Genomic DNA, 57,671 nt, shown 5'->3' with positions numbered 1-57,671 from the left:
GAGTCACTAATGTCGTTATAAGGACGACAACAATCAGAACAGCAAATAAATCAGCCGTTAATAAATTAGATTCCAAACCGATACCAGCAATAATCAGTGCTACTTCGCCACGCGAAACCATTCCGGCTCCAACCGCCAATGAGCTTCTCCATTCAAATCCAGCTAATTTCGCTCCAAATGCAGCACCAACTAATTTTGTCAAAATAGCTAGTACGCTTAAGCCGATAATCAACCAAAGATGCTGGCCAACATTGGAAAACTCTACAGCAACACCAATCGAAGTAAAAAAGACTGGCACGAAAATCGAGTAGCTAATGGTTTCTACCTTATGAAAAATTTCTTCTTTATAATCGGTAAAACTGATCCCTAGTCCAGCTATATAAGCCCCGATAATCGCAGCAACTCCTGTCGCTTCTGCCAAATATGCGAACGAAAAGCAAATGATTAATCCCGCGGAAATAAGAGCTTCATCAACACGAAGCGGTGCAAAAAATCGCAATACAACCGGAACAACTTTCCATGCCAGTAAAATGGCAACCGCAAAGAAGACCACTTTCTTAACGATCACAGCACCAAGCTGGACGTCTCCCCCAGCTAGACTCATCAAAAACGCTAATGCGATAATGACAAGAATATCATCAATGACAGCCGCTCCTAAAATGGCCGTCCCCTCTTTTGATTTTAATTGGTTCATCTCTTTTAACGCCTGCACGGAAATACTGACGCTTGTGGCTGACAACAATAGCCCTAGAAAGACCGCTTGTATTGTTGAGAGCTCAAGAGCAATTCCTGCCATATATCCCAGCAATAGCGGTACCACGATTCCAAGTACCCCAACATAGGTAGCCGCTTTTCCCGTTCGTTTAAGCTGGTCTACATCGGTCTCAAGCCCCGCAATAAACATTAACAATATAACACCAATTTGGCTGACTTCTTTTAAAATTTCTGTGTCATTGATTAATCCTAATACCGTTGGTCCAAGAATTATACCGATCAGCAATTTTCCCAGCACTGCTGGTTGGCCAAGTCGTGCGCTAATATCCCCCGCTATCTTTGATGCAAACAAAATAGCTGCCAACTGTAAAATAAACATTTTTCACTCCCCTTATTAAAACGTTCAAACAGGACTATATACGATTAGTGTGCGTCAAAGGTTTCAGTTTCACTAAACAACATGTCCATTCCTTTTGATTTTTCCCGGCTCACCCTATCATAAAAACATTTAGCAAACGAGGAAAACACAACTAAGCGAAGACAAAAATTAAATCAAGTCGGTTATGAGCGGACAGGTGAAGCCAATAACGGAAAAACGCAGTGCTTATCAACCGTCTGAACGCATATCGAAATGATTGATGCACTTTTCCGTTTTTCATCACATCGCTACTTATACTCTCTCACAGTCCAATCATGGACAGCTCTGTGTACACGATAACCCAATACGACAAGAATGATGTCACCTCATCTATAACAAGGACCTTTTTATTAAGCCTGGATTAAAAAAACATGAAGTTTAATCAGGGAGAAAACTAGAAATGATTTGTGGAGAGGAAAATGAAATGAATAACGGTTAAGTCGGTTAGAAAAAGAAACAGCATATTTTTTATTATTTAGAAGAAAATAACAAACATGTGTAACCGCGGTCCAAACGATGCCGCTTCCAGCCCATAAACAGGGCTGGGAAGCGATTCGTTATCGGCTGCTTGATCATCGTCGAAAACGACAAGAACGGCCATTAAGCGATCCACTATCGATCAGATGGCTTGTCATTAGTAACGACAGAAACTCCTTCATGACAACGGATACAGGCTAAAATATTAGAAAAAAACCGGCATCATAAGCATCATACGCGCCATGGCTTCATTAATTCTTGTACCTTCCCCAGTGTATCCAACAGTTGTTCGAATGGAACCGGAGCACTGAAATAATATCCCTGTATTTCCTCACAGCCTTTTTCAAGCAGAAAACGAACTTGCTCTGCTGTTTCGACCCCTTCCGCCGTGACAAATAAATTTAATTTGTGTGCAAGCAAAATAATGGCCTCTACAATTTCCTCGCTTTTTCGCCCTTCGCTAATGCTCCGGATAAAGGAACGATCGATTTTTACAGCATCAATCGGAAACCGGTTCAAATAATTTAATGAAGAGTAGCTCACTCCAAAATCATCAATCGCAATCGTGATACCAAGCTGTTTAAATTTCTGCAAAATCGCGATTACTTCCGAAGGCTCTTTCATAATAGCAGTTTCCGTAATTTCAAATATAAATGAAGTCGGATTCATGTTCTCCTCTGCCAAAATCCTGCATACTACTTCTTCCAAGTCTTTATTTTGGAACTGTCGGGCTGATAAATTGACGGCCATTTTTAAATGGGGAAATCCCGCTTTCTCCAACCGCTTTAAATCGCGGCACGCCTGGCGCAGCACCCATTTCCCAATTTCATCGATTCTGTTTGTTTCCTCCGCAATCGGAATAAACTCCGCCGGACTGACCATTCCGAGTTGCGGGTGCTTCCAACGAATCAACGATTCGACACTAAGAGTGCCGCTTACAACATTCACTTTCGGTTGATAATACAAAGAAAATTCCCCATTTTCGATCGCCTGCTGCAAATCATTCTCAAGGCGCACCTTTTTGGCAAAAATATCGCGCATATGAGGATCATATTCAACAATGCGATTCGTCCCATTCATTTTCGCATAATAAACAGCTTTATGAGCATTGCTAAGGAGCGTTTCAACCGATCGCTCGGCATCAGCTGCGTAGCTTACACCGATATTCGTCGTAATATTCAGCTTTTCCCCGGCAATAAAATATGGCTCCTGTAAGCAGGCGTCAAGCTTGTCAAGCAGCTGTCTCAATTCATCCTTTTGATCATAAACAAAGGCAACCACGAACTCGTCTTCACTAATTCTTGCTAAAAACGTCCGTTCAGATTCAAATTCCTTCAAGCGATTGGCAACCTTCCGCAACAATTCATCCCCGTTTAAATATCCAAGAAAATCGTTAATGAATTTAAAGCGGTGAATATCAATCAATAAAACCGCCACATTTTTATAAGCGAGCATAAACTCCTTTAGCTTTTCACTTAAATAATTCCGATTGGCTAATCCTGTAAGTGAATCATATTGCACCATAAACGCAATTTCTTTTTCTTTGCTTTTTTGCTCTGATAAGTCGTGGATCACAAGAAATCGCGCCTTCTTCCGATAATATGGAATCGTCATTTCGTTCACTTTCACGACTTTTTCTTCTCCATTCAAGGAGGTCATGATCCATTCGTCTCTATCGCTATCTGCCTTTTTAAGAAAATCGTTTATTTTTTTCCCTTTTACCTCGCTGACCTGTTTGGCGTTTACCATTTTTAATCCAGCGGGATTCATATAAGTGATAATCCCGTTGACTTGAATCATGACCGTATCAGGCAGGAATTCTACCACTTTACGATATAGCTCCTCGCTTCTCCTTAGCTGCTCCTGAACTTCGACTAAGTCCGTCACGTTCTTAATAATGGATAAACCAGCTATCACGTCGCCGTTTTTGCCAAAAAGCGGCGTAACATTTACTGATACATATACTTTCTTTCCGTTTTTATTCGCAAGCGATAATGGAAGAGAAGTTAAACTTTTCCCTGCTTGAAGCTGTCGTAAGCTTTTTTCTAGTTCCAATCGGTATTCTGGTAAAAACTGTGCAATATCTTTTTCCAGAAGCTCAGCCTGCTTCCAGCCTACTAATTGCTCCAATTCACGATTGACGCGTAAAATGCGCCCGCTTAAATCGAACATAATAAATGCATCGTGAGAATGTGTAAACAATGAATGAAAAAGCTGATAAATTTCGTCATATTGCTCCTCTTTACGCATCAGCTCTGTGACATCCCGCGTCAATGAAAGTATATAGGACACCGCACCCGTTTCATCAACAATTGGAATCAGTGTTGATTCGGCCGTGCGTTTCTCATTCGTGACATTCATCCGATCGCGGTAAGTCACAACACCCTTTGTTTCAACTACTTTACGATATCGAGAATTTAGATGATCAGCGACCGACTTTGGATAAATATCGTCGATGCATTTTCCCATATCTTCTTCGGCCAAACTGGCTAAATGAAGCGCTTTAGGACTTACATGAACATAGCGAAATCGAGGACCTTCTTCTACTTTCATCAGAAAGACAATATCAAACAGCTGATCCATTACAGTAAACCATAACTGTTCATCCGCTAATAGCTTTTCAACAAATTGATTATGTTTCATCTTCTCCATTCCTTTATGTTAATCTCACGCTGCAATCCCCTCTCATTATTATATTTCGGCAAAAAATCGCCTGTTTTAATATGAGCCAAAACAAAAACCTGATCCCCCTATGCGAGGATCAGGTTTTTGTTTTACATTATTCAGCACGCCAGTCAGCAGCTAGCTGTTCAGATAAACGTTGAATGGATTCAATAACACCATCCAATTTAGCCTCGATTCGATGAAGCAGATAAAGAGTGACAATGACAGGAAAGCCAACGTCGGAAATAAGGGACATATACGCATCCACATGAATCTCTCCATTTGATATGGAATCATGTTTAAATAATAGGCCGGTCGCTTTATAAGCCGGCCGGCCATTTCGCATGTTTTTCTCCTCAAATGATCTTGAGAATATTGGGTAGAGAGGCAAGCGATACGGTATGAAAGTGTTGATCAACATTGGGCGGACTTGCCTATCCGATTATGGTAACGCTATCTCCTCTTCATTGCGCTGCAGCAATCTCGCACCCTTTTTCCCCACAAGGTCCCCTCCACTTGAAGTGAAAATATTGGCCGCGATAATCGTATCCATAACAGAAGATATGTGCTGCGCATTGACCGGCTCAATAGGACGGTCAATCACAATCCGGAACACATTCCCTTGCTGGTTAATAAATTGTAGCTCCAACGACTTTTCCATCTCTCATCCCTCCTTCATTTGTAATCAAATGCAGATCGCTGCGCTCGACCTGAACAAGCGGATCGCTTTGCAAAGAAGCAAGTGCTTGAGAAACAGCAAGAAGCTGCTCTGGAGATGCTGTTACTTTTATATTGTTTAATTGTCTCCGTCTATAAATAGGTTTGCCTGCTTCATCAACACCCGCTTCAAATACTAAACGCAGCTGCGACTGCTGAATGATGGATTGTGCCATCCCCCGTTCACCTCCTTTCATCTCTACTATCGCATCAACGAGAAAAAAGGATAGGTGGAACATGCAGTTTTTGTTTTCGGCCATCTAAAAAAAGAGGCGCTTCTTTCCGAGCAGCTATAAATTCAAACCTCTACATGAATTCCACTAAATTCTTACCACAGACGTGTTTATTATCCAATAAAAACCAATGGACATTGTTTGATTCCTAGCACAATCATTCCATATTTTTAGTAAAATAATGGATCATCAATACTTGTGTTCTTACTACGTAAAAATCCATTAGATAGATTGACATTCCGCTTATTAGTATGGGGACGCTTTGGATCATGTTGAAAAATCAAGCTGGATTTATGTAAAAAGCGAAAATTATATGCATTTTATTGGGGGCATATATTCGAATAAGCCTCTCCCACTTCCACTCCGTTAAGAAAGGGAAGACTCATCAATGGATGATATTAAAATATTTGACAAATACAAATAGTAATTTTATGATAGGATTGTTTATATTACTTACCAAAAGTTAGTTAATTTCTTTTTTTAACAATCAGATGTAGGAGGGTATACCAATGGCAACGCAAACATCAACAACGAAAGATTTTTTGACCGTAATAAATGAGCGTCAGTCCGTCCGCAAATATGATCCAAGCTTCCCTATCAGCAAAGAGGAACTAAAAGAAATTCTTGAACTAACAGGTAAAGCACCATCCGCGTGGAATTTACAACAATGGCATTTTTTAGTCTTTCATGGTGAAGAGGCTCAGAAACGCCTTCTGCCTATCGCTTATAATCAGCAGCAAATTGTCGATGCTTCTGCCGTTATTGCTGTACTTGGGGATCTTGAAGCCAATCGCAATACTGACAGCGTATACGATCCATTAGTCGAAGCTGGACATATGACGAAGGAAATCAAAGAAACGCTAGCAAAACAGATTGCTGGTGCTTATGAAAATAAACAATATGCACGGGATGCTGCTTTCACAAATGCTTCGCTTGCGGCTATGCAGCTTATGCTTGTTGCGACTGCAAAAGGATGGAGCACTTGTCCAATTGGCGGCTTTGATGCTGAAAAATTCATGAAGGAATTTCAAGTTCCCGAGCGCTATATTCCAGTAATGCTGGTTACGATTGGAAAAAGCACAGCCCCAGCTCACCGCTCCACTCGTCTTCCAGTTGATGTAACAACAACTTGGATTGAAAAATAAAACAGCAGCTGGGTTAGAACCTTTCATTTGATAAACATTGTTTAAAGATCAAAAAATGGCCGTCCGTAACGAAGAATGGGAGCATCTACCCACAATCTAAGAGGCTGATCGTTAACGATCAGCCTCTTTTTTCTCCTTGGTATAAGGGCAACAGCAAATGGACCGTCGTTCCTTTTCCAAGTTCGCTCTCGATTCGCAGCGTTCCTTTGTGCTCCTGAACGATTTTCATGCTTATTGTCAAGCCAAGTCCCATTCCTTTTTCCTTTAATGTAAAAAATGGTTCGCCGATTTTTTTCAGACGATCTTTCGCAATGCCCACACCCGTATCAGCAATGGTGACGTGTACATTCTCGCCTTCTTCCTGTATGTGCAAACGCAGCCTTCCTCCTTGAGACATTGCTTCAATTGCATTTTTCACAATATTAATTAAAACTTGAATCATTTGGTTTTTATCACCGTGAATTTGTGCATGCGGTGCTGTATTTTCGATGGAAATATCCACATTGTTTAACACCGCTTCATGGCTAATTAAATGAATAACGTAACCGGTCGCGTCGCTCAGCAAAAAGGGCTTATAGCAGTGGCTTTGCGGCTTTGCAAGCACAAGTAACTCGCTTACAATTTGATCGATTCTCTCAAGTTCATTAAGTACAATTTCTATATACCATTCATTCGTTTTCTTCGCCTCTTTCATCATCTGCATAAATCCTTTGATAGAAGTGAGCGGATTGCGAATTTCATGGGCGATTCCCGCCGCCAATTCGCCAACAACCGATAGCTTTTCTTTTTTCAGCAATAACGTTTCTGCTAATTTTTGCTGTGTAATATCACGCCCGATCGTCAGTAACCCTTTCCGTTCTCCATTTTCGTGAAAGAGCGGCACTTTAATGACATCAAAAGTCTTAAATTCCCCATTTGTGGTCATGAACGACTCTTCCGTCCTCGTCATCATTCCTTTTTTCCATGTTTCTTCATCCGTCTGCGCACAATATCGAAACGTTTCTTTAAAAAATGGCACCATTTCGCCAAGATCAAGATCTGTTTTTCCTAGATAATCTACATTTTCTAAATTATATAATTTTCTTCCAAAATCATTCACACGCAGCCAGCGGCCCTTACTGTCTTTAAAGCAAACAAAGTCAGGCATCGAATTAATCAATGTCGACAATTGCTGCTCTTCTTCTACTGTTTTCTTCAATTGTTCGGCCTTTTTAATCATTTGATGAAGAAATACGGCAGATAAAACGACGAAAAGCCCGCCTTTTCCAATATTCACGATCATTTGCATGGAGTGATCGAAACGAAGAAGCTGCATGAACAAGTCCGTTACAATAATCCAAACGATACTAAATATTAAATAAATAACCACGGCTTTTTGCTTTGTAAACACTTTTGCATCGAACCCCTAACCTATAATCATAACGTAAAAGCGGCGAAGCTATGAAGCTCCACCGCCCTGTCTGGTTCTGCGGTACAACTGTATTATTTACATTTCACGGACCCAATATAAAAGCTTGTCCACTAATGGTTCTGCTTGTGCTCCCTCCACTTTCTTCGAAAGCGATGAAAGCAGTTTACTTCGCAACAATTCTGTTTCCTCTTCATAGCGAATCAAAAACGACCATTCCATATGAGGAATCGCAACAACAATGTGCTCTGCTTTTTTATTTTCATAAATGTAAACATTGGTCGTTTCCCGTTCATTTAGTATATTGGCCTTTCTTATTTTCACACTGCCACCTCTTCAACAGCTGTTGATGATATTTTTATTTTATCAAAATGTTTCCAAACGTTCAAATATAAAATTGCCGAACACGAAATATATAGAATTTTCAGAAATGGTTGACTAATACTATTAAAAATGTGAAAATAGAAAAAAGCAATAAGGAAGTGATCTGAATGGCAATTAGTAAAATTATCAAAAATGCACTTATGTCTTATATTACGGTGCTATTTATTCTCGCCTTGCTTCCTGCTTATTTAGTAACAAACGATATTAGCTTAATCAGTGGAATCATCGAATCCATGAACACACGATAAATAGTTAAAAGACCGCCACAATTGTGCAGCGGTCTTTTTTTGCTTTATCGATATGGATAGTATGGTGCTCCGCAGCAGCCTGAACTTGAAGGAAAGCCACCCATTGGTCCGGTCGTTCCCCCCATCGGATACGGCATTCCCATCATCGGCGCACTTTGCATGCCTGGCATTGGCTGCATATTAGGTATTGGCGCCGCATTCGGAGATACGACTGATCCCACTTCGACATGTCCAGGATTAACAAATGGATAAGATCCTCCCATCCATTGATCTGTTCCGCACCATGTCGGCATTGGTTGACAACCGCATGAAGGAATGTATGCATGTTCGACTGGCATCGGCATTTGGGATACAGGCATTACTTGTGTTGGAGGCATCGTTGGCAAAGCCGGCGCGTTATTGGTTGGCATCATCGGAAAAGCCGGCGCGTTATTGGTTGGCATCATCGGAAAAGCTGGCGCGTTATTATCATGACGAAATGCATCCTCGACATCATAATCATTATCATAAAAACCAGAATAATTCGCATATGGGTTCCAATTACTCATTTCTCTCTTCCTTCCTTTTATTCATTTAGTATGGGTACGTTCTATGATACATACCCATCATATTGTATGAATGAACAAGTAAAGGGTGTTTGCCTGAAAGGAAAATGGGTATTTACCCTACCAAAACCTCTCCAGCTGCGTTACAATATCCTTCGGAGGTGGAGGTATGGACGAAAAGCTTGCAGCAAAATTGCTGGATGATTTGCGAGATCGAAACATTTCCGAGCTGCTTGTCAAAAAAGAGGACTTTTTACTATTTCGCAAAATCCTTGTCAATCGCAGCGATTTTAAGCATTTCCGCGGCATTGCCCAGCATGGTGGAGACGTTATCTACCATTACCTAGAACATCCGCGTAGTTAATCGCCCTCCGGCTATGGATTACCGGAGGGCGACTGACTATTCCCATCGCTGCTTGCGCAATTTTTTAAGCGCCTCAACCCGCCACTGCTTAACCGTTCCAACTGTCACTCCTTCCTCTTCAGCAATTGCTTTTAATGATTTCCCTTCGATAATGTAACCAATCAGCCATTTTTTTTGCCGTTCTGTCAATGATTTGAGCGCCTGCTCCACTATTCCCTCCTTATAAATTGTTCGATCGTCAAACAGTATATGGATCAATCCATCCGTCAAGGCACATTCCCATTTTTTTCGATGGCACTGTCGACGCAAATGGGAAACCATGGCCCAATATACTTTTTTGTACACAAAGGATGAAAAGCTGCCCTTCTCCTTCTCAAATTGGCACGAAGCTTCCCATAACGCAATTAAGCCAATTTGATAATATTCATCCCATTCTTTTGTGACATGCAGTTTTTTTATCATACTAATAATCATTGGACGATATGTTTTTTCTAATTTTGCAAAGGACGACATCCTCTTCTACAAAACCCTTTCCCAAAAGCGCGCTTTCGTAAATTCCGCGGTACTATAACAATAAAAAGCTTCGTCCCTTTCGTCGAACCGATAAATTCGGAAAAAAGGAAACAAACCATATAGAAAATACCCGCATCAATGTAAGAAATCGAACATTTAGCTTGGCGTTGATCAGAAAATAAGGCATTTCTCCAAATTCATATGATGGCAGATGATGAACAGACGGTATTTGTCAAAACTCACAGACGGAAGGCAAGTCGGTAACTTGCCTCAGGCTAAAGCGTGACTGAGAACCGCACAACCGCCCCTTTTAGACAAACGAATTGATCGGTCGTCCGATCGTCATACCCGCCCACTAAAAAAGGAAAATGTTGATACATTCCATCCTCTTTATATCGCTACACGAGATTACACCACTAAATTGAAAAGGCGGAATGACGCACTCATTTCTATGCAGAGAGAACAGATCAACTGAACTTGACCGTGAAAATATTTCCAAAGTTGCTATTTCAGCTGTTATATCAACAAAAAACGGATGTTTCCAACATTTAGATAATGACCAGAATAAAAATCCTTGTTAGTCTAGTAGCGAGCGAACAACAAGGAGGTAATTTTATGAAAAAGCTTAAACATTTCACTTTAGCAGCTGCATGCTTTTCTGCATTGTTGTTTGCGAAAGATGCTCAGGCTCAAACCGTTTATACCGTTCAAACCGGGGATACTCTTTGGAAAATCTCAAAGCAACATAGTGTTTCACTTGTCCAGTTGAAAAATATAAATAAAAAACAAAACGACTGGCTGTTCCCAGGAGAAAGGCTGCTCATTCCTCCAACCATTTCAGCCAGCGACAAAGATTTATTAGCGCGCCTTGTCCATGCTGAAGCAAAAGGCGAACCATTCGCAGGAAAAGTAGCGGTAGCCACAGTCGTATTAAATCGAGTGGACCATCCTGATTTCCCGAATACCATTAAGGATGTCATTTATGAGCGCTCAGGCGGCTATTATGCATTTACTCCTGTACAAAACGGAACGATTCGTGAACCAGCAGATCGCGAATCCTACCTTGCCGTTGAAGAAGCCCTGGCTTTTCGCGGTTTAGGATCTGGATCCTTATTTTTCTATAATCCAAAAACGGCGAAAAGCAGTTGGCTACGCTCGAAACAAGTAACCGTTGTCATTGGCAATCACGTATTTGCCAAGTAAGATGGCCTAAGGCCATCTTTTTTCAAAATTAGGAACAAAGGGTCTTTACTTATAAAAGAAAATGAGGCAAACTATAACAAATACATGAAAAAGGAGAATGTATATGGTGCAAAAAGCAGAGATAGGCAATATTATCGAGTTTAAAAACGGCTTGCGCGGTATTGTCGAAAAGGTGAATGAAAACTCTGTCATCGTTGATTTAACATACATGGAAAACTATAAAGAATTAGACTTACAAGAACGGACGGTTGTAAACCATAAAAACTATAAAATCATCGAATAAAAAAGCCGGCCGCAGATGGCCGGTTTTTTACGAAATATGGGCGACTTGATCCGATTCATAAATATGCGTTCCTTTCGGGCAAGATCTTGCTGCCTGGAACATTGCCAAAGCCATTTTCTTGGCCTCAACGGGCTTGTATTTGCGCCATTTTCCAATAAACAGAAATGGCATGTGGCTTAAAAGCCACTCCGCTGCCTTTTCTGACAACCGAAATTCCTGACGATCGCCAAGCAGCAAAGACGGGCGAAAGATGTGCAATGATTGAATCGCGAGCCGTTGCAAAGCTTCTTCCGTTTCCCCTTTAACACGATTATAAAAAAACGGAGATTGCGGATCAGCGCCGACAGATGAAATAGTCAGAAAGCTCTTGACGTGGCATTTTTCCGCTAACGCCGCAGCCCGCAGCGTATATTCATAATCCACTTGAATAAAATTCTGCTTCGTTTTGGCTTTTTTCATCGTTGTTCCGAGACAACTAAACACATCATCCACACAAAAATAGCGTTCGTACTTCTCCAAGCTTTTAAAATCAATGACCACTTGTTCCAGCTTGTGATGCTCAATCGGTAATTCTCGACGCACTAGAATCGTCACATGCTGATAATCATCGGATTGGAGAAGCAGCATTAAAAGCTCGCTTCCGATTAACCCGCTCGCTCCGATTAATAGAGCCGTCCTGTCTCCCAAGACTAAACCCCCCAAATAAAAAAATCAATTGTCATTATATATAAGTTTCCGAAAAAAAACTACTACTTTTTTTAAAACCAACCTATAATTTGGTCTATAGCGATTGGAATGGAACAATCGACATAATGAAAAGCAAAAACGGTTTAAGTTGGGCAATGAATATTCGGGCGCCACGATCGCCAGCTATCCAAACGAGGATCAGGCCCATATTTGACATGTTGATTATCCAATGAAAACGAATGAACAGGACTGGGGCTCTCTCGTTTCTAGCATAGTTGACAAGCAAATAGTATGGCAAATGGATGCTGGCAGTACGCTCTTAGGCATTTCGCTGCGCAAAATAAAGCCTCCTCGTTTGGAGGCGAGGAGGCTTTAGCTTAGCGATTGTCTATTTTCTCTGGATACAAATCATGATTCATTAAGCGATACTCGGCCATTTTTTCATATTTTGTTCCGGGACGTCCCCAATTGCAGTACGGATCAATCGAAATGCCGCCGCGCGGCGTAAACTTTCCCCATACTTCAATATAACGTGGATCCATAGCTTCGATTAAATCATTCATAATAATGTTCACACAATCCTCATGGAAATCCCCATGGTTGCGAAAACTAAATAAATAAAGCTTCAACGACTTACTTTCCACACATTTTTTATCAGGGATATAACTAATGTAGATAGTGGCGAAGTCTGGTTGCCCAGTTTTCGGCAACTACTTAAAAAAGTAGGTGGACTATATCTTATTCTTATCCGACTGCGATATCCGATAAGAACCCTTGCGCTTCCACCGTGATCGTCAAACTCACGATGTACTCTACTCTCTTCCTTCATCACTACTCTTCAGTCGCTTCATGATGAAGTGATTTCGATAGTCTCTGCACCTTCCCTAAAAAGAATATGGTTTAACCCGTGGTGCTTGTTGAGCATAGCGCACAACTAACTATCTGGCTGCTTCAGCATTGTCACCGTTGTGGATAGGTGATGCGTCAGTCACGCTTTGGCGTGACTGGGGCAAGTCACTAGCTTGCTTTCCTGCATGTCCATTTGCTTATCATTGATACAGCACAGGGACAACCAATCAATCGATGGGATCTGAAACCACGAGTAAGCATGGTTTGCTTTTTAGGGCTTGGCTCAGGATTGGAGAAACAGGGAGAAACTTCACATACAAGTGACGTTTTTTCATCAACTATAAAAGTCTTTTATCGGCTGATGATATTGCCTGCAAAATCGTTTTCCCCTATTCTCTTCCCCTGAATTCACAAGGTTTAATCGACAGTGTCACCACTGAAGTGTGCCCTCATTGACACAAGCTTGTAAATTCTGGGCAATTAAACTTCACAAAATAGTCGCGGTCTGGATGTTTGTTATCAAATACTTCTAATATTTCTGGACTATATTCAAATAAATATTTGGTTCCTTGATTGCCAAGGAGAGTGACACCTTGTAATTCTTCTTCTTTTCTTCCTGACATCATTCATGCTCCTTTCGTTTGTTCATTAAACTCCTCGCTTATTGCCCCAAAGAAGCGTATGCAGCTGCGGCAGCACGCGGACATCGTTCATTTCTGGATCATAAGCAACTCTTTCTACTAGCCATCGCAGCTGATTGAGCAATTTTGTGCGCAGCATCGCCTCGTCCATTCCTGCTACATCGTCGTTGCCCACTTGCAAATAAAAAGGAATGTAGCGATAACGCTGGTGCACATGTTTCGCATAAGCAAAATCCCGTTCATCAAAAACGACGACTTTTAAACTCATATGAACGGTACGCCCGTTGGCCGTTAGCTTATCCATTATTTCATCCAATATCGCAAAATTGGTTTCCATTCCTGAGCTTGGCGGTTTTGGCGATATCGTTAAATCATCGATTTCATAAAACCAATCTTGCCAACGGCTTCCTTGTGTTTCCAATGCTACACGGATCCCTTTTGCTTTTAATAGCCGAACGAGCCCGCCAAGCGATTTAAGTAAAGCGGGATTCCCTCCAGAAATCGTCACATGGCTAAAACAGTCACGCCCTATTTCTGCAAGCCTCTGCCAAATTTCTTCAGCTGTCATTTGTTGAATTTCTTCCTTTGCTGTTCCGTCCCATGTAAAAGCGGAATCACACCAGCGGCATGAATAATCGCAGCCAGCGGTTCGGACAAACATTGTCTTTTGGCCAATGACCATTCCTTCTCCTTGAATCGTTGGCCCAAAAATTTCAAGTACGGGAATCGTCTTTCCCACTATCGGTCACCCGCTTTCGGGCGGTACACAACATAGCTTGTCGGAGTCTCACGCACAAATACTTGCAAACATTTTGGCTTGTGAGGCAATGCATCCAAATAATCTTGTACCACTTCGTATATTTTTCGTGCGACAATTTCTGTCGTTGGGAAATGTTCACTATTTTTAGAATCGAACCAATCTTGATGATCATTTAAAAGCGTATGATCGAGCTTACCGTGAACAAGCTGTTTCAATTTTTGAAAATTCACTAAAAAGCCCGTCTCATCAAGTGCATCCCCAGCTACCGTAATGTTCACGACGTACGTGTGACCATGAATATGGGCACATTTTCCCGCCAGCTGATGCGGAATAAAATGAGCAGCAGCGATATGCATATCCTTATTAAGTTCATAACAATAATCATGAAATACTTGTGGATAAAGCTGATGCATCATCGCTGCTCCACCCCGGCTTTTGCTTGCAAATATTGCTCCAATCCTCGCCTGCGCAGCACACAAGCTGGACATTCTCCGCATCCATCAGCCATGATCCCGTTATAGCATGTGAGTGTTTTGGTTTGTACGAATTCCAACGCTCCTAATTCATCAGCAAGCTGCCATGTTTCTGCTTTATTAAGCCACATAAGCGGCGTATGAATAACAAATTGGTAATCCATCGCCAAATTTAATGTCACGTTAAGTGATTTGATAAAAACATCTCGGCAATCTGGATATCCGCTAAAATCCGTTTCACACACACCCGTTACTAAGTGACGCGCGCCTTTTTGTTTGGCGAGCACGGCCGCGAACGACAAAAATAATAAATTCCGGCCATCAACAAAAGTAGAGGGAAGCTCTCCTTCTTGATGTTCAATCGCCATATCGCTTCGCGTCAGCGCGTTCGGCGCCAATTGGTTCAACAAAGACATATTAAGCACCGTATGCTGGATACCAAGATCCCGTGCAATGTCAGAAGCGACTTCAATTTCCAGGCGATGCCGCTGATGATAATCAAAGGTAACCGCCTCTACTTCAGCAAACTGCCGTAAGGCCCAAAACAGGCAAGTTGTACTGTCTTGCCCCCCGCTAAATACAACGACAGCTTTTTCCTTCTTCATTTCGTTTCGCTCTCCTTTCTTTATTTCAAGAAGAAAGAGCATTCTAAAACAAAAAAGCCATACCCCCTAAGGATATAGCCTTCCCTAGTTTTTTATAGAGGGTTGTTCTAGAACCTCTCCCGCACCGATACGACATTCGGGCGGATTTCTTCTATCCATCATTTTTTCCTTTCATACTATACCACATTTCTTTATTTTTCACTAGCTTTAGATTTAAACAACTTGGCTATTGACACATAGATCCATAAAAATGGAATATAGGCCATCAACACATAAAAACCAACGGTTGAGACTAAATTGCTAAATTGATCGATCTGAGCCCGCTTAGTGAAAAAAAACGAGGAAATAAATAGCAAAAGTAAAATAATCGGCAATGAGATGCGTTGCTTTAACGAAATAATTTGTTTTAATCCGCGTGTGACCGACCAAACAGCTAAGCAAATAATCGGAAAAATAACCATGACATAAGTTGAAATGACAATATACTCCATCCGTTCAATAAATGGAATTTCCGGGATTTTTGCTAGTGTCAATGTTGGCCATATAATATGCCGAATTTGCTCTTCATTATAAAAAACGATAGCAATACAAACCACTATTAAATAAAGAAAGGTGGTGAATGCGTTGCCCCATTGCGCCCATTTATGTGATTGAGGAGCATTTTTTACAAACGAATAATACATCAGGATCATTTCAAAGCCGAGATAATCAAGCGTCGACGCTTTGGCCCCCTTGATCACCTCAAGCACAGAATGGTCAAAGATCGGCAAAAAATTGCGATAATGAGCATATTCAAGCGGAAATACTAGCATAGGAACAATGATAAGAAGAGGGATCATAACTCCCCAAAAGCATAAGCCGACTACAACTCTGAATCCACCGGAAACCGTATAATACGTTAGCACTAAAATGATGAGACAGAACTGCCATGCTCCCATCAACGGAAATACCCACACCTGAATAATTTCCGTATAGATCCGCATCACAATTAAAGCGAACGAAAAAAAGTAAACGAGCAGGACTACATTTACCATATTTCCGATCCATTTGCCAAAGTATTGTACATTCACTTGAATGACATCTTTATTCTCCCCGGCCGATTTAAAAATTTTATAAATCATCCATATCAAAATATGAATGATCGTTCCAGCGATGATGACGCTCATCCATCCGTCATGTCCCGTCTCTTCATTGAGAAGATTGGGAAGGCTCAAAATTCCTACTCCTATTTGCGAGCAATGAATCGTAAAAAATACAAAAAACGGAGAAATATGAAAGCGTTCATGCTCTGTCTGCTGCATGACACTCCCCCTTTCCAATGCAATCACTCACCAATGCCTGTTTGAACAATGTCAACTTTTACATGCGGGCGAATTTGCAAGTGTCGATATTGCTTATAAAAGGCTTCTTCATCCCAATGTCTCGTCTTGCTCCGCACAAAATCACCAATTCCGAGCGGATCGACACCTTTCTTTTGGAAAAATGAAAGCAAATTCGTAATATCTTGGTTAAGCTTCTTTTCCATCTGCTCGCTCACCTTCTGGAAGGAACGCTGTCCAGAAAGGTCAAGCCACATTGGATAATCGCGAATAGAGGCACGAATGCGAAGATGAATATCGATCACTGGAGAGCTGCCTTTTTTCAGTGAATAATGACTATGGGCAAACAAATTTTCTAATAAAACTCGCCCCTTTTTTTCATTTTGTGAAATTGGCAGCTGATAAACACCGTTTTTGGTTTCATCCAATAACAGCTTAACAAGAAACGATTTCCGTAAATCAATTCTCCCAACATAATGGCCATATTTGAATAAAGCCAGCCCCTCCAGCTTTACGGTATCTCCCTTTTTTTCTAAATAGGGCAAAAATGGATCGCGTCCTTTGCCGAAGTAATTGTATAAAAAAATGTGCAAATTCGTCTTCGGCAAATTCATTTCACGAATATTTTGTTCAATGAGATTGGATAAATAGAGCGTATCGCTCAATGTCGTTTCAGCGGTGATGCGCAGCAGTTCTTCCGCATCGCCTTTGGAGACCGCCAGCTGCAAATGACTCCCCACCTTGTTGTTCCTTGCTAAGCTATGAACGATTTCGGCAATGCCTTGCTTAGCAAACTGTTGTCCAAAAAGCACAAGCCGTATTTGCCCTTCTTCAATCGGCAAGGCTGATTTCGACGAAAGCCGCGGAATTAAATCATACGTCGTCGATGATTCCGTCGTTAAAATGTCCGGCTTCGTCATCGGTCCTTGCTTAAATGTCGGATAGATGGCTGTCCCTGTGTATTTGCCATTTTTCACATCATACCCCATCGCATGAATAATTTGAATTTGGTCAACGATGCGGGAGCTTTTACATCCAGAAAGCACTAAGAGAGCGACCAACATGAAATAGAGAGCTCGTTTCATCAGCATCTCCTCTTCTACTCATCAATATCTTTTTTCTTCTTCGCTTTTTTTGGATCATATCTCCATAATGTCAAAGGCCGTAAATAACTTGGACGTTTTACGGTCAAATGATAAGGAGAACGAATAAAGCTGTCTGCAAAATCTTTAACCCGAAACGGATATAGAGGAACGAGATAAGGACTTCCGAACGACTGTAGCTTGCCTAAATGAATCAGAAGCAAACAGGCGGCGAAAACAATGCCGATTCCTCCCCAGCAGGCAGCAAATAAAATAATCGGAAACCGAATAAACCGAATCGTATTCGACATTTTATAAATTGGCGTCGTGAACGAAGCAAGGGCGCCTAATGCGACGATAATCAGCAAAATATTACTTGTAAGCGCCGCTTCCACGGACGCCTGCCCAATGACAATACCGCCGACAATCCCCAGGGTCTGGGCTACTTTTGTAGGCAGGCGCGCCCCAGCTTCACGCAAAAGCTCAATCGTAATTTCCAGAAACAACACTTCTAATATCGGCGGAAAAGGAACGTTGGAACGAGAAAAAATAATCGGACCCAGTAGATCCTTCGGAAGCATTTCATAATGATAGGTTAAAACCGCCACATAAATGGGGGATGCCAAAATAGAAAACATGACTCCGATCATTCGAATCAAGCGAAAAAATGAACCAAGAAGCCACGGCAAATAATAATCTTCCGGAGAGGTAAAAAAATCAAATAACGTCGAAGGCCCTGTGATGACATATGGAGAGCCATCGGAAAAAATCGCAACCCTTCCTTCAATTAACGCATATACGATTTTGTCCACCCGTTCACTTGATACAAATGAAGGAAAAGGAGATGAAGAATTGTCTGATAATACTTGTTCAAATAGCGATGTGTCAAACATAATATCAAACTCGATTTCACTTACTCTCTGCACGACAGTCTGTAATGTTTGTTCATTAACAATTCCATCAATATAAGCAATAACGACTTTCGTTTGTGACATCGAACCGATCGTTAATTCCCGAAAGACAAGATGAGGAGTCACAATTTGGCGGCGCAATAAATGTAAATTAGTTCCAATATTCTCGACAAATCCTACTTTTGGACCGACCACGCTAAACTCATTTTCCGAATCATTATTTGGCCGTAATCCTAGATTTTCGCTGGCCAAATTAACAAGGGCGCAGTGGTCCGCGACTCCTTTCAGCTGAATCATCGCAAATCCCTTTAGCAGCTTTGCTTCAATCATCTCAACATCTGCCGTCACCTCGATTCGCTGTACAGGGATAATTTGCTGCAAGTCTTCGAGAGCAAGAGAAGCATAAGACGATAAATCCCGCTGCAACCGGCAAATCACCTGCTGTTGCAAGAGCTTTGGATCAATCAATGAATCAAAATAAGAAATGCAAAAATGATATCCGTTTGTCTGGAATTCAACCGTAGCAAAGTCGCTCGATTGCTTAAAAATTTGCAATAATTGCGGCAGCGTTTTTACTTGTTGCTGCTTACCGTTTTTAAACATAAATGAAAAAATAGACATGGTCATCCCCTCAAGCCTTCATTAATCAAACAAGCATTTATTTGCTAGTCTCCCTTGATTTTGTTGTTTTATGCATAGACATCCTTTTTCCTAGGTTGATAAATCTAAATTTTCAGTATATATTGAAAGAAATAAGAACGGAGGGGGACATAATGAATCGACTATTCAAAAAGAAAGAGGCACAAGATGCACTGAAAAAAGTTGTTCAAGTGTCTGAACAAATTCGGCAAAAAATAGACAAAACCAAGCCTCTTGAACAGCAAATGGATCGCATTCGCTCATTTCTTGATGAACAGCTGCAGCATGATGAATATTTTGTTATCGTTGATGAAAGAGGCTATGCCATTGTCCACACGAATCGGCTGCGCGAAGGCCGAACGTTTTCTGATGAAGTTGGTCAAAAAGCTGCTCAAACAACCGAACCGCTTCTGCAAGCGTACAAGCGTGATACCGGTGAGCTGCTCATCGATGCAAGTTGCCCTCTATACATAGACAGCACAGGCAAGCGATTAAATTTGCGAATGGGCAGATTATCTTATCAGCCTACTTTGCAAATTCAATTAGCATGTCTATCGGCCATTCCGGCCACCATCAGCTTTTTTATCGCTCAACTGCTCTCTTTATCGCCATTATTCATTTGTAGCTTAACGATCGTAATCAGCCTTATTCTCCATACCTTCCTTTATCGAGCGATCATCAAAGAATGCCGCCACTGGTACTATGTCACTCGCACCGTTTCGTCAGGAAATCTTGACGCGCAAGTACAGACAGTTCAAAAACGAACGATATTTCATCAAATTGGGTATGAGCTTAACAAAATGATTCTAGGTATGCGCACGATTTTAGCAGAATTAGCCAAAGCTACCCAAACCGTAAGCAAAGTAGGCGAGCAGCAAACAAATGAAACGAGACGCCTTTCAGAGTCGTTTGACGAAATTGCCGCTGCGATGGAAACATTCCGCGAAGGGGCAAAGCAGCAAACCGCATCAGTAGAACATGCCAATCAATTTGTCACTAAAATGCTTGAAGAAGTATGGGATATGCAAAAAGAGTTTGAAAGCGTTGTTAACCATGCGAGAGAAGTAACGGAATCGATGCTCCAAGGAAGCCGCTTGCTTGAATTGACAAAAGAGCAAATGGATGGGATGCAGCATGATATGCAAGAGACGGCTTCGCTCATCTACTCCGCTTCTCAAGAAGCCAATCAAGCCGTGGGAATTGTTTCGGCCATTACAGCGATTGCCAAGCAAACAAATTTGCTTGCGCTAAATGCTTCGATTGAAGCATCAAGAGCTGGAGAAGCTGGAAAAGGATTTGCCATTGTCGCTCAAGAAGTCAGAAAGCTGGCGGAAAACACTAACACCTTTTCCGCACAAATTTTATCTTCGTTGCAAGAAATGAGGCATTTGCTGGATCGTGCAGTGGAAGCGGTTCAGCAAAACGGGCAAACCGCTGCCACCACTATGCATTCCTTTTTAAAAACAAATGAAGCGATGAAATCATTTTTGCAAGTTTTTTCACAAATGAATGACCTGCTGCTGCGTAGCCGAAATCATGTGGAGCAGATTACGAACCATGGTGATGAATTAAAACAAACGATCGAAGAAGTGCATAGCATTGCTAAAGATTTTACCAATATGGTTCATGAAACAACTTCAGGATTGGAACAGCAAACCATTGCCATTCATGAACTGGCCAAGGATGCCGCTGTTTTATCCACCTCTGTTCAACAGCTGCAACAAATCGTCACCCGCTTCCAGCATTCCTAGTTTATACTAACCGTTTGTCGAACGCTTCACGGCTAAAAACGCCCATTATCTGAGCTGAGCGAATCGCACAAATGCCCTATCTTTTTTAAAACCAAAAGGCTTGGCTGCACCGCCAAGCCTTTCATTTTTTTGAAAAGCAGATTTTTGCCGCATCCTATTTTGACGTCTGAGGAATTTTGCGAAACAAAAGCAAAACAAGAAACAAAAGACTGATATATCCAAACAAAGGATATAAGAATGAGAGCAAAGATCCGTAGCGAAATGAACTGATCGTATACAAAATCAAAAACAAAATCGCCAAAAACAACGTCGAGGAGAATGCCTGAAACTGTCGCTGCAGCCCAAATACTCCACCAATGATGGACGTAAAAATCTCGCCATAAATAATGAATAAATACAACCAATAAAAATACGTAAAAAACGTGCGAACAATTTCAGCCATAGGAATTTCATAACGCAATACATGCGGAAAAGACAGCAAAACAAAGTGGCTGCTCAATAAAATGCTCGTTAGCAATATCCCGCCAAGCAACGCTCCCCACTTGACCACTCGATCGTCCTCTGCTTCAGAGGCGAGCGGAACAAGAACCGGCTGCGCCATCGCTAAATTAAAGGCCGCATAGGAAAGAGGCGAGAAAAAAGCACTCCAAGAGGAAGGAGAGGAGCTAGAAGGACCGCACCATTCTCCCCCAAGCAGTAATTTCCCTAAAAGCACAAAGCTAAATAGGATCATCATCGGAACAACGAACACATTCACGGCAAATAAGCCTTTTGCATCATAAAGCATCACGGCAAACACAAGAACGATCGTCGCCAGCATCCCTAGAGGCTTCGGCAATCCGAGCTGCTCCTCAAATAACGCTCCTGCTCCTGATAGCATCACAGAAGTCACGCCAACAATCATGATCGTCATAATGAACGTAACGAATGTGCTGGCCGTTTTGCCAAACAAATAATCATTCAATTGCTTGTACGAGGAAGCCCGGAGCGCTCTCGCCATCATCATCATCCGCATTCCTAGCCATGCAAACAGCCAACCGCTAATCAAAACTCCCATCGTTCCAATTTTTCCGTATTGTGTAAAAAAAGCAATAATCTCTTTTCCTGTCGCAAATCCCGCTCCAACGACAGTTCCTACGTATACAGCAGCAATCTGCCAAGCTGCCAGCCATCTTTTAATCATTTTCTTCCCCCTGTCTCTCTTTTCCCTAAAGCTTATCGTGGCAATCCATTATTTATTGAAAATACAAGCTCACGAGGCTGAGCACCGAGCTTTTCTCCCCTCTCCTCAATCAAAGCTTCGAGCCCAGCAATCCAGCCGTTAGCCATCGCCCTAAACGCTATCTCCATTTCGATTGCAGGCTGCTTATAAGCAATGGCAGAACAGTGTGGAATGAGCCGTGGATTTGGTTTGATCAGTTCGCTAATATGTTTGGTTATATATATGAAAAAAAGGACAAAGAAAGACGAAAAGAAAATAGAAAAAAGGAAGCCTTTGGGGCTTCCTTTCTATTGAACCATCACTTGCTTTACTTGATGTTCATGCAATTCGTTCGTTTCGACATGCACTTTAACTGAAAACGTTCCCTTTTCTTTAAATACCGTTTTTGCCTGGTACTTTCCACTGCCTTGTTCATTCGCATCGATAAACTCATGCTTCATCTGGTCCTTCCAGATTTCAAAACGAACTTTTGCCGCCGTAAGTGGCTGGCCATTATACGCAATATCGGCTACAATTGGTTCCTCCTTGTTGACTGTAAACATCTGTGGATGCAACGTTACAGCCACACCAGCAGCATCGTCATGGTGCGAATGGTCAGAACCGCTTTCTTCATGCTTCGATGCGGAACCAGCATTGTCACCTACAATCACATCTGTTTTGGGCATATTATGCATATTGCGAGCTGTAACATGGGCTACAACGGAATATGTCCCTGCCTCGGTAAATGTTTTTTCAATAGCGTATTTTCCATTTCCTTTGCTCTTGGCTGAAATCATTTCATGCTGGTCGTTTCCCTGCTTCCAAATTTCGAACTTCACCTCATCCGCGTCGTTCACTTTTTCCTTTCCATATGTAACAATACAAGCGATTTCTGTTTTTTTCTGAAGCTCAATTGGCGACTTCACATCTATTTTTACATCTAAAATGGCAGGTTCATCAGCCGATTGATCTTTCGTTTGGCCACATGCCGAGATCAATAACACCACCATCATGGCAAGCATCAAGCGAATATAAACTTTCATCTTCACGTTCCCCCTCTTTCTTCTCTCATTGTCCACTATATCACACCTCTTTCTAGCTACAAATCATTGTTCACATTTTTTTCAAAAACATTTCACCAATCGCACAAAAAATTTATAAAAACCTCTTGAAAGTCAAAAAAGGTCAAATTATAATAAAGTTAAAGTCAAATATAGTCAAAGTCAAAAAAGGAGGTTATGCCTCATGCTTTGCCAATTATGTCAGCAACATAAAGCAACCGTATTCGTTCAGATGCAAATTAATCATGAAAAAAAGCAGTTGCAGCTTTGTCATGAGTGCTATACAAAACAAAAACAAGAATTGACCATTCCAATGAATTTTGAATTCGGAACATTTCCGTCCATTCCGCTAGATTCGTTCTTTTCAGGAAATCTGGCGGCCGATTCAGCATTCTCTTCTTCGGCAAATCCAATACCAATGACGCCATCGCACAGAGGCGGCGGCTTTTTAGATCAATTTGGTCGCAATTTAACCCAGTTAGCAAAGGCCGGATTGATCGATCCAGTCATTGGCCGCGACCAAGAAATTGAACGAGTCATTGAAATTTTGAACCGGCGCAATAAAAACAATCCTGTGCTGATTGGAGAGCCGGGTGTCGGAAAAACAGCGATCGTCGAAGGATTAGCCTTAAAAATTGCGGAAGGACGCGTTCCAGAAAAACTGTTAAACAAAGAAGTATATTTGCTTGATGTCGCTTCTCTCGTAGCCAATACTGGCATTCGCGGGCAATTTGAGGAGCGAATGAAGCAGCTCATTGCCGAGTTGCAACGGCGAAAAAATATTATTCTTTTTATCGATGAGATTCATTTGCTAGTCGGAGCCGGCTCTGCTGAAGGCTCCATGGATGCAGGCAATATTCTGAAGCCGGCTCTTGCCCGCGGCGAACTTCAAGTTGTTGGAGCAACGACATTAAAAGAATATCGACAAATTGAAAAAGATGCTGCTCTTGAACGTCGCTTCCAGCCTGTTATTGTTCATGAGCCAACAGTGGACGAAGCCATCCATATTTTAAAAGGAATCCAAGAAAAATATGAACAATTCCATCGCGTAAAATATACGGATGAAGCGATTCAAGCGTGTGCAGCTTTATCGCACCGCTACATTCAAGACCGCTTTTTGCCGGATAAAGCCATTGATTTATTAGATGAGGCTGGCTCAAAAGCCAATTTACGCATTGCTGCAACAGATGAAAAAAATATTCAACAACGATTGGCCTTTTTAGCGAAGGAAAAAGAAAAAGCAGCGGCGGAAGAAAATTATGAACGCGCCGCTCAATTGCGGGCTGAAGAGCTCCGATTAGAAAAACAGCTGCAAAACCAGCAAGCTGATGAAACACCGATTGTTGATGTTGCTGATATTCAGCAATTAATCGAAGAAAAAACGGGCATCCCTGTCGGCAAGCTCCAAGCTGATGAAAAAACAAAAATGAAGCAGTTGGAAGAAAACTTAGCGAAAAAGATCATTGGACAAGAAGAAGCGGTGAAAAAAGTGGCTAAAGCGATCCGCCGCAGCCGGGCTGGACTAAAAGCGAAAAACCGGCCAATTGGCTCCTTCCTCTTCGTCGGCCCAACAGGAGTCGGTAAAACAGAGCTGACAAAGACGCTGGCAGAGGAGCTATTTGGTTCAAAAGACGCCATGATTCGTTTAGATATGAGCGAATATATGGAAAAGCATTCTGTATCGAAATTAATCGGTTCACCTCCTGGCTACGTTGGACACGAAGAAGCGGGACAGCTAACAGAAAAGGTGCGCCGCAATCCTTATAGCATGATCTTGCTTGATGAAATTGAAAAAGCCCATCCTGATGTGCAACACATCTTTTTGCAAATCTTAGAGGACGGGCGTTTAACAGATAGCCAAGGCCGCACAGTTAGCTTCAAGGATACCGTTATTATTATGACAAGCAACGCCGGTGTTACCGATAAAAAAATTACAGTCGGCTTTGAAAAAGAAAATCGCGTTGGCCAAACAAGCATTCTCGACTCTCTAAGCGCGTACTTCAAACCGGAGTTTTTAAATCGCTTGGATGCCATTATTGAATTTAAAGCGCTGCAAAAAGAGCACATGCTACAAATTGTTGAGTTAATGCTTGCTGAGCTGCAAACAACCTTAAAAGATGAGGGCATTCAGCTTGAAGTATCGCAGGAAGCGAAGGAAAAGCTTGCTGAAATCGGCTACCATCCTTCATTCGGAGCTCGTCCGTTACGCCGGGCCATTCAAGAGCATATCGAAGATCAAGTGGCTGACTTACTTCTTGATCAGGATGAAGTGAAAAAAATTCAAATTACAGTTGAAAACGAGCGCATCGTCGCCCGATCAATAAATTAAAGAAGAGGCTGGCTCAAAAGATCACAAATATGATCTTTTACGAGACAGCCTCTTTCATATACCAACCTTTTATTCCTTTCCAGTGCGTTTAATTATGAACAAGCTTAAAAATTGAACGCTTTGGTTTTTTATCATCATTAATTGTTCATATCCATCCAGCATTCCATTGGTCCAGCATAAATATCCATTATTCCCTAAAATACTCTAATGGATTTCATCTTTTTTCGTCGCCTTCCCCATTCTCTTATATCCACAAGTGTTGATGGTGCAGTATTTTTCACAAAAAATATAGGAATCCTCGTGGCGTTTGATCCGCTCTATTCACTTCATGGTCCTGTGCTGTACCCCGATGGCAAACGGGAACCTTTCCTTTGAGACAAGCAGGTAACCAAATGACAGATAAAAGGTGATGCCAACACCATCAGCCTTCCTTCTTTAATCCATGCATAAGCATTTGGATGGTGCGCTCCATTTCCTGCTCATCATCCCATTGGAGGTTCGGTAGCAGGATGAAGCGAGTGAGCAAAAAGCCGGCGATCGTTGTAATCGTCATCCGAATAATCGTATTCGCCGGCAAATCAGCAAGCTCTCCCTTCTGCTGAAAATGATCAATAACTCGCTTAAATTTCCCATAGATATTTTCCATAAATACCGTTTGAATTTGCTCTTTAATATCTGAATGAAATGCAGTTTCCTGCCAAAAAATCCGAATCATCGGCAAATATTTTTTCACAAATTCATAACGGTTGTTCATCAGCGCTCTAATAAAGTCTTCATAGCTTGAATATTGGCTTTCAAATACTTCTTTAACAAATTCTTTCGCTAAAAACGGGGCCGCAATTTTCATAATGGTTGGCGTCACAATCGCCATCAGCAGTTCTTTTTTCGTTTTATAATGGCGGAAAATCGTTCCTTCCGCAACGCCCGCTCGCTTGGCGATTTCGCTTGTTGACGTTGCAGCATACCCTTTTTCTGCAAACATTTCAATCGCCGCTTCTAAAATTTTTGCTTGCTTATCACTTAGCTTTACTTCCTCATCATTTATTTTCAAGAGCTCCTGCAGCCATTGCTCATCATTCATGTTCATTTGCTCCTTACAATTTTCGATATTTCTTTAACGCTATTACATTTAATATCATAAATAACAAAGAAAATCCAAGCAAAACATATACGTCTATGGCAATCTCGTTCCAACCATTGCCGCGAATCATAATCTCCCTTAATGCGTCCGCTCCGTATGTCAATGGCATGATCACACTGAATGAGCGGAGCCACTGTGCCATTGTTTCCAAATTAAACAATCCAGAGAAGAAAATTTGCGGCACAACAATAAGCGGAATAAATTGAATCATTTGAAGCTCATTGTTCGCAAACGCTGATAATAATGTCCCAAGCGTTAGCGCCGTCATCGATAGCAAAAAAGTAATCAGCAGCACATACAAAAACGACCCTTCCATCATCATATCAAGCACATGAATCGCAAACCACGAAATCAAGCTGGCTTGAAATGTGGTGAAAATGCCAAAACCGATCACATAACCAACCACAATCTCCCATCGTTTTAACGGCGTTGCCAACAGACGCTCTAATGTTCCTCTCGTCCGTTCTCGTAAAAAAGAAACGCCAGCGATTAAAAAGACAAAAAAGAAAATAAAAAAGCCAATCAGCACAGGGCCAAAGTTATCAAATAACGCCATCTCTTCCGATCCGTGCAAATAGATGGTGTCAAGCTTCATCGTTTTTGTCTGCGGAGTTAGCTGTTGAAGCGTTTTTTGCACAGACATCAGAACGGCTTTGTTAGCCGTCGGATCGCTTCCCTCCAATGTCATTTGCGGCATTCCTTCTTTCATTTCAATAAAAGCGTCAATTTGTTGCTTGTTTAACTGAGCTTTCGCTGTCTGTTTGCCCATCCACTTGATATGGGCATCATTTTTTTGCAGCTTTTCAGCAAGCGCCACAGGGACGGCTTGATCCACTGCAATCGTTGGTTTATATTCTTCACCATTAAAGACTAAATTCATTAAAAATAGGACAAACATCGGCGCTAAAATCATGAGTCCAAGCGTCCGCTTATCACGAAAAAATTGACGGATAATCCGAATCACAATCGCGCGTACTCTCATTGATGCGCACCTCCAAAATATAAAAATGCCTGTTCAATCGTCTCGGAATGAGTCTTTTCTTTTAATTCATTCGGACTTCCTACAGCAATCAAGCGTCCGTCACGAATCATCGCCAGCCTTTGACATTTCTCCGCTTCATCCATGACGTGAGTCGTTACCACAATCGTTGTTCCTTGCTGGCGAATGCGCTCAAGTTCTGCCCAAATCGATTGGCGAAGCACAGGATCGATTCCTACTGTCGGCTCATCTAAAATTAACACTTCTGGTTCGTGCAACAAAGAAGCAGCCAAAGACAACCGTCGTTTCATTCCTCCTGAATAATGGTGCACCGTTTTTTTCAAATGCTCTGTTAAATGGACAAGCTCCGCCACTTCTTCAATGCGCTCCTTTTGCCTTTTTCCCCTCAATCCATAAATAGCAGAAAAAAATTGCAGGTTTTCAAGCGCTGTCAATTCTTCGTATAATGCATCTGATTGCGCCATAAATCCGATGCGCTTCATCGCTTGTAAATGAGGCATTTTGACATCAAACACATGAATCGTGCCTTCCGTTGCTTGATCAATTCCCGCGATTAATTTCACTAAAGTCGTTTTCCCCGCTCCTGATGGACCTAGCATTCCAAAAATTTCTCCCCTCTCCACAGCAAGGGCAATGTCATCAAGAACTTTCTTTTTTCCAAATACTCTCGACACATGCTCAACACAAATGCACGGTTTCGCTGCCATCTTTATTCCTCCATCTCACCAAAAAATGAGTGATTACTCACTTCATTATAACTTGCTCTCGAATAAAAATAAAGTGAGTACTCACTCATCAAATAAAGAATTTTTAGAGACTTTATTCTCGACCGTTCAACCTCATGGCCGAAAACAGCCCCTTTCTCCGCTACAATAACGATTCCAGTCCCTCCATCCGCAACAGATTTCTTTAAGAACTTTGCCACCAATGTTGATCGTCTCTTCTCCGACCATCGTTCCGCCTAAACGTTCGTGGCTTTGCGAATGTTCCTCATCTTTCTCTCCTTTTCTTCATATCCTATTCCCTTTGTATTTCTACATAAACTCGACAAAAAAAGGAAGAAAACCTACAACAGTTGCTTCCTATCCTCTATAGAAAAAAGCTGACCAAAAAAGTATGGTCAGCCTTCAAACGAAAACAACCGATCATTTGGGCATATATAAACCGCTTCCTTTTAGGACATCCTCCCATTTTTCACAGCTGTTTGTCGTCCACGCTGTTCAACCACTGCTCAATTTCTTCCATAACCGACTGAACGCAGCCATCTTCAAATGGCGATATTAAATGAGCGACTTGTACAAGTTTGGTAAATGACTTGCTTCCTCCCTCACGGCAAAGCGTTAAATAATCGCGCCACGCTTCCTGATAATTTTCTCTTGAACGCTTCCAAAACTGAAACGCACACATTTGCGCAAGGGTATAGTCAATATAATAAAAAGCCGTTGTATAAATATGGCTTTGCCGTTGCCAAAAACCGCCGCGCTCCAAATAATCATGGCCATCGTAATCCCTTGTTGGCATGTATTTTCGTTCGATTTCCCGCCATTTTCTCTTCCGTTCCGCTGGTGTTGCCTCCGGATTTTCATAAACGAAGTGCTGGAATTCATCAACCGCCACCCCGTATGGCAGAAACAGCACAGCCGAGCTTAAATGATGAAATTGATATTTTTTCGTATCTTCTTTAAAGAACAGCTCCATCCATGGCCATGTGAAAAACTCCATGCTCATGGAATGGATTTCACACGCCTCTAACGTCGGCCAATTATACTCTGGAATTTCGTAATGGCGGCTTTCATACACTTGAAAAGCGTGGCCCGCTTCATGGGTGAGAACATCAATATCGCCGGACGTACCAGTAAAATTCGAAAAAATAAATGGCGCTTTATATTCTTCTATATATGTGCAGTAACCACCGCTTGCTTTCCCTTTTTTGGCCAAAAGATCCATCAATTCATTTTTAATCATAAACCGGAAAAACTCGCCTGTTTCTGGTGACAGCTCTTCATACATTTTTCGGCCGTTTTCGATAATCCACTTTGCATCCCCTTTTGGAGTCGGATTGCCCGTCGGGAATGAAAATGCTTCATCGTAATATTTCAACTTCTCGACGCCAATTCTTTTCCTCTGGCGTTCATACAGCTTTTCTGCTAACGGCACAATATAAGCTTTCACCTGCTCACGGAATCGCGCAACCATTTCAGCATTATAATCGGTCCGTCCCAACCTTGCATATCCAAGTTCAACAAAGTTGTTAAACCCTAGTTTTTTTGCAATGCTTGTACGCACTTTGACAAGCTGATCGTAAATATGGTCAAATTGTTCCTCATGCGTTTCAAAAAAGGCAAATCGCGCTTCATTTGCCCGCTTCCGCATTTGCCGATCAGGCGACTCCACAAACGGCTGCAGCTGTGCCAACGTGTATTCTTGTCCTTCAAATAAAATTTTTGCGGAGGCTACCAATTTCGTATACTCGCTTGCTAGCTTATTTTCTAACTGTAAATCCGCGACAATCTCAGGAGAAAACGTTTTAAGCTCTGTTTCCGCAAGTGCAAATAACTGTTTTCCCCAGCGTTTTTCGAGCTCTGAACGAAATCGGGAGGCGACGAGCGCCTCATAATATTCGTTGACAAAGCCTTTGACAATCGGATCCACCTCATCGAAAAAATCTTGCTCCTGCTTATAAAAGTCATCATTTGTATCAACCGTATGGCGAATATAGCAAATTTGCGCCATCGTGCTAAATTCGTTGCGCAGTTTATTGATTTGCTTCATCGCTTCATCCTGCTCTTCCGCATGCAGGGCCTGCTGAAACGCCTGCAATGCCGCTTGAAATTCTGTCTTTAGTTTTTCCATGTCAGGGCGTTTATATAGAAACTCGGAAAACTTCAAATCCATCCCTTCCTTTTCCTCAAAAATTTCTAACCTTAGTTATATTCCACTTGTTTGCTAAAAATTCCTGTTCATGCTTCAGATAAAAGCATATTGACGAATATTGTCGAATCGTGTATGATTATCAAGGTAATTGAATATTTTTTCTTCTCGTCAACTTAGATGAGATAGAGGTTGCAATGGATAAAAGTAGTTTGAATGAGGGACAGAGGAACCGATGACTTCAAATGAAAGGATTCATTGCCGAAGTTTGCAGCGTACTCTGGCGCCGCAAGCTGGGCCTGCATTCGAATAGAGTCAGGACTGCCATCGCTTAATGGAAGCGATGGAGCGCTATCTACATTAAGTTAGATGCGGATGTCACATGCACCCGTTGAAAACTTAAGGGTGTATTTTTTTTTGATAAATGCGCAAATCAGAAAGGAGTAGGGGTTATATTGCAGCAAAATAAACTAGGTCTCTGGGTATTAACGGCGCTTGTCGTTGGGAATATGGTTGGATCAGGAATTTTTATGCTTCCTCGTTCACTTTCAGAAGCCGCGAGCCCTTTAGGGGTCATTTTAGCTTGGCTATTAACAGGTGGCGGAGTGCTAATGACCGCTCTTGTCTTTGGCAATTTAGCGATTCGCAAGCCTGAATTAAATGGCGGGCCGCAAATTTACGCGAAGGAATTGTTTCCAAAGAGATCAAACGCCTCGGTTTTATCGGGATTTATGTCTTCCTGGGGCTATTGGATTGGAAATTTTGCTGGAAACGTGGCCATTATTACGACATTTACGAGTTATTTATCCACATTCTTTCCGATTTTAACAAGCAAACAAACCGTATTTATGGTAGGCGCTACACCGATCAAACTCGGCAACCTCCTTACATTTATGGTTTGTACCGCTCTGTTATGGGGAATGCACTTTATTATTTTGCGCGGCATCGAGGGAGCCGGAAAACTAAATTTCATAGCCACTTCGGCAAAGGTACTCGGCTTCTTTTTATTTATTGCCATAAGCTTATTTGCATTTGATAAAAGCAACATCGGCTCTATCGTCGCTCCGCGTTACGATGAAGCAGGCCATTCCGTTAGCCTGTTCGGGCAAGTGACCGGCGCGGCCGTTGCGACATTATGGGCATTTGTCGGAGTGGAATCTGCGATTGTGTTCGCTTCACGTGCACGCAAGCAAACAGATGTCAAACGGGCAACCATTCTTGGTTTGCTGATTGCTCTCATCATTTACATTGGCATAAGTGTGCTTGTAATGGGCTTGCTTCCGCAAAAACAGTTGATTCATTCAGAGAAGCCTTTAGTGGATGCGATTCAAACCATTTTAGGACCAAGCGGCGCATACATCTTAGCTGGACTTGGCCTCATCAGCCTTCTTGGCTCGACGCTCGGCTGGGTGCTATTAAGCGCGGAAGTTCCATATCAAGCCGCGAAGCAAGGATTATTTATCCCTGCCTTCTTAAAAGAAAACAAAAAAGGAATGCCGAAACTCGCTTTAGTTTTGTCAAATGGATTAGCGCAAATTTTCATTTTCTCAACGATCTCTCATTCGATGTCAGCTGCATTTGATTTTGTCATTTATATTGCGACACTCGCTTATCTTGTTCCTTACTTTATCGCTTCTGTCTTTCAGCTCAAGCTCACATGGACAGGAGAGACATATGAAACCAATACAAAGCAGCGAATCACGGATGGAGTCATTGCAGCACTGGCCACTATTTATTCCATTTGGGTCATTATCGCGGGAACATCTGACATCAAAACCTTTATGCTTGGCGTTGCGTTGCTCGCAAGCGGCATCATTTTTTATCCGCTTGTAAAAAAAGCAGTAGACAAAGAAAAAAACGCGAAAAAAAGACTGTCAGCTTAATCCAAAAAAGAGGGGTTTCTCCCTCTCTTTATCTTTTATCTATAGTCCCTCCTCTCTCTTTATCAAAAAAGAACGCGCGCCTGCCACCCATTATAAAAAAGCGCCAGCGAATCTTTGATCCGCTGGCGCTTTCACCATCCGTACTTATTGCTGTTTCGCACCGTATCCCATTTTTTTCAATAATTCAATAACCTGTTCTTTCTCTTCAGTCGTTAATCCGGAAAGTGTTTCATGGATCGTTTGTTCATGCTCCGGAAATACCTTTTCAATAAAAGCTTTTCCTTTATCCGTAATCGAAGCATAAGTTACACGGCGATCCTTTTCACATGCTTTGCGCATAATCAGCCCTTTTTGCTCTAATTTATCGACAACATATGTGATGCTGCCGCTTGCCAGTAAAATTTTCCCGCCAATTTGCTGCAATGGCTGATCCCCCTTATGATATAGCAATTCCAACACAGCAAACTCCGTAGGGTTCACGCCGAACGACTGAATGGATTTATTTACTTGATCATTAACAGCACGGTACGCTCTTGACAGCACAATAAATAGCTTTAATGATTGCAAAATTTCCTCTCTATCCGCCACTTGTCATCAAATCCTTTATCGGTCGAATTCGAAGCCATTGTAGCGAAAAATCCTCTCTTTGTCAATGAAACGCCCCGATCTACGCCGTCCATTCCGTACGTTCTTCTGCCATTCGTTTCAGTGCTAGAAAACCTCTCGGCGAATCGAATCGATTCCATCCATCAAAAAGCGCAAGAATCGCTTAAGATTCCTGCGCTTTTTGGTTATTGAACAGCTTCTTCTTTTTCCTCATAAGGATGGGCAACCCAGCCAGATGGATCAATAAACAAACGAACAGCTACCACTTGGCGGTCTTCCATTAATGTGAAGAAATGCGGATTTCCTTCTGGAACGGAAATAACATCGCCAGCTTCCAGCTGCACTTCAAAATATCCTGTTTGTTCGTCGCCTTTAATAATGAAAATGCCGTGTCCCGCGACGATGGCGCGTACTTCATCCTCCGTATGGATATGCACTTGTTCAAATTTCTTCAATAATTCCTCTAAATTCGGAGTAGCATCTGATAAAGCGACAACATCCCACGCTTTATAGCCTCTTCTTGCTGCTAAATCCTCAATATCATCTTTAAAAATCGCTAAAATTTCCTCTTTTTCCTCGTCACTCAAAACAAACGTTTCTTTTAAGTGACTTGGCAGCTTGCTAACATCCCAATGTTCATACAGAACGCCTTGCTTTTCTAAAAAGCTCCCTACATTCTCATGACCTTTGATCCATTCACCCGTGTTTCTAATTTTAATAACTGCCATTTTTCATCCCTCCATTATCATTTTAAAATCTATGAAGTGAATACTTTGTGACCTTTTAGCATAAGCAGCTTAACATGATAGCTAAACAAAAACTCGCACGCTTCTAAAAACTTTTTCGCTTCAAAGGAGCTTCTTCCCCATACGGTAATACCGTGGTTGCGAATCAGCACCGCTCCGCTATCTGCCGAGAGGTGCTTCGAAAACTCAGCGGCAAGCGTCGGAATATGCGCATGATTCCGAATAATCGGAATGCGGAAAACCGCATCTTCCTCCCAAAGACCAAACGCTTTAATCATTTCTTGACCGGTAAAAATGACTTCCCCATCATCCCCATACAGTTCAGAGACGACGTTATTATCAATCGTATGAACATGAAGCACACAGCCAGCGTTCGTTTTATTGTAAATTTCCACATGCAGCAAGGTTTCAGCCGATGGCTTTAAATGGGTCGGCTCAGCCGGATTGCCCAAAGCGTCGACAAGAAGAAAATCATCATTTGTTTGCTTTCGTTTATCTTTTCCGCTGGCTGTAACGAAAAAGGTCAGCGGCTGATCAGCCACCTTGATCGATAGATTCCCGCTTGTTCCCAAAAACCAATCGCGGGAAGCCAGTTCTGCTTTGACATCAGCAAGCTCTGCCCATTTCTTCAATAAATCGCTCATGCGCTCACCTCCATCCTTTTCAAAGATTCCATGACATCATAGAACGTCGTAAACGGCGTATGAGCAAGGTCCAGCTCCGCACATTTTTGCAACAGAAAATCACGGGCGATCACGTGATCGGCAAGCTGGGCGACCGCTAAATCCGTAACGGAATCACCGATGACGATCTTCGTTGCCTCTGATGTTGCTAGCTTTCTCAGCAACGACGGCTTGCAGCAGCCGCAGCCGTTACGGCAATGGTCATCACACGCATACGGCCATGTAATGCGAATCGTTTCCCCGCTAAAATCCGAACCATTGCAAAAAATCGCGTCTTTTCCAATAAGTCCTTCTAAAAGCGGATAAACGAAAAAATCGATTCCGCCGCTAACGACATAGAGCGGAATGCCTCGCTCCTTTGTAAAGGAGACAAATTCACGAAAACCATCGCGAATTTGGGCAGTCCCTAAAATAAAATTCGTAATCTCTTCTTTTAGCCGGGAAGGAAGAAGCGAAAACATCGCTCCGACGCCATCTTGAACAGAGCAGCGTTGCGCGAGCACATCCTCTTTGATGCTTTCCCATTGCGGCGGAGCAAATTGCTTCATAATCGCTATAATGTTGTCATTATTCGTAATCGTGCCATCGAAATCACAAAAAATAATCGGTTTCGTCATACTTTCACCTCTTGAGTGCCCCATAAAGCCATTGCTTTTTGCAATGAATGGTTTTCCTTTGCCGCCTCACTTAAAGGCTTTCCGGCTAATACTGCCGCGATTGCGGCGCTAAATGCCCTTCCTCCTCCTGCCGCTCCCTCTGGGTGTCCATGCACTCCGCCTCCTGCATTAATGACGATGTCGATGCCAAAATCGCGGATAAGAAGCGGAACCAGCCCTGGATGAATGCCGGCAGACGGAACAGGAAACGTCTGTAAAAATACATCTTCCTTCGTTAATTCATAGGCAATGCCATTTGCTTCTTCCTTGGCCAAAGCGACGTTTCCATATGGAGACGGGAACAAGGAAAAATCGGCCCCTGCCATGCGAACGAGCTTGCCAAGCAACAAAGGATGGCTTACACCGTAAAATTCCGACGGGGTCAACGCCCCGCTAAACGCCGGATGCGCCATAATCGGAATGGAAATCTCCTCATCCTCCCGCAATTCTTGCAATACATCCAGCCCGTACGCGAACACGTTGAACAGCAGCAAATCGGCGCCAAGCTCCGCCGCTCGCTTCGCTTTCTCTTTTAACTCAAACGTTTTTCCCGAAAGATTCACCGCATAAAGCGTTCTATGCCCTGTCTCTTCATATACGTGCTGCAAGACTTTTTTTCCTTCCGCAATTCGCTTTTCGAATGGTGCCTGTTCATTTTCAAATAAAATTTCATCATCCTTGACAAGATCTACTCCTCCAAGCGCCTGCTGTCTCAGCTGCTTGGATAAATAGGACAAATCGCGCCCGATCACACCTTTAAAAATGCTCATTAACAGCGGGCGGCCATAAACATCCAGCTTTGCGCGAATTCCCTTAATGCCGAAGCGAGGACCGGGAAATGCTTTCTTTAGATCATCAGAAAACTCTAAATCGATCAGCTTAATCGCGCCATCTAATGACAATTTCCCAAACACCGTCGTCAAAACAGCGGGCAAATCGGCGCTGAAGTTGGCACTTGGGTAAGCGATCTTGACCATTCCCCGCTTCAAACGTTTTCCGAAATATTGATTGGCACGTTCGCTTTCTTCAAACGGTTGCACATGCACAACCGTTCCTTTATGTTTACGCAGTTGTTCTTTTTCCAAAAACGGCAGTTCAGTCCATGAACCGATCGTTAAGCCAAGCGCGATTTTCTCTGCCTTCTTCTCCAAATCAGCCTCATCATAAAGCAGATACGTGGCGATGACTTGGCTCATTCTCATCCCTCCCATTCCAATAAAAAAACCTCTTCCATAAGAAGAGGCTTTGGTTTCAACTCTTCTTATCTCTCAGCATAATGCTGCAAGAATTAGCACCGTGCTTAACGTTGGTTAAGTCGGTTGCCGGGCTTCATTGGGCTCGTCCCTCCACCTGCTCTTGATAAGAATGACAGCTTCTATTCATTTTTTTGAAATTTTCGTTTTGCAAATTTAATTCGAATTATGACAGGGATCATGCAGATTGTCAATTATTTTTTTACCGCTTGCTGAAAAAGATCGAGCTTAGCGATGCGCCGTGCCGCTTCTGTCAAACGTTCTTCGCTTGTCAACAGCCCGACGCGCACATATCCTTCCCCGTGCTCGCCAAATCCAATCCCAGGCGCCACCACAACGTGCGCCTGCTCAAGCAATAAATCAGCAAAGCGTTCCGAAGTCCAGCCCTTTGGTACCGGCAGCCAAGCAAAAAAGGAGCCGGCTGGAGCACTTACGTTCCAACCAATTTCCTGTAAAGCTCCAATGAACGCATTGCGCCGTGATTCATACAACGCTACCAACTCCGTCACGCATTGCTGTGACTCAAGCAGCGCAACCGCTGCCGCTTCCTGAATCGCACCAAACAAGCTGACATATAAGTGGTCTTGCAAAAGATTGATCGCAGCAATCACACTTTCATTGCCAATCGCAAAACCTATGCGCCAGCCAGCCATATTATACGTTTTGGAAAATGTATAAATTTCAATACCGACATCCTTGGCTCCTTCCGTCTGCAAAAAGCTGATCGGTTTTTGCCCGTCAAATCCAATCGCACCATAAGCAAAGTCATGGACAACGCAAATTCCATGCTTTTGTGCAAATGAAACGGTCTCTGCAAAAAACGAGTCTGTCGCTACAGCCCCCGTCGGGTTATTAGGATAATTTAAAAACATCAGCTTGGCTTTCTCAACCACCTTTTCATCCAATTGACGATAATCAGGCAAAAAGCCGTTTTCGCTATAAAGCGGCATCATTTCCATTTTTGCACGCGCTAATGCCACTCCCGACCAATAATCAGGGTATCCGGGATCCGGCACAAGCACAACATCGCCCGGATTTAATAAGCACTGCGGAATTTCCACAAGCCCTGCCTTTCCACCGAATAAGACAGCTACCTCTCTCTCAGGATCAACCGTAACGCCATATTCGCGCTGATAGAAAGCAGCCACCGCCTCTTTTAAAAACGAATAGCCACGAAACGGAGAATACTTATGGTATTTTGGATTAGCCGCCGCTTTTTGCAGCGCTTCTACGATATGCGGAGGCGTCTGTTGATCAGGATTTCCTTGACCAAGATTAATCACATCATGTCCTTGAGCCACCACTTTTCCCACTTTGTCGACAAGCGAAGCAAAAAACTGCTTCGGAAGACTTTGCAACAACTCGGATTGGACAAATGATTTCAATTGCTTCACCTACTCAAAAAATTCTTGAAATTCTAGTCAAACATCATATATCGTAAAAATTAAATTGTAAAGACATTTTTTTGGGGTGAACAATTATGACATTAAAAATTGCTTGTCTTCAGCTCGATATTGCTTTCGGAAATCCTGCGGAAAATAAACGCCACGTTCAACAAGAGATCGAAAAAGTTTGTCAAAGCTCTGTTGACGTCATCGTCCTTCCTGAACTATGGACAACCGGATACGATCTCGCACGCCTTGACGACATTGCTGATGAGAATGGCGCTGATACCAAATCGTTTATTAGCAAGCTCGCACGCCTGCACAACGTCTGTATTGTTGCTGGCTCCATTGCCAAAAAAACCGCTGCCGGCATCACCAATACCATGTACATCGTCAATCGAGACGGCGACATTGTAGGAGAATATAGCAAGCTCCATCTCTTTCAGCTCATGGATGAGCATTTGTATTTACAATCCGGTGAATCGAGCGGCTTATTTACCTTGGAGCAAACGTTGTGCGCGGGAGTCATTTGCTATGACATTCGCTTTCCTGAATGGATTCGCGCCCATACAACCCAAGGCGCAGAGTTATTGTTTGTGGTCGCCGAATGGCCACAGCCCCGCCTTGAACATTGGCGAACCCTTTTGCAAGCGCGCGCGATTGAAAATCAATGCTATGTAATCGCCTGCAATCGTGCTGGAAAAGATCCGAACAATCAATTTGCCGGCCATTCACTTGTCATTGATCCATGGGGAGTCATCCTCGCCGAAGCCGATGAACATCCATGCTCTCTTATGGCCGAAATCCAGCTGTCAAAAGTGAAAGAAGTTCGAAAGCAAATTCCTATTTTCCAAGACCGCCGACCTGAGCACTATATTTCGGCCGAAAAAAATTTTCAAAAAAACAGTTGACAAAACTGGCAAATCGAATGTATGATTCGAATCAAGCGAATTGAAAAAAGTTTTGCATTGTTAAAAACATTCGAATAAAACCGAACAAACTCTTATCAAGAGCAGGTGGAGGGACGAGCCCGATGAAGCCCGGCAACCGACTTAACCAACGTTAAGCACGGTGCTAATTCTTGCAGCAACACGCTGAGAGATAAGAGGGGAGAAGCCGACTTCAAACCTCTTTCGAAAAGCGAAGGAGGTTTTTTCATTGTTTCATTGATTGAGTGAATGATAAGGAGGGTACAAATGATGACACATTCTAAACAATCCGTCTACGAGCCTTTAACGGAATCGGGAGCGGTTGCACTTGCTGCTCGATTAGGCTTATTTCCGGAAGGAACACCATTCATTTGTCAAGAAATTGGCGATGGTAACTTAAATCTTGTGTTCCATGTATTCGATCCCCAAACAAAGAAAGGAGTCATTATTAAACAAGCGCTACCATATGCAAAAGTGGTCGGTGAAAGCTGGCCGCTTACGCTTAAGCGGGCTGTCATTGAAAGCAATGCGTTGCGCACGTTTGCCGACTACGTTCCGCAATACGTGCCAAAGGTATACTACTCAGATGAGTCATTAGCGATTACCGTGATGGAGGATTTATCGCATCTGCAAATTGCTCGAAAAGGATTCATTGCTGGAAAAACATATCCGCTTCTTTCCCAGCACATTGGAGAGTTTATCGCTAAAACGTTATTTTACACATCGGACTTTGGCATGAACCAGCAGCAGAAAAAACAGCTGCAGCAAAATTTCATCAATCCAGAGTTATGTAAAATTACCGAAGATCTCGTCTTTACTGATCCGTTTTTCGACCATGAAACGAATAATTTTGAAGAGGAGTTGCGCCGTGACGTAGAGGCTCTTTGGAATGACGATGCGCTTCATCTTGAAGTAGCAAAACTCAAGCGGAAATTTTTAACGGAAGCCGATGCGCTCATTCATGGGGATTTACATACTGGAAGCATTTTTGCAAGCGACACAGAAACAAAAGTCATTGATCCTGAGTTTGCGTTTTACGGCCCATTCGGGTTTGATATCGGCCAATTTTTTGCCAATTTACTCCTAAATGCGTTGTCCCGTTCAGAACATGAGCCGCTATTGGCTCACATCGAAAAAACATGGAATGTATTTACGCACACGTTTGCTGCCCTTTGGGAACAGCATAATGTAGAACCGTATGCAAAAACTGAAGGATTGTTGCAAGACGTGCGGCAGCAAACGCTCATCGATGCGGTCGGTTTTGCTGGTTGTGAAATCATCCGGCGCACGATCGGCTTAGCCCATGTCGCCGATCTTGACGGAATCGAAGATCAACCTACGCGCATCCATGCCAAACAGCTTGCCCTTCAGCTCGGGCGACAACTGATTTTACATCGCCAGACGATCCATGAAGTGCAACAAATACGCTCTTTGTTCTTTCAAACATTTGCTGCCACTCATTAAACGAAAGGAAGAAGAATATGGATTCATTGCTCTCCATTCCGCGTTCTGTTGAATGGAATCACACACATTTGACCATTTTAAATCAGCAAAAGCTTCCAAATGAGACTGAATATTTAGAATTAAAAGATATTCAATCTGTGTGGGATGCAATTGCCACATTGAAGGTTCGCGGTGCTCCAGCGATTGGCATCACAGCTGCATACGGTCTTGCTTTAGCGGCACACAGCTATCAAACGAATTCTCTCGAAGATTTTCGCAACCTTCTGAAAAAGGATCGTGATTATTTGGCAAGTGCCAGACCGACAGCCGTCAATTTATTTTGGGCGCTCGACCGCTTGATGGCCAGCATTGCGAACGTTTCGTCTGTCGCCGATGCCAAAAAAGCATTGGTTCATGAGGCAATCCGTATTCAAAGCGATGATGAGAACACATGCCGCTCCATCGGTGAACATGCCCTTTCTCTTTTTCAAGAGGGAGATCGCATTTTAACCATCTGCAACGCTGGATCAATCGCTACGGCTCGGTATGGTACCGCGCTTGCTCCCCTTTATTTGGCAAAAGAACGCGGAATTCGTCTGCATGTCTATGCTTGCGAAACAAGACCCATTTTGCAAGGAGCGCGGCTGACGACATGGGAGCTCATGCAAGCAGGCGTTGATGTAACGCTGATCACTGATAATATGGCAGCACAAACTATAAAGACAAAAGACATCACAGCTGTCATCGTCGGTGCTGACCGCATTGCCGCAAACGGAGATACCGCCAATAAAATCGGTACATTTGGCTTGGCATTGCTCGCTAAAGCATTCAACATTCCTTTTTATGTAGCGGCTCCCCTGTCCACTATTGATTTATCGACTAAGACAGGGGCAGATATTCCGATTGAAGAGCGTCCGTCTGAAGAAATAACCGAGCTGGCAGGAACACGAATCGCTCCTCCTGGAGTAAAAGTATACAATCCTGCTTTTGATGTGACGCCTCACGAGCTGATTACAGCCATTATTACTGAAAAAGGAATCATAAGCGGCCATTATGAAAGCGTGCTGACAGCTTTGTTTAAGGAGGAAATCAAGCGATGAAAAAACGACAAACATTTTTGTTGGCAATCCTATTGTTATTCGGCATCATGCTCGGAGGCTGCACCAATGAACAAGATGCTGTAAGCTCTAAACCAGCGGCTAAACAAGAAAACACGGAACAGAAGGCGACGAACAATACAGCCAATGAATCCGCTTCCGCTGAGCAGGCCGCTATTCCAAATCAATTAAAAAAACCCATTAAAATTGCGGCCATTATGCAATTTTCGATCGGTACCTTCTCCTCTCAATATATTGCTGGCGTAAAAGATCAAGTGCAGAAATTTGGCGGAGAAGTACAAGTTTACAATGCTGATAACGACTTAACGAAAATGGCTTCATATGTAGAAACCGCGATCACGCAAAATGTCGATGCCATCCTTTTGGACCACGGACGAGCCGACGCATTAAAAGGGCCGGTTGAAAAAGCGGTGGCCAAAGGCATTCCTGTCGTCGCTTTTGACAACGACTTAAATATTCCCGGCGTAACCGTCATTGACCAAGATGACTATAGCCTTGCTTGGAAAACATTAAAAACATTAGCAGAAGATTTAAATGGCGAAGGAAAAATTGTTACCATCTGGGTCGGTGGTTTTACACCAATGGAACGGCGTTATGTCATTTATGACGCATTTAAAAAACGGTATCCAAGCATTAAAGAAATTGCTAAATTCGGCAATGCCAGCTCTAATACAGCATTAGACACACAAACGCAAATGGAAGCGATTTTGAAAAAATATCCGAACAAAGGCGATATCGATGCTGTATTCGCTACATGGGACGAATTTGCGAAAGGAGCCACACGAGCCATTCAACAGGCGGGCCGTACCGAAATCAAAGTATACGGCATTGATTTAAGCGATGAAGATTTGCAAATGATTCAGCAGCCAGACAGCCCATGGGTAGCAACAACCGCGACTGACCCTGCCGAAGTCGGCCGAGTCCAAGTACGGTTTGCTTATCAAAAAATTGCAGGTGAGAAAACGCCAAGTATTTATTCTCTCGAGCCACATCTGGTGAAAAAGACAGACTTGCCTAATCAGCAAGTAACAATGGGAGATCTGCATCAATACATTACTGGCTGGGGTCAATCCAACGTCGCCCTCTCTCCATGGATGAAAACATTAGAAGAACAGGGGAAAACAAAATGAGCGGGCTTTTCATGAACAATATTTATAAATCGTTCGATCGCGTGACCGTATTAAATGGCGTGAATTTCCATGTAAAGAAAGGGGAAGTTCACGCCCTTTTAGGAATGAATGGAGCCGGAAAAAGTACATTAATGAAAATTTTAGCTGGAGATCTTCAACCCAATGAGGGAACTATCACGATCGACGGCACAGACGTCAACTTTCCAAATCCGGCGGCCGCCAAGAAGGCCGGCATTGGCTTAGTGGTTCAAGAAGTCGACACAGCGCTATTCCCCTTTTTAACAGTCTATGAAAATATTGTGGCTGATGATTTGGTCCATGCCGCCCGCCATCCATTCCTTTCATGGAAAAAGCAAAAGCAGCGGGCAGCCCAAGTACTGCAGCAAATCGGGCTATCGCTTCCGCTTGATAAACGGATTCACGAGTGTACGCTGCATGAAAAACAGCTTATTGTACTAGCGAAAGTGCTTTTCTCTTCTGCCCGTTACATTATTCTGGATGAACCGACAGCCGCCTTAAGCGAGGTAGAAACAAAACGCCTTTTTTCGATTATGAAACAATTAAAAAATCAAGGCGTTTCCTTTATCTATATTTCTCATAAGCTCAAAGAGGTGAAGGAAATTTGCGATCAGGTAACCATCCTGCGCGATGGTTCCGTCGTCCATCAAGGTGATGCTGCCCAGCTGTCAATCGAAGAGATGATTTATCATATGGTTGGACGGACTCAGCAACGAAAAGAAAGAGAGCGACGCACATACGGCGAGGACATCCTTTTTGAAGTCAAGCAATTGCAAATTCCGAAAACAAACACGATGATTGATCTGCAAATTCGCAAAGGGGAAATTGTCGGAATTGCCGGATTGGTGGGGGCAGGAAAAACAGAGCTAGCCGAAAGCCTATTTGCCCATACGAAAACAACCGGGGAATGGTTGATTCATGGAAAGCGTCATACGTTTTCTTCACCAAAAGAAGCGATTGCTGCCGGCATGTGCTTTATTCCTGAAGAACGGCGAAAGCAAGGACTCTTTATGAGCGAAACGACTCGCACCAATTTAACTGTCCGTTTACTATCATCACTAGCAAAATGGCAATGGATTTCTAGAAAACAGGAGAAAGAAAGGGCTCAGCAGCTCATCGATACACTCCATATCCAGCCTTCCTCCCAGCAAGCCATCGTCAAGCAACTAAGCGGCGGCAATCAGCAAAAAATTGTCATTGGCAAATGGCTACAAACAGGCGGCGAGGTTTTTATTTTTGATGAACCAACAAAAGGCATTGATGTGAGCGCAAAAGCAGAGGTATTTGCGATTATTCGCTCCCTGGCCGAGCAAGGGAAAGCCGTTCTATATTTAACCAATGAATTTCAAGAGCTGCTCGATATCGCTGATACAATCTATGTCATGGTTGATGGACAGCTTGTACAGCGTTTTACAGCAGAGGAAGCAACATATGAACAACTGATCTATTACAGCAGCGGAGGTGGCGAAGAAAATGGCACAAGTACAAACAACAACGCTTTCAACCGTAAAGCGATCTCCTCTTAATTTTCTATATAAACACGGAACATTGCTTGCCATTCTAGTTGTCATTGCTTATTTCAGCATTACGCTTGATCGTTTTTTGACGTATGAAAATTTTAGTGATATTTTGCGGTCCATTTCGATTGTAACACTCGTAGCCATTGGCATTACATTTTCTCTTATTGTCGACGGCTTTGATTTATCCGTCGGTTCAACGGTCAGTCTCGCCACAATCGCGAGTGCAGCTTCTCTCGTTTTATATCGACAAGAAATTTTGGTCACTCTTCTCGTTCCGCTTTTATTAGGAATAGCAGTGGGCCTATTAAATTCGTTGCTCATTGTCAAACTAAAGCTCCCTGATCTTCTGGCAACACTGGCAACCATGTATGCCATCAATGGGGTGCATCTCACTTATACAAAAGGGTTTTCCATCTACAATGACATGCCCCTTCCAGACGGAGGAACGGCGCCGGGAAAGTTTATTCCGTCCTTTTTATTTATCGGCCAAGGAGAAGTAGGCGGCATTCCATTCTCTGTATTACTCATGTTATTCATTGTTGCCGCTTCCCATTTCTTTCTGACCTATACAAAGCCTGGCCGTTTATTCTACATGACAGGAGAAAATCGGGAAGCTGCCCGACTTTCGGGAATTCCAGTCAATCGCTATCGAACATATGCATATGTCATTAGCGGATTTTTCGCAGCACTTGGCGGTATCGTCCTTGCCTCGCGAATCGGAACCGGACAAGTTTCTGCCGGAGCCTCCTTTTTAATGGACGGAGTGGCCGCTGCCTATATCGGCTTTTCCGTATTCGGCGCAGGGAAACCAAACGTTATCGGCACTTTATTCGGATCCATTTTAATTGGTGTACTTTTAAACGGTTTAACCATGATGAATGTCCCATACTATGCCCAAGATATTATTAAGGGAGCGATTTTAGTAGGGGCGTTAGCGCTCTCACATCTCCAAAAGAAATAGGAATGTTTCCCCATCGGCTTATATGAAATTTTGTGATATGATAAAATTACTAGCGCATTTGTCTTATGAACGGGGGAACAAGCGGATGACGACAGCAACAACTCTTACTCACTTATTAAACAGTGCCATTCATTCGATCAAAACGGTAATTCCAGCGGGGATTGAGATTGAAAAACCGGCTTTATACCATGCTAGTTCAATCCGCTCATCTTTATCCGTGCTGATTGGAATGACTGGACAAATTCATGGGCAGTTAGTCATCGCAGGAACGAATGATCTTTTTGCGCAAATCAGTCAACTTATGTATGGAATGATGCTAGAGGGAGAAATGCTCGAATCATTTACATGCGAGTTAGGAAACATGATCGCTGGCCAATTGGCGACACACGCATCGAGCCAGCAAATGATGATGGACATCACTCCTCCCACTTTGCTTGTAGGAGAAGCGAATGTAAAAGGGTTTCAAAAAGCGATTGTTGTTCCTGTCAATATTGTAGAAAAAGGAACATTAAATATGATTGTCACTCTCCATCATGAATAAAAAAACTAGAAGCGATTTTTGCTTCTAGTTTTTTTATTCTCTAGCATAGCTTTGCTCTAAGTTTAACAGCTTTTCTTTTATATCTGTTCGACTTCCCGCATAGCCGGTTAATGAGCGATTCTTGCCAATGACGCGGTGACACGGAACTACAATGGCAAGCTCATTAGAACGGTTCGCCTGGCCGACCGCCCTTACCGCTTTCGGATTTCCAATTTTCTCAGCAATCTCGCTATAGCTTACCGTTTCGCCATATGGAATCTCGCAAAGCGCTTGCCATACCTTTTCTTGAAACGGTGTACCCTTCCATTTCAATGGAAGCTGAAATCTTTTCCGCTTTCCTCGGAAATATTCATCCATTTGTTCAAGTGCCGTTTGCAGCAACTCAGAATCGCTTTTCACCATTTCGTGGTTGCTGCTCAATTCTTCCCAGTCGTCAGCAAATAGCTCGATTTTCACAATGGCTTCCCCGTCTGAGACAATATACAAATCTCCTAGCTCTTTGGAGCTATAAACATTGTATTCTAGCTTCATGATCTCCCTCTTTTTCTGTTCTTTCAATCGGCAACGTAATATGGAAAGTCGTTCCTATCCCCACTTCGCTTTCCACATCAATTTTTCCTTGATGCTCCTCAATAATTTTATAGCTAACCATCAGCCCGAGTCCAGTTCCACGTTCTTTAGTCGTATAAAACGGTTCACCCAGCTTTTTTATTTTGTCCTGAGGAATACCGCATCCTTGATCCTTGACGGAAACGCGAATCGATTGGCGATCCACTCTTTGAATGCGCACCTGTATTTCTCCGCCTTTTGGCATCACTTCAATGGCATTTTTTAAGATATTGATAAATACTTGCTTAAGCTGATTCGGTTCGCAGTAAATATACGGCAAATCTTCGGCAAAGTCAGGGATAATTTGCACATTATGCATCATCGCCTGAGCGCTAATTAAATCAATTGTATCTTTCATAATTTTGCAAACATCATTTTGCTGGTATTGAATGGCCTGCGGTTTTGCGAGCACAAGAAACTCGGTAATAATGGACTCAATTCTCTTTAACTCAGACATAATCACATCAAAGTACATGGAGTAATCTTCGCTAATGCTGCCTTGCAACAACTGAATAAATCCTTTTAATGCTGTCATCGGATTACGAATCTCATGAGCAATTCCTGCTGCCAGCTCACCCACCACATTAAGCGTATCTGATTTACGAAGCTGCCACTCCAGTTCTTTTCTCTCCGTCACATCCCGCAGCATCATCATACCAACATTAGGAATAATTTCCCTTTTTAATGAAATTTCAACTGTTCGTTGCTCTCCCTTATTTGTTAACAGCGTCATTTCCGCATAAGCTTTGCCAAATTGCTCACACTGCTTAATCAATTTATAAAACACCTTCTGCTCTTTTTCCGGGACCCAGTGGACAAACGGCTCATGAATTAATTGCTGCTTTGTTGCTTGAAAAATTTCGCAAGCGATTGGGTTCGCATCCAAAATACGATACCCCTCTCCCCAAAGCAGAATGCCATTCATCGAGTGATCAAAAATGCTGCGAAATTTTTGTTCGCTCTCCTGCAGTTCTTTTTCCATTTTGCGTCTTTCGGTGACGTTGCGGAAAATAGCCAAATGGAAGCCGTCAATAACTCCCTGCTTCATCGTAAACTCAAGCTGCTTATCCTCTCCATTCGGCATATGAAAGGTTAGTTCATCGCGAATTTCGCCCGTTTTTCGGAAAAGCTCAAACACATGGTGTGCCTTTTCGTCGCGATAGTCAATAAAATCAAGCAAATTTCTTCTTATGAGCAAATTGAGCGGCAGTTCGAACGTTCGGCTTGCAGCAGGATTGGCATTGACAATGTGTCCATAGTCATTCCAAATTAAAATCGCCTCATGCGCTTGTTCAAACATCGCACGGAATCGCTCTTCGCTTTTTTGGAGCTTAATCTCCATATTTTTCTTTTCCGTGACATCGCGCATAATCGCCATATAAAATCCGCTATATACATTTGATGTCATGGTTAATTCAAACATTTTGACCGTTCCGTCAAACCGGATAAACGACAGTTCTCCCTTCGCCGTTCCTTTTTCTTTTAGTTCAACTAAAAGCTGAACAAAATCGTCTTTGCATTCTGGTGCAACGAATTGCTGGAAGGACAAATTCAGCAGCTTGGCTTTTTCTAAATTTAAGCTCATGCAAAAAGCGGGGTTTACATCAATAAACCTCCCGAATTCATCGAAAATGATAATGCTGTCTACTGCGCGATTAAATACATCCTTAAATAAAAACTCGTTGATGATTCGTTCTCGTTCCAGCGCTTTTCGCGCCGAAATATCACGCATAATGGCTAAATCAAAGTGGTTGAATGCATCTTTTTTCATCGAAAATTCAATGTGCTTGATCTTCCCGTTCGCTAGCTTAATCAGCAATTCATCGCTAAAGGAGCCAAACTTATGTAACATGGATTGCTGAAATGCTAAAATGTCTGGGGGAACCAAATCAAGAAACAAGGTAAACGATTTCCCCACCAGTTCTCCCTTGTCCATTTCAAACAGCTGACACGCTGCCTCATTCACCTCTACAAACTCACCGTTTTTATTAAAAATCACGATCGCATCTAGTGATCTTTCAAAAATAATGGAATATCCGCATAGCTGTTCTCTCAGGCGTCTATTTTCTTCTTCTAACGACCTGACGTTAATCATTAAATCTTCTTCTTCCCGATGAGAAAGGCTGTTATTCACCATTAGCACCTCTCCTTCTCCCATAACGGCATAATATTCAATTATATTCGCTATAAAAAAGGGTACTCCTTCCATTGTTTTCGAAAAAATTCCTATTAATATTCAATAAAAGGGATATTTTGTTTTTAACTGTCAAGTTGCGCTGATATTTGCTTTTTTCTTTTATCACCAATATATGCTGCTTTTGTTTTTTTCATTTATCTTTTGACAAAACTGTGGTATATTAGAGTGTTGTTTTGAGACTTAAACGCTGATCTATTGAAATTCTTATTGATTAATGAACAGTCGCGATAGGCTAAGCTGTAAGCATTGCTTAGAATGTTGTGAATAAAGGAGTTTTTGCCTATGAATATCATCTGTGCGACATTAAATGCTAAGTATATCCATACAAATTTAGCGATTCGCTACTTAAAAGCATATGCTGAACCAGAGTTTACCATCCAGCTTGCGGAATATACCATTAAAGATCCGGCGATGAATATTGTGACAGATCTTTATCGAAAAAAACCGGATATTATCGGTTTTAGCTGTTATATTTGGAATATTGAAGAAACCATTAAAGTCGTGAAAATGCTGAAAAAAATTGATCCTACCATTACGATTGTCGTCGGCGGACCTGAAGTATCGTATGATGTCCGCGAGTGGCTCGAAACCGTTCCCGAATTTGATTTTATTGTCATCGGGGAAGGGGAAGAAACGTTTAAACAATTTCTGGCGCAAATGAATGGAGAGCGCAATTTTAATCAGGTACACGGACTCGCCTTTCGTCAAGAAGGACGAATCGTCATCAATCCTCAACGAAACAAAATCCGTTTAGCGGAAATGCCTTCTCCTTTCCGTTTTCCGGAGGACATTCCGCATTTATCCAAGCGCATTACTTATATTGAGACAAGCAGAGGCTGTCCATTCAGCTGTCAGTTTTGTTTATCGTCCATTGAAGTAGGTGTTCGCTATTTTGACAAGGAAAAAGTGAAAGAAGATATTCGCTATTTAATGAAGCATGGGGCGCGCACGATTAAATTTGTCGATCGGACCTTTAATATAAGCCGCAGCTATGCGATGGACATGTTTCAATTTCTTATTGAGGAGCATGTTCCCGGAACCGTGTTTCAATTTGAAATTACAGCTGACATTATGCGCCCAGAAGTCATTGAGTTTTTAAATCAACATGCGCCGCCGGGTCTTTTTCGATTTGAAATCGGCGTTCAGTCAACCAATGACGAAGTAAATAAGCTCGTGATGAGAAAACAAAATTTCGCCAAGCTCACTCGCACAGTAACGATGGTAAAAGAGGGAGGAAAAATTGCCCAACATCTCGATTTAATCGCTGGATTGCCTGAGGAAGATTACACCTCCTTCCGAAATACATTTAATGATGTGTTCGCGCTCCGTCCAGAAGAGCTGCAGTTAGGATTTTTAAAAATGCTGCGCGGCACCGGATTGCGCCTGCGCGCTGCTGAATACGGATATGTATTTATGGATCACGCACCATATGAAGTATTAAAAAATCATGTTTTGTCATTTGCTGAAATCATCCGCATCAAGCAAGTAGAAGATGTATTAGAAAAATATTGGAATGCCCATCGGATGGATGAAACAATCGAATACTTAGTCACCCATACGTTTTCTACACCTTTTGATTTCTTTCAAGAGTTTGGGACCTATTGGGATGAACAAGGCTGGGGACGCATCGGCCATCAGCTCGAAGATTTATTCCGTCGTCTTCATCAATTTTTGCAGGAAAAAGCCTGTGAAGATCTTTCGGTGGTTGAAGCATTGATGAAGTATGATTATTTGCGCAAGCAGAAGCATAAGCCGCGGAAGCCTTGGTGGGAGGAAAAAACAGACAAAGAACGGCGCGCTGCTCTTTATCGCTCTCTTCTTGAACAGCCGTCCATTTTAGGAGAAGCTTTTATGTCTCTCCATTTAGACGAAAAAGATTTATTTAAGCATACGATTATGGAATTGGTTTCAATCGATATTGGACATTACTTGGAAACAAAAGAAATCCATTACACTCCGACCGTGATGATTGCTTATTTTGACCCAATTCAGCTGCAAACGATGATTTTCTCCGCTCCATTGTCATTATTTTCATCGACATTAAAAAAGTAGGGAACTTTCCCTACTTTTTCTTTTTCGACTTCTTCATTTCTGCCATTAGCGCCAGTATTTGCTGTGCATTGAAATCTCCTGTTTCAAAGGCAAACTCCTCTTGATTGCGATTGTCCATACAGCTATGTTCTTGGTTTTTCTTGTTCATTCGCCTTGCATTCCTTTTTGCGAATTGCGGTTAGCCCCGCGAATCATCGGTTCATCGCTTGCGTATTGCGCAATACCTTCCGATTCGGGCAAGCTTTCCGTTGGGGTTTTGTTATTGTTTTTGGCTGCATTTTCCTTGACTTTTCGTTTCATCCTTAGGCCTCCATTATTTTTTCTTATGCTTGTATGCAATAAGGACAATCTCTTCTCCTGTTTCCTCCCGCAGCGATTTTTCAAGCTGCTGTAATTTCTTCAATGAATCGTCCCGCAAATGGGCTACAGGAAAGGCAGTATTGTTCATGACACATCCCCTTTTTCTCTTTACTTTTCGTAAAAGCTGTTTGTTTTATTCATAATATTTTGCGACGGGTTCAAACTATAATAGAGGTGAAAAATATGGACAAAGACAGCAAATTAGAATCACCCATTTTAGATGAAACGCTTCCTCATCAAATTCATGCCCCTTCTTTTAAAGGAACAGGCATTCAAATGAAACCGCCATTTGTGAATCAATATGGAGTCATTATCGGCGACAGCAAATACAATTCCCCTCATTCTCCGTTGAATCAATGGAGCGATGAAGTGGATCCAAGCGTCATGTCCGGAGAGGAATGGGTGCATCCAACCAATGATATCGGTTGGAATACACCGGAAAACCGCGAGCTACTGGAAGCAAAAAAGCGGCCGCAATCCGTTCCGTTCATGCATCCAAGCATTGACACAAGCTATGGACAAGATTGACCTTTTCTTTAATTAAGTAAGAGCTCCTTATCATTGATTGGAGATCTTTCTAAGTGGTAGACAAAATTAAAATAGACTTTGTCTACTCCCATTTTAAAGATCGTGAATTCATTGCCATTTTCCCTTATGAGACAAGGAACGAAGCCGAATGCGAACCAAGAAAAGTGCTTGCCAACACCCACCTCCACTCCGTTAAGAGGTCGGAGACTTGTCGGTGGATCATGTAAAAAGGATCTCCTCTATTGCTTGGAGATCCTTTTTTATTTTAGTCATCATGGTTTGAGTACGACTTTAATGCAGCCATCCTTCTTTTCATCAAAAATTTCATACGCGTACGCTGCATCCTTTAAAGGCAATCGGTGGGTAATAATGTCGGTAGGGTCGAATTTTTCTTCCACAATCCACTGATATAAAGTCGGAAGATAGTGAATCACAGGTGCTTGTCCCATCTTTAAAGTAACATTGCGGGCAAATAAATCCCCAAGCGGAAACTGATTATAGCGCGAGCCATAGACCCCTACTAGCTGAATGGTGCCGCCTTTGCGAACCGCTTGTGTAGCAATGACAATGGCTCCCATCGCTCCCCCTTGCAGCTTTAATGCAGATTCAACCATCTCAAGCGCCGTCTTTTTGCCATCTAAACCGACACAGTCAATCACGATATCCGCTCCGCCGCCTGTGATTTCTCTTATATATTCTCCCACATTTTCATATTCAGTAAAATTAATGGTCTCCACCCGATTCACATTTCGTGCATGCTCTAAGCGATAGCCGATGTAATCAACCGCAATCACTCGTTTGGCTCCTTTTAGCCAAGCAAATTTTTGCGTCAACAGTCCGACAGGGCCGCAGCCGAGAACAACTACCGTATCCCCGTCCTTTACTCCGGCTTCATCAACACCCCAAAAGGCTGTAGGAATAATATCGGATAAAAATAACAGCTTTTCATCCTCAAGTTCACAATCTTGCGGGACAACAAAAGAGGTAAAATTAGCGAATGGAACGCGCAAATATTCCGCTTGTCCCCCTGCGTAACCGCCGAACGTTTCAGAATAGCCAAAATAAGCGCCAGCATCTCCATGTTGATTCGATGTATCGCATTGGCTTTCTAATCCATGACGGCAATACCAGCATTGGCCGCAGGCAATCGTAAATGGCACAATGACTCGATCCCCTTTTTTTACCTTCGTTACTCCTGGACCGACTTCCTCTACAATGCCCATCGGTTCATGACCGATGACAAAATCATGCGGCATATTCGGAATCATTCCATGGATAAGATGCAGATCAGAGCCGCAAATAGCCGTGCTTGTAATTCGTACGATCATATCATCATCCTTGACAATAGACGGATCAGGTACATTTTTCACTTGTACGTTTTTAATGCCTTGATAAGTAACCGCTTGCATCATGCGTTTTCTCCTTTCTTTGATGGTTTTATTCCTGCCACAATCACCACACTGGCCAGCACGCATAAACCAGCTAATACGTAAAACATCATATCCGTTGATTTCTTCATTAATAGGGCAACGACTGGCGGGCCTGAAGCCACGCCGATAAAGCGCATCGAGCTATAAATCGAAGTGATGGTTCCTCGTTCTTTTTTCTCAATTCCTTCGGTAATGAGCGCATCTAGACAAGGTAAGGCAACACCAATCCCAATGCCGCTTAAAAAGAAAATGGTCAATTGAAGCCAAATATTTTCAAAAAAACTTAATAAAAATGTAGCGATGGCTAGGAGCGATACCCCAGCAAAGGTAAGCCACTTCATCAATAGTTTGTTCTTTTCAATTTTCTTTCCGGTAAGAAATGAAGCGATGCAAAGCGCCCCAAGCGGCAAAGCAAGCGCAAATCCTTTTTTTACCCCGTCCATATGATGACGGCTCTCAAGCATACTCGATAAAAAGAATAAGACGCCAAATAAAGCAAACATTAAAATTCCGCCGATCATAAAAATGGCATAAAGCCAACGCCCTTCCCTCTGAAAAATTCCTTTCATCTCATGTAAAAATTGTTTGAACGGCATAGGTTCTTGAGACTTGCGCGGAGTTTTAATAAAAAATAGCATAAGCGCAATAGAAATCGCACAAAAAATCGGAAATGAAAAAAAAGGGAAAAACCAACTAACCCCAGCAAGAAAAGCACCTAATATCGGGCTCAATACTTTCCCAAATGTATTCGCTGTCTCAATCGTCCCTAAACAGCTGCTCATTTCGCTTTCATTTTTATACAGATCGCCAACAAGGGGCAAAACGATCGGAGCTGCTCCAGCTGCCCCTGCACCTTGAAGCATTCGACCGATTAAAATAAACATATACGAATGATCCATTTTCCAGGCGGCCCACCCGGAAACAAGGCCACCAATCGCCGCTAAAATTAAACTTGGAATGATGACTTTCTTCCGTCCAATACGATCGCTTAAATATCCAGCAATCGGTATTAAAATAATAGCCACGATGGAGTACACGGTAATAATCATGCTTGATTGAAAGGATGAAATCGCCAATTCTCGCTCCATAGTCGGCAAAACAGGAATTAACATCGAATTCCCTAATGTCATGACTAAGGGAATCGATGACAAGGATATAATAGCCAGTTTTTTTCCTTTTGACTCTTCTCCTTCTCTTTTCACATTTTTATCTTGTTGAGACAACTGCTCTATCCATTCCATATAACATTCCTACCTTACATTAATATATAAATGATTAGCTCATATGAACGCGTTTTTTGCATTTTTATTCGTTCGAGTTCGATGATTGGAAATGCTGTATATAAACTTAGGCACTCCCGTCATCCTCTCCACCTCTTTTCAGCATGATGGAGCAAAGATTATCCACTTCTTTTCTCATGGTGAATGGCCTTATTGTGTGGCAAAACCTCGTAGTTCTGTTATAAAAACAGCGGACAATAACAATGAGAAGCATTTCTTTCTATAGCCTGCCTTTTAGGAAATGTACCAGCTTAATGATGGATATAGATGCCCCTAAGGCGATCCTGTTGATCCTTCCCCGTTCTAGGCATGACAAAAAGCCAAACAAGGCTGCCCCCACTCATAGATCTGTACAGCGATTCGTTAGTTCATCATTCAATAGCCGGAAAAACACCAGATACATACCAATGCTAAACGGCATCTATGGTGAAGCTATAGTAAAGGAAGAAGTTGATTTTCTCAAAGCTTTCATCATTCGTACGTCCTTTATTCCCCCTTTACGCGCTAAATGGATTCATACACGTTTAGCATCTCCTTCAATTATCATGACATTCTGTAAATTTTTTCAAAACAAAAAAGCTGATCTTATTAAAGAAGATTTTTCGATACATGTATAGAATGGAACATCTGTGAAGCTTTCTATACACGTCATCGATGACATTTCTTCTTTCTTAAGATCAGCATTTCAATCTATGCGCTCAGGCGGGTTAATTATCCAATATTCCTCGCTTTTCTGTTGAAGTTTAGCGATATCATTCTGTTTTTTAAGTAAAATAATGAAAAAAACAATGGTGTGCGCTATTTTCCACCTGTAAATGATATTCCTTTGATGAAATAACGATTAAAAAAGATATAAATGAGAAGCACGGGCAAGGTGAACACCATGGATGCTGACATAATATAATTCCAATAGCTAATATACTGTCCTTTAAAGCTGTTTAAGCCAAGCGGCAAGGTAAACATTGCTGGATCAGAAAGAATAATAAGCGGACGCATAAAATCATTCCATGACCCCATAAACACAAAAATGGCTTGTGCCGCTAAAGCGGGCCTCGCTAACGGAAGCACGATCCGAAAAAAGGTTCCAATCCGGCTAAGGCCGTCCAATGCCGCCGCTTCTTCCAATTCCTTTGGGAAATTAATAAAAAACTGGCGCATCATAAAAATAAAGGTAGCATTCATCATCGTCGGTACGATCATCCCTTGATACGAGTTGAGCCATCCAAACCACTTTAAGATAAGGTAATTGGGAATCAGCGTCACCTGTGCAGGAATCATTAATACGGCTAAAATAATCACAAAAAGAGGCTTTTTGCCCGGAAATCGCAACCGCGCGAGCGCATAGCCCGCCATTGAATTAAACAACAAATTCAAAACGGTAACGGCTGCCGCAACAATCACGCTGTTAAGCAGCCATCGCGGAAACATTTCCTGTTCAACAAAAATTTGCCAGTAATTCTCAAGCGTAAACTGTTTAGGAATAAAAGAAACCGTTCCACTTACAATTTCCTCAAGTGTTTTAAACGAAGAAGAAAGCGCCCATAAAAACGGAAGCATCGTCGCTACAGCATAAAGCACAAGAATAATGTATAACAATCCTTTGGCTATCCCGATTTTTTTCTTCATCGCACCCATCTCCTTTAGTAAAGAGACTCCTCTTTTGAAAATTTTCGCTGCAACCATGTCGCCATCAAAATAATGAGCGCTAAAATAAAGGCGAGCGCTGCAGCATATCCCATCGTCCCTAATGTTTTAAACGCATATTGATAAATGAGAAGCACAATGGTGAGTGTCGAATTATCTGGACCTCCTGAACCCGCTGAAAAAATATAGGATTGATCGAACAATTGAAACGTGCCAATAAGTCCCATAATAACGACAAACGAGGTCACCGGACGCAAATAGGGCACCGTCACATACCAAAATTTTTGCAAAGCGTTAGCTCCATCCAACTCAGCTGCTTCATAAAGCGAATCAGGAATATCTTGCAGCGCTGCCAAATAAATGACCATAAAATACGGAGCGGTCGACCAAATATTCATCGCCATAATGGCGCTCAGTGCCACTTTCGGATCTCCAAGCCAATTGTAGGTTGGAAGCCCGATCGCTGCCAACACATGATTAATTAAGCCGTTTTGATTATACATCCACATAAAAATGAGCGTTAAGACCGCCGAAGAAGTTAGTGTCGGCAAAAAATAAATAATGCGAAACCACTTTTGTCCTTTTAACCCTGCGTTTAACGTAGCTGCTAATATAAGAGCAAGCGCGGTTTGACAAGGCACTACAATGATGACGTACTTAATGGTATTCCATAGGGCAATTTTCGCACGCAAATCCCCACCCATTCTTTTAAAGTTGTCAATCCCGACAAATTCAAAGGAAGTGGCACCAAGCAACTGCACTTTATGGAATGAGAGAAAAACGATAAACAAAATTGGGCCGATAATAAATAACAGCAGTACAAACAGTGTTGGTGAAAGCAGGGCATAGGCGGCGCCCGCTTCTCGCCACGCTTTTTTTCTCATATTCATTCCTCTCCTTAAATGAAGGAAATTCCGTTGACTTTTCCCCTAAACGCTATTCTTTTTATCACGATCTTATATAACGCAGGTAGCTGATAGAAGAAAGCTCTTCTATCAGCTACCTCCTTTATTCGTTTCCTTTAATTTCTTTATTAGCGGTTTCTTGAGCTTCTTTTAAAGCCTCTTTCAAAGAGCGGTCGCCTAAAAATGCACTGACAAATTGGTTATTAAAGTTGTTCATAATAATTGGCAGGTTCGTCCCGTTTTGCCATACGGTTGCATAAGAAGCTCCTGCCACTATTGGCGCGCGCAATGGATCTTTGTCAAATCCAAGCTCAGCAGCGACAGATTTGCGTGATGGAAGCTCTAATCCTTTACTTGTCCATATTTTCATTCCTTCTTTTCCGGTTAAAAAGGAAAGTAATTCCCATGCTGCTTCTTTATTCTTCGCGTCTTTGTTCATAACATAGGCTACTGTATATGCCATCGTCGCTTTCTTTCCATCCAATGTTGGCACTTCAGCTGTTCCGTACTCTAAGTTCGGGAAGGTTTCATCTAAAAATGGGATAGCCCAGTTTCCTTCAATCACCATTGCTGCTTTTCCTTGTCCAAACATTTCACTGCCTGAACTCGCTCCCACTTCTTTAGGCTCTGCTGTCGACCGGTCTTTAAGATGCATATCCACAATTGGTTGAAGCGCTTCCACTACTTTTGAATCGGCAAAGCTTGCTTTATTATCAGTGACTACCTTTCCGCCTTTTGATTCTGCGAGGTAGTAAAGGCGAGCTAATTCCGGCATCACTCCAAATCCATATACGTCCTTCCCCTTTGTTAATTTTTTCGCAGCTTCCCTTAATTCATCCCATGTTTGTGGTACTTCCACACCAGCTTCATCTAGCATTTTTTTGTTATAAAATAAGGCGAGTGTTGAATATCCTTTTGGAAACCCATAAATTTTTCCATCCTTTCCTTTGAACGCATCAAGCAACGGCTTTTCAAAATCGTTTATATCAAAATCATTGGTTACATAAGAATCAAGTGGCTCTAGCACTCCCGTTTCAATTAAAGCAGGGGCTTCAAAAGCATCAAGATAAAAAACATCCGGCCCTTCTCCACCCACAAGACGTGTTTTAATCACATCCATATATTGATCTGAAATCACTTCATATTTCACCTTAATAT

57 protein-coding genes, 1 pseudogene and 4 riboswitches (2 of these 62 running past the window's edge) are annotated in these 57,671 nt (G+C 42.3%); of the genes and pseudogenes, 18 read left to right on the top strand and 40 right to left on the bottom strand.

Annotation, left to right across the window (positions count from 1 at the left end; genetic code table 11):
• Window positions 1-1,093 carry the 5' portion of a cation:proton antiporter gene (locus GRQ40_RS05690; RefSeq protein ID WP_044746688.1) on the bottom strand. The gene continues 53 nt to the left of window position 1, outside the view, so 1,093 of the gene's 1,146 nt are visible here — the first part of the coding sequence; the start codon lies at window positions 1,091-1,093; its stop codon lies off the left edge, out of view.
• A 555-nt stretch (window positions 1,094-1,648) separates the two neighbouring features.
• Here GRQ40_RS05690 and GRQ40_RS05685 point away from each other — a divergent pair.
• The gene (locus tag GRQ40_RS05685; RefSeq protein WP_159719557.1) at window positions 1,649-1,810 is read left to right on the top strand and encodes a hypothetical protein; all 162 of its coding nucleotides are present in this window, start codon (window positions 1,649-1,651) and stop codon (window positions 1,808-1,810) included.
• A gap of 30 nt (window positions 1,811-1,840) precedes the next feature.
• On the opposite strand, the gene GRQ40_RS05680 is transcribed toward GRQ40_RS05685, so the two are convergent.
• The 4 genes from GRQ40_RS05680 to GRQ40_RS05665 form a co-directional block, all read right to left on the bottom strand.
• Window positions 1,841-4,252 (bottom strand): bifunctional diguanylate cyclase/phosphodiesterase, encoded by a 2,412-nt coding sequence (locus GRQ40_RS05680; protein ID WP_159719556.1) that lies wholly within the window; start codon window positions 4,250-4,252, stop codon window positions 1,841-1,843.
• Between the two features lie 136 nt (window positions 4,253-4,388).
• Window positions 4,389-4,541 carry a YvrJ family protein gene (locus tag GRQ40_RS05675; protein WP_082741650.1) on the bottom strand — a complete coding sequence of 51 codons (153 nt, stop codon included), beginning with the start codon at window positions 4,539-4,541 and terminating at the stop codon, window positions 4,389-4,391.
• A 174-nt stretch (window positions 4,542-4,715) separates the two neighbouring features.
• Window positions 4,716-4,934, bottom strand: coding sequence for a DUF2922 domain-containing protein (locus tag GRQ40_RS05670; RefSeq protein WP_044746691.1), 219 nt, complete (start codon window positions 4,932-4,934; stop codon window positions 4,716-4,718).
• Window positions 4,903-5,166, bottom strand: a complete 264-nt coding sequence (locus tag GRQ40_RS05665) for a DUF1659 domain-containing protein (protein WP_044746692.1) — start codon at window positions 5,164-5,166, stop codon at window positions 4,903-4,905. The genes GRQ40_RS05670 and GRQ40_RS05665 overlap by 32 nt, the downstream gene beginning before the upstream one ends.
• A 566-nt stretch (window positions 5,167-5,732) precedes the next feature.
• Here GRQ40_RS05665 and GRQ40_RS05660 point away from each other — a divergent pair.
• The gene (locus tag GRQ40_RS05660) at window positions 5,733-6,368 is read left to right on the top strand and encodes a nitroreductase family protein (protein WP_066146986.1); all 636 of its coding nucleotides are present in this window, start codon (window positions 5,733-5,735) and stop codon (window positions 6,366-6,368) included.
• A 118-nt stretch (window positions 6,369-6,486) separates the two neighbouring features.
• Here GRQ40_RS05660 and GRQ40_RS05655 read toward each other — a convergent pair whose 3' ends face one another.
• Window positions 6,487-7,758: an ATP-binding protein gene (locus GRQ40_RS05655; RefSeq protein ID WP_159719555.1), complete on the bottom strand. Its 1,272-nt coding sequence runs from the start codon at window positions 7,756-7,758 to the stop codon at window positions 6,487-6,489.
• 96 nt (window positions 7,759-7,854) lie between these two features.
• Entirely contained in the window at window positions 7,855-8,100 is a 246-nt protein-coding gene (locus tag GRQ40_RS05650) for a YueH family protein (protein WP_159719554.1), read from the bottom strand.
• Between the two features lie 167 nt (window positions 8,101-8,267).
• On the opposite strand from GRQ40_RS05650, the gene GRQ40_RS18290 reads away from it, so the two are divergent.
• A complete protein-coding gene (locus tag GRQ40_RS18290; protein WP_172798643.1) occupies window positions 8,268-8,408 on the top strand; it encodes a hypothetical protein in 141 nt (46 codons plus the stop codon).
• A gap of 44 nt (window positions 8,409-8,452) precedes the next feature.
• On the opposite strand, the gene GRQ40_RS05645 is transcribed toward GRQ40_RS18290, so the two are convergent.
• Window positions 8,453-8,956: a hypothetical protein gene (locus tag GRQ40_RS05645; RefSeq protein WP_159719553.1), complete on the bottom strand. Its 504-nt coding sequence runs from the start codon at window positions 8,954-8,956 to the stop codon at window positions 8,453-8,455.
• A 166-nt stretch (window positions 8,957-9,122) separates the two neighbouring features.
• Between GRQ40_RS05645 and GRQ40_RS05640 the strand changes: the two genes are divergently transcribed.
• Window positions 9,123-9,317, top strand: coding sequence for a hypothetical protein (locus tag GRQ40_RS05640; protein WP_044746695.1), 195 nt, complete (start codon window positions 9,123-9,125; stop codon window positions 9,315-9,317).
• Window positions 9,318-9,353: 36 nt separating this feature from the next.
• On the opposite strand, the gene GRQ40_RS05635 is transcribed toward GRQ40_RS05640, so the two are convergent.
• Window positions 9,354-9,830 carry a sigma-70 family RNA polymerase sigma factor gene (locus tag GRQ40_RS05635; protein ID WP_080862856.1) on the bottom strand — a complete coding sequence of 159 codons (477 nt, stop codon included), beginning with the start codon at window positions 9,828-9,830 and terminating at the stop codon, window positions 9,354-9,356.
• 615 nt (window positions 9,831-10,445) lie between these two features.
• Between GRQ40_RS05635 and GRQ40_RS05630 the strand changes: the two genes are divergently transcribed.
• On the top strand, window positions 10,446-11,033 hold the full coding sequence (locus GRQ40_RS05630) for a cell wall hydrolase (protein WP_080862855.1): 588 nt from the start codon (window positions 10,446-10,448) through the stop codon (window positions 11,031-11,033).
• A gap of 103 nt (window positions 11,034-11,136) precedes the next feature.
• On the top strand, window positions 11,137-11,316 hold the full coding sequence (locus GRQ40_RS05625) for a YkvS family protein (protein ID WP_044746698.1): 180 nt from the start codon (window positions 11,137-11,139) through the stop codon (window positions 11,314-11,316).
• 27 nt (window positions 11,317-11,343) lie between these two features.
• On the opposite strand, the gene GRQ40_RS05620 is transcribed toward GRQ40_RS05625, so the two are convergent.
• From GRQ40_RS05620 to GRQ40_RS05580, 9 genes and pseudogenes are all read right to left on the bottom strand, one after another.
• Window positions 11,344-12,003, bottom strand: coding sequence for an oxidoreductase (locus tag GRQ40_RS05620; protein ID WP_139788169.1), 660 nt, complete (start codon window positions 12,001-12,003; stop codon window positions 11,344-11,346).
• A 377-nt stretch (window positions 12,004-12,380) separates the two neighbouring features.
• Window positions 12,381-12,710, bottom strand: a pseudogene (queF, locus tag GRQ40_RS05615) (preQ(1) synthase); the annotation flags it as partial.
• 591 nt (window positions 12,711-13,301) lie between these two features.
• The gene (locus tag GRQ40_RS05610) at window positions 13,302-13,478 is read right to left on the bottom strand and encodes a tunnelling fold family protein (protein ID WP_369815488.1); all 177 of its coding nucleotides are present in this window, start codon (window positions 13,476-13,478) and stop codon (window positions 13,302-13,304) included.
• Between the two features lie 22 nt (window positions 13,479-13,500).
• Window positions 13,501-14,232 carry a 7-carboxy-7-deazaguanine synthase QueE gene (gene queE / locus GRQ40_RS05605; protein WP_066146974.1) on the bottom strand — a complete coding sequence of 244 codons (732 nt, stop codon included), beginning with the start codon at window positions 14,230-14,232 and terminating at the stop codon, window positions 13,501-13,503.
• Complete coding sequence (gene queD, locus GRQ40_RS05600; protein ID WP_080862853.1) at window positions 14,232-14,669, bottom strand: 6-carboxytetrahydropterin synthase QueD; 438 nt, start codon at window positions 14,667-14,669, stop codon at window positions 14,232-14,234. Before queD ends, queE begins: the two co-directional genes overlap by 1 nt.
• Window positions 14,666-15,331, bottom strand: a complete 666-nt coding sequence (gene queC / locus GRQ40_RS05595; protein ID WP_066147694.1) for a 7-cyano-7-deazaguanine synthase QueC — start codon at window positions 15,329-15,331, stop codon at window positions 14,666-14,668. The genes queD and queC overlap by 4 nt, the downstream gene beginning before the upstream one ends.
• Before the next feature lie 78 nt (window positions 15,332-15,409).
• Window positions 15,410-15,454, bottom strand: a riboswitch (PreQ1 riboswitch).
• Window positions 15,455-15,522: 68 nt separating this feature from the next.
• Window positions 15,523-16,632, bottom strand: a complete 1,110-nt coding sequence (locus tag GRQ40_RS05590; protein WP_159719552.1) for a GerAB/ArcD/ProY family transporter — start codon at window positions 16,630-16,632, stop codon at window positions 15,523-15,525.
• 23 nt (window positions 16,633-16,655) lie between these two features.
• Entirely contained in the window at window positions 16,656-17,735 is a 1,080-nt protein-coding gene (locus GRQ40_RS05585) for a Ger(x)C family spore germination protein (protein WP_159719551.1), read from the bottom strand.
• 14 nt (window positions 17,736-17,749) lie between these two features.
• Window positions 17,750-19,264 carry a spore germination protein gene (locus GRQ40_RS05580; protein ID WP_159719550.1) on the bottom strand — a complete coding sequence of 505 codons (1,515 nt, stop codon included), beginning with the start codon at window positions 19,262-19,264 and terminating at the stop codon, window positions 17,750-17,752.
• Window positions 19,265-19,416: 152 nt separating this feature from the next.
• Between GRQ40_RS05580 and GRQ40_RS05575 the strand changes: the two genes are divergently transcribed.
• Window positions 19,417-21,033, top strand: coding sequence for a methyl-accepting chemotaxis protein (locus GRQ40_RS05575; protein ID WP_159719549.1), 1,617 nt, complete (start codon window positions 19,417-19,419; stop codon window positions 21,031-21,033).
• A gap of 154 nt (window positions 21,034-21,187) precedes the next feature.
• Here GRQ40_RS05575 and GRQ40_RS05570 read toward each other — a convergent pair whose 3' ends face one another.
• Together GRQ40_RS05570 and GRQ40_RS05565 are read right to left on the bottom strand one after the other, a co-directional pair.
• The gene (locus GRQ40_RS05570) at window positions 21,188-22,216 is read right to left on the bottom strand and encodes a YkvI family membrane protein (protein ID WP_159719548.1); all 1,029 of its coding nucleotides are present in this window, start codon (window positions 22,214-22,216) and stop codon (window positions 21,188-21,190) included.
• A gap of 326 nt (window positions 22,217-22,542) precedes the next feature.
• The gene (locus GRQ40_RS05565; RefSeq protein WP_159719547.1) at window positions 22,543-23,277 is read right to left on the bottom strand and encodes a FixH family protein; all 735 of its coding nucleotides are present in this window, start codon (window positions 23,275-23,277) and stop codon (window positions 22,543-22,545) included.
• A gap of 202 nt (window positions 23,278-23,479) precedes the next feature.
• On the opposite strand from GRQ40_RS05565, the gene GRQ40_RS05560 reads away from it, so the two are divergent.
• Entirely contained in the window at window positions 23,480-25,624 is a 2,145-nt protein-coding gene (locus GRQ40_RS05560; RefSeq protein ID WP_066146960.1) for an ATP-dependent Clp protease ATP-binding subunit, read from the top strand.
• 421 nt (window positions 25,625-26,045) lie between these two features.
• Here GRQ40_RS05560 and GRQ40_RS05555 read toward each other — a convergent pair whose 3' ends face one another.
• The 4 genes from GRQ40_RS05555 to GRQ40_RS05540 all read right to left on the bottom strand — a co-directional run bounded on the left by GRQ40_RS05555 (window position 26,046) and on the right by GRQ40_RS05540 (window position 30,654).
• Window positions 26,046-26,705: a TetR/AcrR family transcriptional regulator gene (locus GRQ40_RS05555; RefSeq protein WP_159719546.1), complete on the bottom strand. Its 660-nt coding sequence runs from the start codon at window positions 26,703-26,705 to the stop codon at window positions 26,046-26,048.
• Between the two features lie 13 nt (window positions 26,706-26,718).
• Window positions 26,719-27,747, bottom strand: coding sequence for an ABC transporter permease (locus GRQ40_RS05550; RefSeq protein ID WP_159719545.1), 1,029 nt, complete (start codon window positions 27,745-27,747; stop codon window positions 26,719-26,721).
• Window positions 27,744-28,472, bottom strand: a complete 729-nt coding sequence (locus tag GRQ40_RS05545) for an ABC transporter ATP-binding protein (RefSeq protein ID WP_066146949.1) — start codon at window positions 28,470-28,472, stop codon at window positions 27,744-27,746. The genes GRQ40_RS05550 and GRQ40_RS05545 overlap by 4 nt, the downstream gene beginning before the upstream one ends.
• Before the next feature lie 487 nt (window positions 28,473-28,959).
• Window positions 28,960-30,654, bottom strand: coding sequence for a M3 family oligoendopeptidase (locus GRQ40_RS05540; protein WP_159720795.1), 1,695 nt, complete (start codon window positions 30,652-30,654; stop codon window positions 28,960-28,962).
• Between the two features lie 160 nt (window positions 30,655-30,814).
• A riboswitch (Lysine riboswitch) is annotated at window positions 30,815-30,998 on the top strand.
• A 93-nt stretch (window positions 30,999-31,091) separates the two neighbouring features.
• Here GRQ40_RS05540 and GRQ40_RS05535 point away from each other — a divergent pair.
• Entirely contained in the window at window positions 31,092-32,519 is a 1,428-nt protein-coding gene (locus GRQ40_RS05535; protein WP_159719544.1) for an amino acid permease, read from the top strand.
• A 144-nt stretch (window positions 32,520-32,663) separates the two neighbouring features.
• Here GRQ40_RS05535 and GRQ40_RS05530 read toward each other — a convergent pair whose 3' ends face one another.
• The 6 genes from GRQ40_RS05530 to GRQ40_RS05505 form a co-directional block, all read right to left on the bottom strand.
• The gene (locus GRQ40_RS05530) at window positions 32,664-33,107 is read right to left on the bottom strand and encodes a MarR family winged helix-turn-helix transcriptional regulator (RefSeq protein ID WP_044746716.1); all 444 of its coding nucleotides are present in this window, start codon (window positions 33,105-33,107) and stop codon (window positions 32,664-32,666) included.
• A gap of 203 nt (window positions 33,108-33,310) precedes the next feature.
• Window positions 33,311-33,853, bottom strand: coding sequence for a 1,2-dihydroxy-3-keto-5-methylthiopentene dioxygenase (locus GRQ40_RS05525; RefSeq protein ID WP_066146944.1), 543 nt, complete (start codon window positions 33,851-33,853; stop codon window positions 33,311-33,313).
• A gap of 29 nt (window positions 33,854-33,882) precedes the next feature.
• Entirely contained in the window at window positions 33,883-34,515 is a 633-nt protein-coding gene (locus GRQ40_RS05520) for a methylthioribulose 1-phosphate dehydratase (protein WP_159719543.1), read from the bottom strand.
• On the bottom strand, window positions 34,512-35,171 hold the full coding sequence (locus tag GRQ40_RS05515) for a 2-hydroxy-3-keto-5-methylthiopentenyl-1-phosphate phosphatase (RefSeq protein WP_159719542.1): 660 nt from the start codon (window positions 35,169-35,171) through the stop codon (window positions 34,512-34,514). Before GRQ40_RS05515 ends, GRQ40_RS05520 begins: the two co-directional genes overlap by 4 nt.
• Complete coding sequence (mtnW, locus tag GRQ40_RS05510) at window positions 35,168-36,406, bottom strand: 2,3-diketo-5-methylthiopentyl-1-phosphate enolase (RefSeq protein WP_159719541.1); 1,239 nt, start codon at window positions 36,404-36,406, stop codon at window positions 35,168-35,170. The genes GRQ40_RS05515 and mtnW overlap by 4 nt, the downstream gene beginning before the upstream one ends.
• Before the next feature lie 62 nt (window positions 36,407-36,468).
• Window positions 36,469-36,576: riboswitch (SAM riboswitch) on the bottom strand.
• Between the two features lie 81 nt (window positions 36,577-36,657).
• A complete protein-coding gene (locus GRQ40_RS05505; RefSeq protein ID WP_159719540.1) occupies window positions 36,658-37,848 on the bottom strand; it encodes a pyridoxal phosphate-dependent aminotransferase in 1,191 nt (396 codons plus the stop codon).
• Window positions 37,849-37,943: 95 nt separating this feature from the next.
• Between GRQ40_RS05505 and GRQ40_RS05500 the strand changes: the two genes are divergently transcribed.
• The 7 genes from GRQ40_RS05500 to GRQ40_RS05470 all read left to right on the top strand — a co-directional run bounded on the left by GRQ40_RS05500 (window position 37,944) and on the right by GRQ40_RS05470 (window position 45,508).
• A complete protein-coding gene (locus GRQ40_RS05500) occupies window positions 37,944-38,759 on the top strand; it encodes a carbon-nitrogen family hydrolase (RefSeq protein ID WP_159719539.1) in 816 nt (271 codons plus the stop codon).
• 89 nt (window positions 38,760-38,848) lie between these two features.
• A riboswitch (SAM riboswitch) is annotated at window positions 38,849-38,956 on the top strand.
• Window positions 38,957-39,047: 91 nt separating this feature from the next.
• Window positions 39,048-40,241 carry an S-methyl-5-thioribose kinase gene (gene mtnK, locus GRQ40_RS05495; RefSeq protein ID WP_159720793.1) on the top strand — a complete coding sequence of 398 codons (1,194 nt, stop codon included), beginning with the start codon at window positions 39,048-39,050 and terminating at the stop codon, window positions 40,239-40,241.
• A 17-nt stretch (window positions 40,242-40,258) separates the two neighbouring features.
• Window positions 40,259-41,320, top strand: coding sequence for an S-methyl-5-thioribose-1-phosphate isomerase (gene mtnA, locus GRQ40_RS05490; protein WP_159719538.1), 1,062 nt, complete (start codon window positions 40,259-40,261; stop codon window positions 41,318-41,320).
• Window positions 41,317-42,468: a sugar ABC transporter substrate-binding protein gene (locus GRQ40_RS05485; protein WP_159719537.1), complete on the top strand. Its 1,152-nt coding sequence runs from the start codon at window positions 41,317-41,319 to the stop codon at window positions 42,466-42,468. Before mtnA ends, GRQ40_RS05485 begins: the two co-directional genes overlap by 4 nt.
• Window positions 42,465-44,012 carry a sugar ABC transporter ATP-binding protein gene (locus GRQ40_RS05480; RefSeq protein WP_080862836.1) on the top strand — a complete coding sequence of 516 codons (1,548 nt, stop codon included), beginning with the start codon at window positions 42,465-42,467 and terminating at the stop codon, window positions 44,010-44,012. Before GRQ40_RS05485 ends, GRQ40_RS05480 begins: the two co-directional genes overlap by 4 nt.
• Entirely contained in the window at window positions 43,960-44,967 is a 1,008-nt protein-coding gene (locus GRQ40_RS05475) for an ABC transporter permease (protein WP_066146926.1), read from the top strand. The genes GRQ40_RS05480 and GRQ40_RS05475 overlap by 53 nt, the downstream gene beginning before the upstream one ends.
• Window positions 44,968-45,052: 85 nt before the next feature.
• Window positions 45,053-45,508, top strand: coding sequence for a chemotaxis protein CheX (locus GRQ40_RS05470; protein ID WP_066146924.1), 456 nt, complete (start codon window positions 45,053-45,055; stop codon window positions 45,506-45,508).
• Between the two features lie 33 nt (window positions 45,509-45,541).
• On the opposite strand, the gene GRQ40_RS05465 is transcribed toward GRQ40_RS05470, so the two are convergent.
• Entirely contained in the window at window positions 45,542-46,039 is a 498-nt protein-coding gene (locus GRQ40_RS05465; protein WP_044746728.1) for a methylated-DNA--[protein]-cysteine S-methyltransferase, read from the bottom strand.
• On the bottom strand, window positions 46,014-48,251 hold the full coding sequence (locus GRQ40_RS05460; RefSeq protein WP_159720791.1) for a PAS domain-containing sensor histidine kinase: 2,238 nt from the start codon (window positions 48,249-48,251) through the stop codon (window positions 46,014-46,016). The genes GRQ40_RS05465 and GRQ40_RS05460 overlap by 26 nt, the downstream gene beginning before the upstream one ends.
• 345 nt (window positions 48,252-48,596) lie before the next feature.
• On the opposite strand from GRQ40_RS05460, the gene GRQ40_RS05455 reads away from it, so the two are divergent.
• Window positions 48,597-50,366 carry a B12-binding domain-containing radical SAM protein gene (locus GRQ40_RS05455; RefSeq protein WP_159719536.1) on the top strand — a complete coding sequence of 590 codons (1,770 nt, stop codon included), beginning with the start codon at window positions 48,597-48,599 and terminating at the stop codon, window positions 50,364-50,366.
• A gap of 10 nt (window positions 50,367-50,376) precedes the next feature.
• On the opposite strand, the gene GRQ40_RS18285 is transcribed toward GRQ40_RS05455, so the two are convergent.
• Genes GRQ40_RS18285 through GRQ40_RS18720 form a run of 3 tightly spaced genes read right to left on the bottom strand, consistent with a single transcriptional unit; the run spans window position 50,377 to window position 50,814 of the window.
• Complete coding sequence (locus tag GRQ40_RS18285; protein ID WP_201295980.1) at window positions 50,377-50,514, bottom strand: hypothetical protein; 138 nt, start codon at window positions 50,512-50,514, stop codon at window positions 50,377-50,379.
• Window positions 50,511-50,666, bottom strand: coding sequence for a hypothetical protein (locus tag GRQ40_RS18280; RefSeq protein ID WP_201295979.1), 156 nt, complete (start codon window positions 50,664-50,666; stop codon window positions 50,511-50,513). Before GRQ40_RS18280 ends, GRQ40_RS18285 begins: the two co-directional genes overlap by 4 nt.
• Window positions 50,667-50,679: 13 nt before the next feature.
• Window positions 50,680-50,814: a hypothetical protein gene (locus tag GRQ40_RS18720; RefSeq protein ID WP_255357493.1), complete on the bottom strand. Its 135-nt coding sequence runs from the start codon at window positions 50,812-50,814 to the stop codon at window positions 50,680-50,682.
• Between the two features lie 95 nt (window positions 50,815-50,909).
• Here GRQ40_RS18720 and GRQ40_RS05450 point away from each other — a divergent pair, with 95 nt between their 5' ends.
• The gene (locus GRQ40_RS05450) at window positions 50,910-51,254 is read left to right on the top strand and encodes a DUF3905 domain-containing protein (RefSeq protein WP_044746731.1); all 345 of its coding nucleotides are present in this window, start codon (window positions 50,910-50,912) and stop codon (window positions 51,252-51,254) included.
• A 272-nt stretch (window positions 51,255-51,526) separates the two neighbouring features.
• On the opposite strand, the gene GRQ40_RS05445 is transcribed toward GRQ40_RS05450, so the two are convergent.
• The 5 genes from GRQ40_RS05445 to GRQ40_RS05425 all read right to left on the bottom strand — a co-directional run.
• Entirely contained in the window at window positions 51,527-52,663 is a 1,137-nt protein-coding gene (locus GRQ40_RS05445; RefSeq protein ID WP_159720789.1) for a zinc-dependent alcohol dehydrogenase, read from the bottom strand.
• Window positions 52,663-53,925, bottom strand: a complete 1,263-nt coding sequence (locus tag GRQ40_RS05440) for a bacillibactin exporter BcbE (RefSeq protein ID WP_159719535.1) — start codon at window positions 53,923-53,925, stop codon at window positions 52,663-52,665. Before GRQ40_RS05440 ends, GRQ40_RS05445 begins: the two co-directional genes overlap by 1 nt.
• 837 nt (window positions 53,926-54,762) lie before the next feature.
• Window positions 54,763-55,590 (bottom strand): carbohydrate ABC transporter permease, encoded by an 828-nt coding sequence (locus tag GRQ40_RS05435; protein ID WP_159719534.1) that lies wholly within the window; start codon window positions 55,588-55,590, stop codon window positions 54,763-54,765.
• Window positions 55,591-55,604: 14 nt separating this feature from the next.
• The gene (locus GRQ40_RS05430) at window positions 55,605-56,492 is read right to left on the bottom strand and encodes a carbohydrate ABC transporter permease (RefSeq protein WP_236546409.1); all 888 of its coding nucleotides are present in this window, start codon (window positions 56,490-56,492) and stop codon (window positions 55,605-55,607) included.
• A 124-nt stretch (window positions 56,493-56,616) separates the two neighbouring features.
• Window positions 56,617-57,671: the 3' portion of an ABC transporter substrate-binding protein gene (locus GRQ40_RS05425; protein WP_066146910.1), read on the bottom strand. 217 nt of this gene lie beyond the right edge of the window; 1,055 of the gene's 1,272 nt are visible here — the last part of the coding sequence; its start codon lies off the right edge, out of view; its stop codon occupies window positions 56,617-56,619.

This window comes from Anoxybacillus sp. PDR2 (assembly GCF_009834045.1).
Classification (GTDB): domain Bacteria; phylum Bacillota; class Bacilli; order Bacillales; family Anoxybacillaceae; genus Anoxybacteroides; species Anoxybacteroides rupiense.
Note: the sequence above shows the minus strand (reverse complement) of the source record. Positions and strands in the feature narration are given on the sequence as shown.

Bases quoted from the DNA above. Each gene is read 5' to 3' on its own strand.
- GRQ40_RS05560 (WP_066146960.1), top strand. From the start codon at position 23,480: ATGCTTTGCCAATTATGTCAGCAACATAAAGCAACCGTATTCGTTCAG.
- GRQ40_RS05480 (WP_080862836.1), top strand. From the start codon at position 42,465: ATGAGCGGGCTTTTCATGAACAATATTTATAAATCGTTCGATCGCGTG.
- GRQ40_RS05585 (WP_159719551.1), bottom strand. From the start codon at position 17,735: ATGAAACGAGCTCTCTATTTCATGTTGGTCGCTCTCTTAGTGCTTTCT.
- GRQ40_RS18720 (WP_255357493.1), bottom strand. From the start codon at position 50,814: ATGAACAATACTGCCTTTCCTGTAGCCCATTTGCGGGACGATTCATTG.
- GRQ40_RS05475 (WP_066146926.1), top strand. From the start codon at position 43,960: ATGGCACAAGTACAAACAACAACGCTTTCAACCGTAAAGCGATCTCCT.
- GRQ40_RS05465 (WP_044746728.1), bottom strand. From the start codon at position 46,039: ATGAAGCTAGAATACAATGTTTATAGCTCCAAAGAGCTAGGAGATTTG.
- GRQ40_RS18280 (WP_201295979.1), bottom strand. From the start codon at position 50,666: ATGAAACGAAAAGTCAAGGAAAATGCAGCCAAAAACAATAACAAAACC.
- GRQ40_RS05455 (WP_159719536.1), top strand. From the start codon at position 48,597: ATGAATATCATCTGTGCGACATTAAATGCTAAGTATATCCATACAAAT.
- GRQ40_RS05470 (WP_066146924.1), top strand. From the start codon at position 45,053: ATGACGACAGCAACAACTCTTACTCACTTATTAAACAGTGCCATTCAT.
- queC (WP_066147694.1), bottom strand. From the start codon at position 15,331: ATGAAGAAGGAAAAAGCTGTCGTTGTATTTAGCGGGGGGCAAGACAGT.
- GRQ40_RS05680 (WP_159719556.1), bottom strand. From the start codon at position 4,252: ATGAAACATAATCAATTTGTTGAAAAGCTATTAGCGGATGAACAGTTA.
- GRQ40_RS05625 (WP_044746698.1), top strand. From the start codon at position 11,137: ATGGTGCAAAAAGCAGAGATAGGCAATATTATCGAGTTTAAAAACGGC.
- GRQ40_RS05440 (WP_159719535.1), bottom strand. From the start codon at position 53,925: ATGGAATGGATAGAGCAGTTGTCTCAACAAGATAAAAATGTGAAAAGA.
- GRQ40_RS05575 (WP_159719549.1), top strand. From the start codon at position 19,417: ATGAATCGACTATTCAAAAAGAAAGAGGCACAAGATGCACTGAAAAAA.
- GRQ40_RS05525 (WP_066146944.1), bottom strand. From the start codon at position 33,853: ATGGCAGTTATTAAAATTAGAAACACGGGTGAATGGATCAAAGGTCAT.
- GRQ40_RS05515 (WP_159719542.1), bottom strand. From the start codon at position 35,171: ATGACGAAACCGATTATTTTTTGTGATTTCGATGGCACGATTACGAAT.
- GRQ40_RS18290 (WP_172798643.1), top strand. From the start codon at position 8,268: ATGGCAATTAGTAAAATTATCAAAAATGCACTTATGTCTTATATTACG.
- GRQ40_RS05545 (WP_066146949.1), bottom strand. From the start codon at position 28,472: ATGGCAGCGAAACCGTGCATTTGTGTTGAGCATGTGTCGAGAGTATTT.
- GRQ40_RS05665 (WP_044746692.1), bottom strand. From the start codon at position 5,166: ATGGCACAATCCATCATTCAGCAGTCGCAGCTGCGTTTAGTATTTGAA.
- mtnK (WP_159720793.1), top strand. From the start codon at position 39,048: ATGACACATTCTAAACAATCCGTCTACGAGCCTTTAACGGAATCGGGA.
- GRQ40_RS05520 (WP_159719543.1), bottom strand. From the start codon at position 34,515: ATGAGCGATTTATTGAAGAAATGGGCAGAGCTTGCTGATGTCAAAGCA.
- GRQ40_RS05570 (WP_159719548.1), bottom strand. From the start codon at position 22,216: ATGATTAAAAGATGGCTGGCAGCTTGGCAGATTGCTGCTGTATACGTA.
- GRQ40_RS05485 (WP_159719537.1), top strand. From the start codon at position 41,317: ATGAAAAAACGACAAACATTTTTGTTGGCAATCCTATTGTTATTCGGC.
- GRQ40_RS05450 (WP_044746731.1), top strand. From the start codon at position 50,910: ATGGACAAAGACAGCAAATTAGAATCACCCATTTTAGATGAAACGCTT.
- GRQ40_RS05645 (WP_159719553.1), bottom strand. From the start codon at position 8,956: ATGAGTAATTGGAACCCATATGCGAATTATTCTGGTTTTTATGATAAT.
- GRQ40_RS05670 (WP_044746691.1), bottom strand. From the start codon at position 4,934: ATGGAAAAGTCGTTGGAGCTACAATTTATTAACCAGCAAGGGAATGTG.
- GRQ40_RS05430 (WP_236546409.1), bottom strand. From the start codon at position 56,492: ATGAGAAAAAAAGCGTGGCGAGAAGCGGGCGCCGCCTATGCCCTGCTT.
- GRQ40_RS05640 (WP_044746695.1), top strand. From the start codon at position 9,123: ATGGACGAAAAGCTTGCAGCAAAATTGCTGGATGATTTGCGAGATCGA.
- GRQ40_RS05435 (WP_159719534.1), bottom strand. From the start codon at position 55,590: ATGAAGAAAAAAATCGGGATAGCCAAAGGATTGTTATACATTATTCTT.
- GRQ40_RS05500 (WP_159719539.1), top strand. From the start codon at position 37,944: ATGACATTAAAAATTGCTTGTCTTCAGCTCGATATTGCTTTCGGAAAT.
- mtnA (WP_159719538.1), top strand. From the start codon at position 40,259: ATGGATTCATTGCTCTCCATTCCGCGTTCTGTTGAATGGAATCACACA.
- GRQ40_RS05685 (WP_159719557.1), top strand. From the start codon at position 1,649: ATGCCGCTTCCAGCCCATAAACAGGGCTGGGAAGCGATTCGTTATCGG.
- GRQ40_RS05610 (WP_369815488.1), bottom strand. From the start codon at position 13,478: ATGATGTCAGGAAGAAAAGAAGAAGAATTACAAGGTGTCACTCTCCTT.
- GRQ40_RS05555 (WP_159719546.1), bottom strand. From the start codon at position 26,705: ATGAATGATGAGCAATGGCTGCAGGAGCTCTTGAAAATAAATGATGAG.
- GRQ40_RS05550 (WP_159719545.1), bottom strand. From the start codon at position 27,747: ATGAGAGTACGCGCGATTGTGATTCGGATTATCCGTCAATTTTTTCGT.
- GRQ40_RS05445 (WP_159720789.1), bottom strand. From the start codon at position 52,663: ATGCAAGCGGTTACTTATCAAGGCATTAAAAACGTACAAGTGAAAAAT.
- GRQ40_RS05630 (WP_080862855.1), top strand. From the start codon at position 10,446: ATGAAAAAGCTTAAACATTTCACTTTAGCAGCTGCATGCTTTTCTGCA.
- GRQ40_RS05565 (WP_159719547.1), bottom strand. From the start codon at position 23,277: ATGAAAGTTTATATTCGCTTGATGCTTGCCATGATGGTGGTGTTATTG.
- mtnW (WP_159719541.1), bottom strand. From the start codon at position 36,406: ATGAGCCAAGTCATCGCCACGTATCTGCTTTATGATGAGGCTGATTTG.
- queD (WP_080862853.1), bottom strand. From the start codon at position 14,669: ATGATGCATCAGCTTTATCCACAAGTATTTCATGATTATTGTTATGAA.
- GRQ40_RS18285 (WP_201295980.1), bottom strand. From the start codon at position 50,514: ATGAACAAGAAAAACCAAGAACATAGCTGTATGGACAATCGCAATCAA.
- GRQ40_RS05580 (WP_159719550.1), bottom strand. From the start codon at position 19,264: ATGTCTATTTTTTCATTTATGTTTAAAAACGGTAAGCAGCAACAAGTA.
- GRQ40_RS05635 (WP_080862856.1), bottom strand. From the start codon at position 9,830: ATGTCGTCCTTTGCAAAATTAGAAAAAACATATCGTCCAATGATTATT.
- GRQ40_RS05660 (WP_066146986.1), top strand. From the start codon at position 5,733: ATGGCAACGCAAACATCAACAACGAAAGATTTTTTGACCGTAATAAAT.
- GRQ40_RS05590 (WP_159719552.1), bottom strand. From the start codon at position 16,632: ATGCAGCAGACAGAGCATGAACGCTTTCATATTTCTCCGTTTTTTGTA.